Source organism: Bacillus sp. B25(2016b) (genome assembly GCF_001679765.1).
Classification (GTDB): Bacteria; Bacillota; Bacilli; order Bacillales; family Bacillaceae_G; genus Bacillus_A; species Bacillus_A thuringiensis_K.
The window spans coordinates 474,005-531,675 of the sequence record NZ_CP016285.1; the positions used below are offsets into that span (position 1 = coordinate 474,005).

Genomic DNA, 57,671 nt, shown 5'->3' on the forward strand with positions numbered 1-57,671 from the left:
CGACTTGTTGATTTAGCCATACACACAAAGATAAGAAATGGTGCCCGTGGCACTTACGTTTTCGTTTCATTCCGCCTGCTTCTATGGCTAATTGATTAAGTGTAGCGGGAGACATATATCGATATAACTCTTCAGCGAATAAAGATAATTCTTGTTTTTGATTCATATTCATAAAAAACACGTCACCCTTTCTCATTAACATAAGAAAATAGTAACGTGCTTTTAACTTCAAAAATAGTCTAAATCCTTAAGTTGATGGATGTGGGGTAATTCCCCATATAATGAATAATGTTGTTAGCAAGAAGGAGATATAAAGTACACTGTTTTCTTTTTTTATCATAGAATCCCACCCTTATTTAATAAAGTTAACAATTATAATAATCATAACAATTAAGTTTTTAATTGTCAAAAAATTCCCTTTTTATAATGTGAAAGGATGCAATTTGTTTTAGGGAGGTAAAGAGCAATGTGTTCACGATATGTACAAATTATAGGAAGAAATAATATGAAATATTGCATTTTATATTGTTACATCCAGATTTTATGTTAAATTCTTGAATGGAATATTAAAATAGGGGGCAAGGATATGAACAAGAAATCAAAGATCAATAAAGTGATGCTTAGCATTAGTACAATGGCTTTATCGTTAGGCGCACTTCAAACTCATGCAGCAGCGGAAGAAAAAGTACCGTATAACGTGTTGAAAACGAAACCGGTTGGAATTGAAAAGTCGGTAGATGAAGTTGGACATATTTCAAAAGTTGATGAAACTTTATCATTTCAAGAACGTTTAAAAGTAGGAGATTTTTCACAGCGACCAGCATCTATTACGAAGAAAACTGCAGTAAAGCAAGTTAAAGAAAGCTATTCAATGGCTGATTTAAACAAAATGAATGATCAAGAATTAGTTGAAACGTTAGGCAGTATTAAGTGGCACCAAATTACAGACTTATTCCAGTTTAATGAAGATGCAAAGGCTTTTTATAAAGATAAAGGAAAAATGCAAGTCATTATAGATGAATTAGCTCATAGAGGTAGTACATTTACAAAAGATGATTCAAAAGGAATTCAAACGTTTACTGAAGTGCTGCGTTCAGCTTTTTATCTTGCATTTTATAATAGTGAATTAAGCGACTTAAATGAAAGAAGCTTTCAGGATAAATGTTTACCTGCTTTAAAAGCAATCGCAAACAATCCAAACTTTAAGCTTGGTACAGTTGAACAAGATACAGTCGTATCTGCATACGGTAAATTAATTAGTAATGCTTCAAGCGATGTTGAAACGGTTCAATACGCATCGAATATTTTAAAGCAATACAATGATAATTATACTACTTATGTAAATGATCGAATGAAGGGACAAGCAATATACGATATTATGCAAGGTATTGACTATGATATACAGTCGTACTTAACTGAAGCTCGTAAAGAAGCGAATGAAACGATGTGGTATGGAAAAGTAGATGGGTTTATTAATGAAATAAATCGTATTGCTCTTCTAAATGAAGTAACGCCAGAAAATAAATGGCTCGTTAATAATGGCATTTATTTTGCTAGCCGTTTAGGGAAGTTTCATAGTAATCCAAATAAAGGATTAGAGGTTGTTACACAAGCAATGCATATGTACCCGCGCTTAAGTGAACCGTATTTTGTTGCGGTAGAACAAATTACAACAAATTATAATGGTAAAGATTATAGCGGGAATACAGTAGATTTAGAGAAAATACGTAAAGAAGGAAAAGAGCAATACTTACCAAAAACGTATACATTCGACGATGGATCAATTGTGTTCAAAACAGGAGATAAAGTATCAGAAGAAAAAATTAAGAGACTATATTGGGCTGCGAAGGAAGTAAAGGCACAGTATCACCGTGTAATTGGAAATGACAAAGCGTTAGAGCCAGGAAATGCGGATGATGTATTAACGATCGTAATTTATAATAGTCCAGATGAATATCAGTTAAATAGACAATTGTATGGATATGAAACAAACAACGGTGGAATTTATATTGAAGAGACAGGTACATTCTTTACATATGAGCGTACACCGGAGCAAAGTATTTATAGTTTAGAAGAGTTATTCCGTCATGAATTTACTCATTATCTGCAAGGGAGATATGAAGTTCCTGGTTTATTTGGAAGAGGAGATATGTATCAAAATGAAAGGCTAACTTGGTTCCAGGAAGGAAATGCAGAGTTTTTCGCAGGATCTACTCGTACGAATAACGTTGTACCAAGAAAGAGTATAATTAGCGGATTATCATCTGATCCTGCAAGTCGTTATACAGCAGAGCGTACACTATTTGCTAAATACGGTTCTTGGGATTTCTATAATTACTCGTTTGCATTGCAGTCTTACTTATATACGCATCAGTTTGAAACATTTGATAAAATCCAAGATTTGATTCGTGCGAATGACGTGAAAAATTATGATGCATATCGTGAAAATCTAAGTAAAGATCCTAAGTTAAATAGAGAGTATCAAGAGTATATGCAGCAGTTAATTGATAATCAAGATACATACACTGTACCAGAAGTAGCTGATGATTATTTAGCTGAACATGCAACGAAGTCATTAGCAGCGGTGAAGAACGAAATTAGTGATACATTACCGATGAAAGATGCAAAAATGACAAAACATAGCTCTCAATTCTTTAATACATTTACACTAGAAGGCACATTTACAGGTAATGTAACAAAAGGTGAGTCAGAAGATTGGAAAGCAATGAGCAAAAGAGTAAATGAAGCTCTAGAACAACTGGCACAGAAAGAATGGAGTGGCTATAAAACTGTTACAGCATACTTCGTCAATTATCGTGTGAATAGCTCAAATGAATTTGAATATGATGTAGTCTTCCATGGAATCGCAAAAGATGATGGAGAAAATAAAGCTCCAACGGTTAATATAAATGGTCCCTATAGTGGTCTTGTAAAAGAGGGAATTCAATTTAAAAGTGATGGCTCAAACGATGAAGATGGAAAAATTGTTTCTTATTTATGGGAATTTGGAGATGGAAGCACAAGTGCAGAAGTGAATCCAGTACATGTATATGAAAGAGAAGGTTCTTATAAAGTATCGTTAAGAGTAAAAGATGATAAAGGCAAAGAGAGCAGAAGCGAAACAACTGTTACGATTAAAGATGGAAGTTTAACAGAATCAGAACCAAATAATCGTCCAGAGGAAGCAAATCGTATCGGGCTAAATAGTACGATAAAAGGCAGTCTTATTGGCGGGGACCACACTGATGTTTATACATTTAATGTAGCATCAGCGAAAGATATCGACATTTCTGTTTTAAATGAGTATGGAATTGGGATGACATGGGTACTTCACCATGAATCAGATATGCAAAATTATGCAGCTTACGGTCAAGCCAATGGGAATCATATAGAAGCGAAATTTAATGCAAAACCAGGCAAGTATTACTTGTATGTATATAAATATGATAATGGCGATGGAACGTACTCATTATCAGTAAAGTGAACTTTAATCAGTGGGAGTCTTACTGCCCGTTAACGCGGGGGAAAATAAGTGCTTTTCCAATGTATGTTTAACTTTACTTTTTGTGGAAAATAGTATATTATATAGATATATAATATATCGGTTATTTTCTAGGAGGAGCCTGTCACAATAGGTTTCTCCTGTTCTTTTTTAGAGGCCTGTCTTACAGGTTTTTCTTTAAAAGATAAATAACTGAAAATTAAGAACTATAATCTTTGAAAGAGGTGGGGCATAAACATAACAAAAAAGGGATTGTTTAAGAGAGGGGGATAAGAAATGGTTTTGTTTGGTTATCCACTTGAAACAATTTATTTATACGGATTTATTATTGCTACTATACTCACTGTTATTTATATCTTCTTTGGAGATATATTTGAATCGATATTTAGTTTTGGGGGCGGATCTGTATCCGTTGTTACTTTATTACTTAGTTTCTTCGCCATGTTATGTGGGCTTAGTTATATAGGAGAGTACTTATTTTCCTTTAATAGTATTACTATTTTCGGGGCTGCATTTGCTATATCTTTTATCGGTGTTTTCATCATGAAAATACTAATTTTAAAACCGATTGCAGAAGCAGAACAAAATACCGTACAACGTATGGATGAATTTATCGGTTGCAAAGGAGAAGTCATTACGACAATTCCTACAGAAGGATTTGGTGAAGTATTAATTTCATCCCAATTTGGAAGTAATGCAATCCCAGCTAAAACAGTTGGGAAAAAAGATATTTCGCAAGGAACAGAGGTTATTATCGAGGGAGTCCAAGATGGTGTTTTACTTGTACAAAACATCGCTTATTCTTTAAAGAAACCAAAATTATAAGGGGGAATTTACATGACGATTCCATTAATTATCGGTGGAGTTTTACTGGCAATTTTAATTCTACTCATTTTAGTATTCATTACGAAGTATCGTACGGTTGGTCCAGATGAAGCGTTAATTGTTACAGGGAACTGGCTTGGTGGAGGAAAGAATGTTGTTACCACTGATGATGGAAAGAAGATTAAGATTATCCGCGGGGGCGGTACTTTCGTAGTTCCAATTATGCAAAGAGCAGAACCTTTAAGCCTATTAAACTACAAATTAGAAGTTGGTACACGCGATACGTATACGAAGCAAGGTGTTCCAGTTACAGTAAATGGTGTTTCTATTATTAAAGTAGGTTCTACAATTGAAGAAGTATCTACTGCAGCTGAGCAATATTTAGGAAAAGAAACGGAAGAGTTAAAAGTAGAAGCAAAAGAGGTTTTAGAAGGTCACTTACGTGCAATCTTATCTTCTATGACAGTAGAAGATGCGTATAGTAATAGAGAGCAATTTGCTCAAAAGGTACATGAAGTAGCTTCTACAGATTTAAAGAAGATGGGACTTCGCATTGTTTCTTTCACAATTAAAGAAATAATGGATAAAAACGGATACTTAGATGCGCTTGGTCAGCCGCAAATTGCTACCGTTAAGCGTGATGCAACAATTGCGAACGCAGAGCGTGAAAAAGAAGCACGTATTGAAAAAGCACGTGCTGAGAAAGAAGCAAAAGAAGCTGAATATCAACGTGATGCTCAAATCGCTGAAGCTGAAAAACATAAAGAATTAAAAGTACAATCTTATAAGAGAGAGCAAGAACAAGCTCGAGCAGACGCGGATCTTTCTTACGAATTACAACAAGCGAAAGCACAACAAGGTGTTACAGAAGAGCAAATGCGCGTTAAAATCATTGAGCGTGAAAAGCAAATCGAGTTAGAAGAAAAAGAGATTGCGCGTCGTGAAAAGCAATACGATGCAGAAGTTAAGAAAAAAGCAGATGCAGATCGCTATGCTGTTGAGCAATCAGCGGAAGCAGAAAAAGTAAAACAAATTAAAAAGGCAGATGCGGATCAATATAAGATTGAAGCTGAAGCGAGAGCTCGTGCGGAAGAAGTACGTGTAGAAGGTTTAGCGAAGGCGGAAATCGAAAAAGCGCAAGGTCAAGCAAAAGCGGAAGTACAAAAAGCACAAGGTACGGCGGAAGCAGATGTTATTAGATTAAAAGGTTTAGCAGAAGCAGAAGCGAAACAAAAAATTGCCGAAGCATTTGAATTATATGGTCAAGCAGCAATTATGGATATGGTTCTTAAAATGCTTCCAAGTTATGCGAAGGAAGTTGCAAGTCCGCTTAGTAACATTGATAAAATCACAGTTGTCGATACAGGCGGCGGTGGTAAAAATAGCGGGGCCGGAAAAGTTGCAGGTTATGCGACTGATTTAATGGCAACGATGCAAGAAACGTTAAAAGCTTCTTCTGGAATTGACTTAAAAGAGCTATTAGAAGGATTTGCAGGAAAAGGAGCGGTACAACAATTGTCAAGCGATAAACCTGTTGTATCTGTAGTAGAAGATGAGAAAAAAGAAGTAGAAAAAGATAAAGAATAGTAAGGTGGAAAGAACCTCTAGTAAGTGAAATACTAGAGGTTCTTCCATGAATTATAATATTTCGAATAATATACATTTTTATACATTGTTTTAATTATTTAATTTATATAGAATGAAAAAGATATGTATCGATTCTTTATGATGTAGAAAAAATAGAGAGTCTCATCGATGCATTTAAATCGTATTATTTTTATAGAAAGATTAAATGTTAATTAATTACATTTAAAACGGCATGGAGGGGTAGAAGTATGTTTCAAGGGAAATTAAGGAGTAGTAGTTTAAAAACAAAGTTACTTGTATCATTTATTATTATTTTAATTCTTCCAAGTATTGTAATTGGTTGGACGTCTTATCAACAGGCGAAGACGAATTTTAATGAAACGATTTTAAACTCGGCTAAAGATAATATAAAAATTTTGGATAATGTAATTAATAAAGAATTGGATAGTAAAAAAGTAGATGCAACTTATTTTACGAAATTATTCAAACAATCAAGTTACCAAGCAGATCAAATTCAAAACATACAAAATAAACTAGAAGAATACAATAAACTGCATCCAGAAATGGAAGCAATCTATACAGGATCTAGTAATGGACAGTTCATTCAATCACCAGCTATTCAGATGCCAGATGGATATAACCCTACAGAAAGAGATTGGTATAAAGAGGCTGTGAAGAAAAGCGGAGAAGTAATTGTAACTCCTCCATATAAGTCAAAAACGACAGGGAATATTGTTATTACACTAGCAAAACAAAACGAGGATAAAAGTGGCGTTCTTGGGATTGACTTAATCATTAATGATATTGTTACTACTTCCAAGATGGTTAATATCGGTAAGGAAGGGTATGTAGCAATATTTGATCAAGATAAAAATGTAGTAGCGCACCCGACACTGAAGCCAGGAGAGAAATTAGAAGAGAAACTTAGTAAAGAATTGTATAAACAGGAAGCTGGGGATGTTCATTATTCATTAGATGGTGAAGATCGCAATATCACTTTTAAAACGAATAAGAAAACTGGATGGAAAATAGCAGGAATTATGCCTTCCAAAGAAATTATCCAAGCGGCTGAACCTATTTTCTATAAAACAATAACTGTTCTTGGAATTTCACTAATAATCGGTGGGATTGTAATTTACTTCATAATTGCGTCTATTATTAAACCGTTAAAACAACTTGTCATATCATCGAAGAAGATTAGTGAAGGTGATTTAACAGAATCAATTACAGTTCATTCTAAAGATGAAATTGGACAGCTAGGAGAAAGTTTTAACGAGATGGCTGCATCGTTACAAAGTGTCATTTCCAATATAAACACTTCAGCAAGTCATGTAGCGGCATCTTCAGAAGAATTAACAGCTAGTATGAAGCAGACAAGCGAAGCAACGGAACAAATTACACAGGCGATAGAGCAAGTATCAAGTAGTGCAGAAATACAAACGAAAGAAGTTGAAGAAGGAGCAACATTGTTAGAAGAAGTTACAGAAGGAATTCAGCGTGTTGCAGATAGTTCTTCATTAGTATCTACAGCCTCTATGTATACGAAGAAAAAAGCTGAAAATGGTGGGAAGTTAGTTGAACAAACAGTGAATCAAATGCAATTAATTCATGAGTCTGTTTCACAGTCAGACAAAATCATTGGTTTATTAGACGATAAGTCGAAACAAATTGGAGCAATCCTCGAAGTGATTCAACATATTGCAGAACAGACAAATTTATTAGCGTTAAATGCGGCAATTGAGGCTGCGAGAGCTGGAGAGCAAGGAAGAGGATTTGCAATTGTAGCAGATGAAGTGCGAAAACTAGCAGAACAATCAGGACAGTCTTCTACGGAAATTGGGAAACTAGTGAAAGAGATTCAATTTGATATAAAAGAAACAGTAAGCTCTATGAATCAAGTTGGAACAGAAGTACAATCAGGACTTGTAGTTGCAAATGAAACGAAGCAAAGCTTTGCCGAAATATTGAAGTCTACAAATGATACAGTTGTACAAATTGATAGCATGGTAGATGTAGCAAAACAAATGACGGTAGATGCAAAGCAAGTAAGTGCATCTATTAATGAAATTGCAGCTACGATTGAAGAAAATGCAGCAAGTGTTCAAAATATTGCTGGTTCCTCTGAGGAACAATTAGCTTCAGTAGATGAAATAAATGCAGCAGCAGTCCATTTATCACAAATGGCAGAAGAATTACAAGAGATGATTAGTAAGTTTAAAGTATAATAACAAATATTAAGAAACGAGTTAATAATTTTACTTCGTTTCTTTTTTTATGAAGAGAAAAAGAAAGAGATATAGAGTAACCGTGTTATGATTAAGTATAATTAAAGAGACTGTATATTCTTTAAATTCCATCTTTAATCATGTTAGGGGAATGGTTTTGAAATTTAAAAAATTAAAACTCCAACCGAGAATTACATTAACTATAAGTACACTTATTTTAGTTGTACTTATGCTAACGAGTTATTTATTTTATTACATATTATCTGAAACGGTAGAAGAGCAAATTGGGAAACGAGCTTTGCATGTTGCGAAAACAGTTGCTGCTATACCTGAAATAAAGGAAGCTTTTCAAAAAGAAAACCCAGCTTCTATCATTCAGCCGATTGCAGAAAGAATTCGAATGGATACAGAGGCTGACTTCATTGTAGTTGGAAATAAAGAGGGGATTCGATATGCGCATCCTGAGCGAGATAAAATAGGAGAAGCGATGATTGGTGGAGATAACAAAGGTGTTTTATTAGAAGGAAAATCATATGTTTCGAAAGCAACTGGATCATTAGGCCCTTCATTACGTGGAAAAGTTCCAATCCGTAATCAGGAAAATGAAATCATTGGTGTGGTGTCTGTTGGATTTTCAATGGATGATATTCATGGAGCGGTAGAGGTGTATGGAAAGCGTGTATTTTGGATTACAATAATAGGGCTATTAATTGGAGTAACCGGCTCTATATATTTAGCGGCAAGTATAAAAAGAATGATGTTCGGTATGGAACCAGAAGAAATTTCATCTTTATATGAAGAGCATAGTACAGTGATTCAATCTGTACGTGAAGGGATTATTGTAATCGATAAAAATGGCATGATTAGTTTAGTCAATCAAGCAGCCTATGATATTCTTTCGCTAGATAAACAACAAAATATTATTGGGGAATTTATTTTAAATGTAATTCCTAATTCAACGATACTAGATGTACTTCAAACTGGTGAAGAACAGTTTGATCGCCAATTAAATATAAAAGGACAGGCTGTTATTGCGAACCGTCTACCTATTAAAGTAAAGAATAAAGTAACTGGCGTTGTATCGAGCTTACGTTTGAAATCTGAAATGGATCAGTTAACAGCAGAATTATCTCAGACGAAGCAATATACAGAGGCATTACGAGCGCAAACGCACGAATATAACAATTTATTGTATACGCTTTCAGGTCTTATCCAATTAGAATCATACGAAGATGCTTTAGAGCTTATTCATAAGGAAACAGCGGTATATCAAGATTTTGTTCAATTTATTATGAAGCGGATTCAAAATCCATGGCTAGGTGGAATTTTAATTGGATTTTATAATAGAGCACGAGAGTTGAAGATTGATTTTATGCTAGATAGAGAAAGTGGTTTAGACAAAGTAAGTCCACATATTGAGAGTAATTATGTCGTTTCTATTTTAGGGAATTTAATTACGAATGCATTTGAAGCAATTGAAAAAAATGAAGAGAATGATAAGAAAGTAAGGATGTTTGTAACTGATATTGGAGAAGAAATATTAATTGAAGTGGAAGATTCAGGGCAAGGGATTCATGATGAAATAATTACTAGCATATTCTATAAAGGCTTTTCGACGAAAGAAGGAGGAGAGCGAGGATATGGATTAGCAAAAGTGAAAGAGTTAGTAGAAGATTTAAATGGAAGTATTGCAATTGAAAAAGGGGATTTAGGTGGTGCGTTATTTATTATTGCACTACCGAAAGAGAGAGGCGAATAGTAATGGGTGAGGAGATTGAAGTATTAATTGTAGAAGATGATATTCGGATTGCTGACATTCATCGTCGTTTTACTGAAAAAATTGAGGGATTTAAAGTAATTGGAACGGCAACGACTGGAGAACAAGCGAAAGAATGGCTAGAGCTTGTGAAGCCACAGCTCGTGTTATTAGATGTGTACTTACCTGATATGCAAGGAACGGAACTTGTCACATATATTAGGAATCATTTGCACGATACAGATATCATTATGATTACAGCGGCATCGGAAACAGATGTAGTGAGGCACGCCCTGCGGGGCGGAGTAACAGATTATATCGTAAAGCCACTAATGTTTGATCGATTTAAAGCAAGTCTAGAAGGCTATCAAAAAAAGATTATACAGTTAAAGAAGAACAATCAATTATCTACGGAACAAATTGAATATTTATGGTCTCAAAGAGGCGTGAAGGGAGATCAAATAGAATATGCCCCGAAAGGGATAGATCCTTATACTTTAGCGAAAGTAAAAAAGCATATGTTAACAGTTAATGAAGAAGGGATTACAGCAGAAATGTTAAGCTCAATGATTGGAGTAAGCCGATCAACGGCAAGGCGCTATTTAGAGTATTTGATATCTGGGAAGAAAGTCCACGCAGAGCTAATATATGGAAGTGTTGGGAGACCGGAGAGGCGTTATTTTCTTACTTCTTCATAATAAAAAACAGTAGAGGATTTTATTTCTTCTACTGTTTTTTTGCATCTTATATTGGAATAATCCCAATTACAATACCGGTAATTAACATAACCATTGTCGTTCCAACGGCCCACAATAAAGTGAAGCGTTGATGTTCACCGAAATCAACTTTGGCCATTCCGACCAATAAATAAGTGGAAGCGACAAGAGGACTTAATAAGTGAATGGGTTGCCCAAGTAAGGAAGCGCGTCCCATTTCAGCTGCACTAATTCCGTAAGTAGCAGCAGCCTTCGTTAAAATAGGCAATACCCCAAAGTAAAATGCATCATTGGACATGAAAAATGTGAATGGCATACTGAGAAGTGCTGTAATAATTGGCAATTGTGGTCCAAGTGCATCTGGTATAAGAGTTACTACACTGTTAGCCATTGCATCTACCATTTTTGTTCCAGATAAAATACCAGTGAAAATACCGGCAGCAAATACGAGAGAAACAACTGCTAATACATTCCCTGCATGAGAAGCAATACGTTCTTTCTGTTGCTCTAAGTTTGGATAGTTAATCATAACAGCGATAGCAAAAGCGATTGTAAATAAAACAGGTAACGGCATAACTTCTAGTATGAGACAGACAAGTAATGTAGCGGTTAATAAAAAGTTAATCCATAGAAGTTTAGGACGTTTATGCACTGCGGCTTCAACAGTTGCAGCTTGCTCATCCATTGTTTGCATTTGTTTTAAATACTGTACATCCATAATTCCTAAACGTTTTCTTTCTTTTTTTCCAAGATAGTAGGCAACGAAAACAACCCAAATTGCACCAGCAATCATTCCTGGAATAAGAGGTGTAAATAATTCGGAAGCCTCAAGTCCAAGTGCGCTCATAACACGAGCTGTGGGTCCACCCCAAGGTGTAAGATTTGTTACCCCCGCCCCTAACATAACAACTCCAGCTAATATGAGGGGGTTCATTCCAAGGCGCTTATATAGTGGATACATTGCGGAAACTGTAATCATGTATGTTGTTGTACCGTCACCATCTAGAGAAACGATAATAGTCAATATAGCCGTTCCGATAACGATTTTTAAAGGATCTCCTTTTACAAATTTTAAAATCTTACTAATGACAGGATCGAATAAACCGCTATCAATCATAATCCCAAAATATAAAATAGCGAACATAAGCATAATACCAGTAGGTGCTAACTTTTGAATCCCCTCTAACATCATAGGCCCCATATTGGCATAGAATCCGCCAATTAATGCAAAAACACTCGGAATTAATATTAATGCTACTAGCGCTGACATACGTTTCGTCATAATTAAAAACATAAAGACAAATACCATCGCAAATCCAAGTAGTGCTAACATGTAATTTCCCCCTCAAAAGAATGATTGCGCTTTCAAAATAGAATAAAAATTCAGAAAAAGGTTTTTTATTTATAATAAAAGCATCTATTCAAATGGTAAATAATTTGAAAAATAACATCATTAGAAGCATAATTTTTATTTTGTTCATTTTGTTCACGGTAGTTAATTTGAATTTTTAAAAAGTAAGCTGCTCCTCGTAAGAATGGTAGAATAAGATGAAAATAGTGAAGTGTGAAATAGGGAGTAGATGTTATATGAAAACGAGAATTGAAGAGATTTATAGCTCTTATGAAGGAAAAGTAGAGGAGATTTTTATTAATGAATCTTCTTACGTATATGAATGGGAAAAATTACTGATGATCCGAAAAAATGACGGTGAGCTTAAAAAAATCGCAGTCGGGATTAGTGGAAATATAAGGTTGGTAAATGTAGAAGTTGGACAGGAAATTAGTGCGGATACATTATTAGTTAAGTTAGAAGATGATTTGTTAATTACAGGTTGCGAGTGATGAGAGATGTGTAGAAATAACTACACATCTTTGTTTGTTTCCTATATTACAAAAAGCACATTGTTTTTTCACAAATATCACACAACCTTTTGGTATTCTTTTCGTGGAGTATACGGTTTCTAGGGAGGAATATTGATGAAAGTAAAATATGTCGTACTTGCTATATGTTTATGTTTCGTATTTACGGTAGTCGGGTGTGGAAAAAAGGAAACAGCAGCTGTTGCCATTGATGAGAAACATGATAAATGTGATATTTGCCAAATTGGGGTAACAGATAATCAATTTGCAACAGAAATTATTTTAGAAAATGGAAAAGCGTTAAAGTTTGATGATATCGGTTGTATGTATAAATGGATGGAGATTAACTCAGATGAAAAGACGAAAGAGAAATTTGTCCGAGATTATGATTCGAAAGATTGGATTTTGTTAGAAGACGCTACTTACGTATATGATAAAACAATAACGACACCGATGGCTTATAATGTCATTTCATTTAAAAATAAAAAAGATGCAGAGAGCTTTGTATCTAACTATAAGGGGAAAGTTCTTTCGTATAAAGAGCTAGCAGAGCATAAATGGGAAATGAATAAAGAGATGATGGGGAAACCGAAAGCAGGAAATCATGGTGGACATCATTAATAATAGAAAAAGACAACTATATAGTTGTCTTTTTCTATTATTACTCAGGTGCAAATATAGAAAAGGTGTAAAATTTTTAGAAGAACGGTTACAATGGAATATAGTAACCTAAAGCAATCATTTATCCCGCATTAACGGGCAGTAAGATCTCCACCTCAAAATTTAGTGAAAGCAAAGAAGTTAGGTGGAGTCGGGCTGCCCGTAAAAGCCCGACTGGTGTGGGCTAATAATTAGTGGTGGATGAACAAAACCCCCACTAATTAAAGTTTCACTTTATGTACTTTTTAGAAATGTATACAAATGCGGTAAAAACGTGCTAAACTAATTGCTTCATAATGTTAATGATGGGGCCATCAGGCGTATCATTTCAATAGGTTGAGAAACATAGTATAAGCTTAAGATAATCCGTTTAAAGAAGGAATCTAAAGGGCTTATGGATAAATGTACTCAAGAAGAGTTATTGTATGTGATGGAGGAATGGTTAAGAAAACATTATCTTTCATAGGAGCTGTAGTTGTGAGAAAACAAAAAATTTTATTATGTATTTTATTAGGACTTTTAATGACGGTAGTGGCTTGCGATAAGCAAGAAGAACCAGAATCGAGACCGGTTCATGTGAAAAATGAAAAGAAAAAAGAGAAGCATAAAGAACAGGAAGAATCTAAAGAAGAGAAAAGTATAAATTTAATGGACAAACAGTTGTTACTTTCAGCTACTCTTGGAGACACAGAGACAACTATGAAGTTGATTCAGGATGGAGCGAATATAAACGTAGAAGGTGACAACGGAGAAACGCCTGTCCTTGCAGCGACGTACCAAAATCATGTAGAGACAGTTAAAGCATTAATTGGTGCAGGTGCTAATATTGAAATTAAAGATGAGAAAAAAAGTAATCCACTTCTTTATGCAAGTAGAGAAGGATATACGGATATTGTAAAAGTATTAATTAATGCAGGAGTTAATACGAAAGAAACGACTAGGTCAGGTGGGACAGCACTTATTTCTGCATCTGAGCGTGGCCATGTAGAGGTTGTTAAAGAATTATTAGAGCATACAGATATTGATGTGAATTATAAAAATGAACGTGGTGGAACAGCGCTATTAGAAGCCATTGTATTAGGAAATGGTAGTGAAAACCATAAGAAAGTAATTCAATTGCTTATTGATCACGGTGCAGATGTAAATATGGCTAACAAGGAACATCTGACGCCACTGCAATACGCTGAAAAAAGAGGTTTTAAAGATATTGTAAATATGTTGAGGGTAGCTGGAGCGAATGAAGTAGTACAGCCACAACAAACAGTAGAGTAAAAAACGAAAAATAATCCCATTTAGATAGACAGAATGAAGAAATCAGTTAGTATGATGGATTCAGTAATGTGTATTTGAATGGGATTTTTGTTTTGAACATGAAAAATAGATTATGAATGGATGGTAAATGGAGTAAATAAGGAGGAAGCCTTATTTTGCAATTGTAAAAAATGAAAAGGTAGTTTCTGTTTGTTGCAGTGCAAGAAGTACGCCCGTAGCTGCTGAGGCAAGTGTGGAAACTTTAGCGGAGTTTGAAGGGACCGGATATGGTACTGATGTTGTTACAGCCTGGGCTATATCAATACAAGAGGAAAGGCGCATTCCACTTTATAGTACTGCTTGGGATAACTTTGCTTTGCAAGCAGTGGTAAGCAAACTAAAAATCATTAACTATGGAATGAATTTACATATTGATTGAATTTTAAGTATTGTTTCGTTCTTATTTTTATATTTAAATATATAGATTAATGTAAATGGTGATGTGGTGAATATTAACATTCGATTAACACCTAATTAACAATCTATCAAAACTGACTTAATAAATGCGTAATATAGTAAAGGTAACAAAATAACTAGGGTAGAGAACATTTGAGAACACCCACTTACATATAATATGCCACTTTCTTAGGTGTGCTCTATTCCCTAGAGTTCAAATAAGGAGAAAGGCGTTCTATGTAAGTAGGTGTTTTTAGTTTGGATAAAAATAGAACAGTTAGGTGGAATGAATGTTTGAAAAACCTTATATTGCGATGATAAAGGATTGGGAAGGATACAAAGCATACAAAAAATTGCCGAAAACAGTTTTTCTTATGACTGGTTCAATGCTGGAATTACCAGAGCGTGTATATGAATTGCAGAAACATGGACATGATGTATTTCTTCATTGTGATTTTATACAAGGCTTAAATACGAATACAGAGGAAGCGCTTTTGTATATTCAAGATGTTATCGGGGCACAAGGTATTATTTCAACAAAAGGTTCGACAATTCGAAATGCTAATAAAATTGGATTGAAAACAATTCAACGTATTTTTATTGTAGATACTTTATCTCTTACTAAATCAATTGAAAATTGTAAAACGACTAAACCGAATGCAGTAGAGATTATGCCGGGGATTATGCCTTCTATTATTAAACAGCTAGTAGAGGAACTAGAGTTTCCTATTATTGCAGGCGGGCTGATTCAAACTCGAGAAGATGCGGAAATTGCAATTCGTGCAGGAGCAAGTGCGATTTCAACAAGTCATTATGAAGTATGGATACAAGAAGAAAAAAGGAGTGCAACCTTGTGATTGAATTGAAAAATGTTTCAAAGGTATATAAAAATGCAGAAGAGACAGCGGTTAAAGGCGTATCGGTTCATATTAAGAAGGGCGAATTTTTTGTTTTAGTTGGACCTTCGGGATGCGGGAAAAGCACATTATTACGAATGATCGCTGGCTTAGAAGAGATTTCTTCGGGAGATTTAATTATTAATGAATGTGTTGCAAATGATCTAGAGCCGAAAGACCGTAATCTATCAATGGTATTTCAAAATTATGCATTATATCCACACTTATCTGTAGAAGAAAATATTTTATTTGGACTTAAGGTAAGAAAATTACAAAAAGAAGAGCGACAAAAGCGATTAATGGAAGCTATTGAAATGGTAGGACTGAAAGAGTATGTGAAAATGAAACCAGGCCAATTATCAGGCGGACAAAGACAGCGTGTTGCACTAGCCAGGGCAATTGTGAGTCAGGCACCAATCTGTTTAATGGATGAACCACTTTCGAATTTGGATGCGAAATTACGTGCGCAAATGAGAATAGAAATTAGAGAAATTCAGCAGCGATTAGGAATTACGATGATTTACGTTACCCACGATCAAATAGAAGCGATGACTATGGGAGATCGTATCATGGTTTTAAATAAAGGAAGTATACAGCAAGTTGGAACACCACTTGACATATATAACGAACCAGCAAACGAGTTTGTTGCAAGCTTTATAGGTTCTCCTTCTATGAATATAAATGATGGGGAAGTGAATAAAGAAAAAGGTGTATTACATATAGGGAAATTGCAAGTTCCATTATCTATTAGACAGTTAAAGCAATTACCAGAAGGAACAATTCGCATAGGCATGCGTCCTGAGCATATTGCACTGTCTGAGGAAGGACAAGAAGTGACGTTGCAATCTGTAGAAGTATTAGGGAATGAATCTATATTGAACTTTGCGGTAAATGGAACAACTTGGAGTGCGAAAGTTATCGGACAGTTACTCTTGAACAAAGGTGACAAAGTAAAATTATTATTCTCGCAAGAAAAGTTATGCTTCTTTAACGAAAACACGAATGAACGCTTAAAAGTGGTAGCTAAAGAAGAGTTGAAAGTGGTGGCGAAATAATGATCGAAGTAAGTAAGTTACCAGTTCAAACAAAGGTGTCAAAAAAGAAAAAATTATGGGGGAGAACGAAAGATTTAAGAATAGGATTATTGTTTTTGGCACCATCTATTTTGCTATTTTCGATTTTTCTGTTCTATCCATTGTTTAGGACGATTTACTATAGTTTTTATTTAACCGATATACATGGAGAAGCTAATCTTTTCGTTGGCTTAGAAAATTATCAATATTTATTCTCTGATCCAGCCTTCTACAAAAGTATAAAATCAACTTTATTATTTGTTTTATATACAGTGCCTACGAGTATTATATTTGCTTTGTTTCTTGCATTGATTGCAAATGGAAAGGTAAGAGGTATTGGGTTATTCCGAGTTCTGTTTTCTTCGACGATGGGAATATCAGTAGCTGCTAGTGCAGTGATTTGGCTATTTTTATTTCATCCAAGTGTAGGATTATTTAATAATATATTAGGCTCTATGAATCTTCCTGCAATCGCATGGTTAACGAGTCCGGACTGGGCACTATTCTCTGTATCAGTTACAACAGTTTGGGTGAATACAGGATTTGCATTTTTAGTTATATTAGGTGGTTTACAAAATATCGATACGTCTTTATATGAGAGTGCATCTATAGATGGTGCTAGTTATTTATATAAGCTTCACCGTGTTACATTACCGATGCTATCGCCAACTTTATTCTTTATTGTAACCGTAACGTTAATTAGTGCGTTCCAAAGCTTTGGACAAATTGATATTTTAACGCACGGTGGACCGAATGATGCAACGAATTTAATTGTGTACTCGATTTACAAAGAGGCGTTTGTGAATCATCAATTTGGAACAGCAAGTGCACAAGCAATGGTATTATTTGTTTTCATTTTCATTGCTACATTACTTCAATTTAAGTTTGCTGAGAGAAAGGTGCATTATAAATGATTGTTAAACAGTGGAAGCAAAATTTTCTATTATACATGCTGCTCATAATTAGTGCAGTAATGGTATTTTTTCCTGTACTGTATGCGTTTTTAATAAGCTTTATGACACCAGACGATATTCAAATGAGAAGGTTATTTCCAACTCAATTTACTTTTGATAATTTCATTAATATTTTTCAAAAAGTACCGCTTTTTACATACTTATATAACAGTTTAATTGTATCGATAGTCGTTATGATTGGACAACTTATCGTATCAAGCTTAGCGGCGTATGCTTTTGTTTTTCTTCAGTTTAAAGGGAGAAACTTAATTTTCTTCCTGTTTATTTCAACGATGCTGATTCCGTGGGAAGCAACGATGGTGCCTAACTTTTTAACGATTCAAAACTTTGGCTGGATTAATAGTTTTTCCGGGATGACAGTGCCGTTTTTTGCAACAGCTTTCGGTATTTTCTTGTTACGTCAACATTTTATGACAATTCCGAATGAACTGAAAGAAGCTGCATTTATTGAAGGGATTGGAAATATAAGATTTTTATTCAGCGTTGTAATTCCGTATTGTAAAACGAGTTTTATTACGCTTGGAGTATATAGCTTTTTAACAACATGGAATATGTATTTATGGCCACTTTTAGTGACCACTGATGAAAAAGTAAGAACAGTGCAAATCGGTGTAAAGCAGCTTCAGTCTCAAGAAGTTGCAACTGATTGGGGAAGCGTAATGGCCGGTGTTACGGTTATCGTTATTCCAACATTGATTTTACTATTTTTAGGGCAAAAGCAATTACAACAAGGATTAACAAAAGGTGCAATTAAATAACTAAGAGAAGGTGAGATTTAAATGAGTCTAGTTAAAAAAGGTGCTGCTCTATTAATGGTAGCAACAATGGCATTATCTAGTGCAGCTTGTTCAAATAGTAAAACAGAGGGAAAACCTGAAGCACAGGCAAAAGTAGCACCAGTTGAAAAAAATGGTGATAAAACTGTAATTCGCTTCTGGCATGCGATGGGTGGAAAAACACAAGGAGTATTAGATGGTCTTGTTGCAGACTATAATAAGTCGCAAAATAAATATGAGATAAAGGCAGAGTTCCAAGGGACATATGAAGAGTCTTTAACGAAATTTAGAACGATGTCTGCAACGAAAGAAGCGCCAGCTCTTGTTCAATCGAGTGAAATTACAACGAAATATATGATTGATAGTAAAAAAATAACACCAATTGATAGCTGGATAAAAAAAGATAAGTACGATACGTCAAAATTAGAAAAAGCAATTACAAATTATTATTCAGTTGATGGAAAAATGTATTCTATGCCATTTAATTCATCTACACCAGTATTAATTTATAATAAAGATGCTTTTGCAAAGGCGGGCTTAGATCCAGAGAAAGCTCCAAAAACATATGCGGAATTACAAGAAGCAGCGAAAAAGTTAACGATTAAAGAAGGCGGAAATGTAAAACAATATGGATTCTCCATGCTTAACTACGGTTGGTTCTTTGAAGAATTGTTAGCGACACAAGGTGCTTTATATGTAGATAACGAAAACGGCCGTAAAGATGCTGCAAAGAAGGCGGTATTTAACGGTAAAGAAGGACAGAAAGTATTTGGAATGTTAGATGATTTAAATAAAGCTGGCGCACTTGGAAAGTATGGAGCAAGTTGGGATGATATTCGTGCCGCGTTCCAGTCTGGACAAGTTGCTATGTATTTAGATTCTTCAGCAGGTGTTCGTGATTTAATTGATGCATCTAAGTTTAATGTAGGTGTTTCATATATTCCGTATCCAGAGGATTCGAAACAAAATGGTGTTGTTATTGGTGGAGCATCATTATGGATGACGAATATGGTTTCAGAAGAAACGCAACAAGGTGCTTGGGACTTTATGAAATATTTAACGAAGCCAGACGTACAAGCAAAATGGCATACTGCAACAGGTTATTTCTCAATTAATCCAGATGCATATAATGAGCCATTAGTAAAAGAGCAATATGAAAAATATCCACAGTTGAAAGTAACAGTAGATCAATTGCAAGCGACGAAGCAATCTCCAGCAACACAAGGGGCTTTAATTAGTGTATTCCCAGAATCACGAGATGCAGTTGTAAAAGCATTAGAAGCGATGTATGACGGGAAGAATAGTAAAGAAGTGTTAGATGAAGCTGCCAAAGCAACAGATAGAGCAATTAGCATTTCAGCTCGTACGAGTCAAAAATAAGAGAAAGCCGTATCCTTAAAAGGGATACGGCTTTCTTTATAGGGAGATAAGGGATCAAAGAAATGATGAAGTCTTATCTCTTTTATATGAGTAAAGGGTCTAGAGTGAATGTTGTCCTTTTCATTATTTATTTAACCCCATTGCGACTTGTTTACCATTTACGAAAACCTCTACTACCGCTACTACAACTTCCATTACTTTTTTCATCTCTCATCTCTCCTTATTTTTTGTTTCATTTCTTACTCTCAGTATAAGGAAATACAGTAATTACAACTATCGAATTGGATGACAAGAGACTTACATTGTTGTAAGGGTAATTGTTTAGTTTGTAATAAAGTGAAACTTTAATCAATGGGGCTTTTCTTCATCCCCCACTGATTATTAGCCCTCACCAATAGGGCTTTTACGGGCAGCCCTACCCCCACCTAACTTCTTTGCTTCCGCTGAATTTTGAGGTGGGGGGCTTACTGCCCGTTAATGCGGGGGAAATTTAATTCAAGGTTAAGATTCGGAATTTTCCGTTGTTTTGAACTATAATTAGAAAGAGGGGGGATAATATGAAAAGAATTCTTGTTATTAGTGATATTCATGGAGAAATAGAAAAGTTCGAACAGTTGTTGAAAGAAGCTCAATATAATGCGAAAAAGGATCAATTAATCTTACTGGGAGATTATGTAGATCGTGGTCCAAATGCGCGTGCTGTAATTGAAAAGGTAAAAGAATTGAAAGAAGAGGGAGCACTCATTTTAAAAGGAAATCATGAAGATATGATGATTAAGGCGTTAACGACAAATGAGGAACGTTCATGGAACCATTGGGTAAAAAGAAATGGTGGAGATAAGACATTATATAGTTATGGATTTGTAGAAGAAGATATTGCGGTTAATGAGAAAGACTTCCAAAAACCGATTTTACAATCTTCTGTATTAGAGGAACATATAAAGTTTATTCAAGAATTAGATCATTACATTGAAACAGAAGAGTATATATTTGTACATGCTGGGGTTGAGCCGATGAAACGAGTTTCTGAATCTGAACCATATACGTTAATGTGGATCCGTAATGAATTTCATAATGGATATAGCGGTGAAAAGGTTGTTGTATTTGGGCATACGGAAACAAAGACGCTTCATAGTAGTGAGGATTGCGGAGTGTATTTTGGTAGTAATCGTATTATTGGAATTGATGGCGGGGCTGTGTATGGTGGTCAGCTAAATTGTTTGGAGTTGCCAAGTAAAAAGGTATATGTAATAAAAAATTGAAAGAGATAAGAGGAATCTTATTTCTTTCAATTTTTTATTAAGGTAAATTTAAGACAAAGTTTTTATAATAAAAATTCAAAATTTGAGAAGGAAATAGTTGAAAATGAAATTACGTAATATAACTACATTCTTTTGTTATGAAGAGAAGAAATGTAATAATAAATAGAATTGAACTATTTGATGGAAGGTGAGAGCATGCGCTTACTTGTAATAGAAGATACTACTTCGTTATTAGAATCTATCGTACAAATTTTGCGTGATGAATTTGAAGTAGATACGGCAATAAATGGAGAAGATGGATTGTTTTTAGCGCTTCAAAATATATATGATGCAATTTTGTTGGATGTGATGATGCCAGGGATGGACGGATTTGAAGTGATTCAAAAAATACGTGATGAAAAGATTGAAACACCAGTCCTGTTTTTGACAGCGAGAGATTCTTTAGAAGATCGGGTGAAGGGATTGGACTTTGGTGGAGATGACTATATCGTTAAGCCATTTCAGGCCCCTGAATTAAAAGCGAGAATTCGCGCTTTACTACGCAGAAGTGGTAGTTTAACAACGCAGCAAACAATTCGCTATAAAGGGATTGAATTGTTCGGAAAAGATAAAGACGTTCAAGTAGATGGACAAGGTATTAAGTTGACATTGAAACAATATGAGCTACTAGAGTATCTCATTCAAAATAGCGGGAAGATTTTAATGCGTGAACAAATTTTTGATCGTGTTTGGGGATTTGATTCAGATACGACAGTAGCGATTGTAGAAGTGTATGTGCATCATTTACGTAAAAAATTAGAGCCATTCGGTTATCAGAAAGATATTCAAACCGTTCGAGGTATTGGATATATATTAAAAGAACAATGAGAAAAGGAAGTATGTTTCAAAAGACACGCATTCGTTTGACTATAGTGAATTCATTAGTATTTATCCTATTAATAGGTATATTAGGCAGTATTATTTATTCATACACATATAAGCGTATTTATAATGAAGTGGATCAATCTATAAAAATGATGGCCCAGTATAGAGAGAAATTAGATGTTAAAATACCACCAAGAAAACGCATGGAGAATATCCAGATTAGAGATCCGCGAGTAACTAGAATAACTTGGAATGGGAAAATAGTGAAAATAGAGGGCGATAACCGTAAATACCGTTCTATTTTTGAAGAGAATTTGGAAAAGTTTTCTCCAAAAAAATTAGGGGAGTTACAAGATATTGAAGTACAAGGACGATATTTTAGAGCATTTTCGCTTCAAAAAGATGGAGAAATAGTTCAAATCGTGCGAGATATAACAGCGGAAGAAAGAATGTTAAATACTTTATTTTTAATCCTCGTTATAGGTTGTAGCATAGGAAGCCTCTGTGCGATAGGTATCGGCTTTTTCCTAGCTGGCAGAGCACTTGTACCTATTCAAAATTCATGGGAGAAACAGCAGCAATTCGTTTCTGATGCATCACATGAACTAAGGACACCGCTTGCAGTTATTCAATCAAAAACGGATGTGTTATTCCAATCACCATCCGCTACGATAGAAGAAAAAGCGATAGATATTTCTACAATTTCAAAAGAATGTAGGCGGTTATCGAAACTCGTTAGTAATTTATTATTGCTAGCACGTTCTGATTCTAATCAAATTGAGATGGATAAGAAAACATTTGAACTTGATAAATTGTTAAAAGAAATAGTAGCTCCATATAAAGAGATTGCTTCTTATCAAGAAAAAGAAATGATACTAAAAGTAGAACGTGGTGTATCTTTTATGGGGGATAGAGAGCGGATTCATCAAATGATGGTCATACTGTTAGATAATGCGATGAAGTATACAAACGAAGGTGGGCATATTCAAATCGATTGTACGCAAACGAGTAGTTCAATTCGTATACAGGTGAAGGATGACGGGATAGGAGTGAAAGAAGAAGATATTCCGAAATTATTTGATCGTTTTTATCAAGGAGATAAAGCAAGAAGTACGTCAGAAGGAGCTGGATTAGGTCTTTCAATCGCAAATTGGATTGTAGAAAAGCATTATGGAAAAATATCAGTAGAGAGCAGGTGGGGAAATGGCACTGGTTTTGAAGTGATTTTCCCTAAAAATCAAAAAATATAAGTAAGAAGACGATCTTGTTTTTACAAGGTCGTCTTTTTTTAAGGGAAAGTTAAGAAACTATTTATATTATGTATGGCATAAAGAACGTTCGTTACATGAAGAAGAGACTAGGTGTATGTGAGTGGATTTTATCAATCATAATGTTATCTCAAGCAGAGATGAGATGTATGTATAGTATTAAAAAAATTATGGGAATGCTGAAAAAGAAAGTGTAAGAGGGAGGAATTAATTTTGAAAAAGAAAATGATGATGGTATTCACTATTGGAGTAATGAGTTTAAGCATATTAGGGGGTGCCTCTCCTTCTGAAACACAAAAAGGAAAGACAGATTACACGCAGCGCAGTAAAGAACAATTGAACAATGGTAAGATACATGCAGTGCATACAGAAGAAAAAGCAGAGGAACTAGGTATTGAAACGGAAGGAAAAGAACAAATTACATTAGAAAAAGAAATTCATGAAACAGAAGTAGGAAGGGAAGCAGAGCAGTTAGGTATTTCGATTGAAGGAAAAGATGTTGGGACGCTGTCAGAAGAAATCTATGAAACAAAAGTAAAGCAAGAAGCGTTAAAGCTAGGTATATCTATAGAGAATACATCAATTGTAGATTTAATTACTCAAATTAATACGATTAAAATTAAAGATGAAGCAGATAAATTAGGCATTTCTACAGATGGAAAAGAAATCGAAGACATCGCGGAAGAAATCTACGGAACGAAAGTAAGAGAAGAAGCAGGAAAGTTAGACATTTCTCAAAAAGGAAAAGAAATTGAAGAGTTAGCACAAGAAGTGTACGAACAAAAAGTACAGGAAGAAGCAAAAAAATATCATATTGATTTGTACGGTAAAGATATATATCAAATATTAAAAGAAATTAATGAACAAAAGGTGCTACAAATGGCAGATGAGCTTAATATGGATAAAATGAATATGAATATTCAAGAGTTAGCGGAAAAGATAAAAAAAAATCAGCCTGAAAAAGGAAAAGAACTAAATTTTGTACCGATGATTAGAACGGATGCTGACGCATTTTATTCTTATTTAACGAATTAATAAGGGCGTGAAAGTGATAAGAAAACTGAAGTGGTATATATGTACAGCTTTACTAGGTGCAGCAATATGGAGTGTATATACAAATGGAATTCCAAAGTATGTAGAGAAGTTTACATTCTCAAATATACAAAGAGGAAAAGAAACGGAGTTTTGTAATAACGATGAAAAAGTCATCTTATCAAATGTTCCATTAATTCAGCAGTTACCAGAATTGGATAGAGGCTGTGAAGTGACAAGTTTAGCGATGATGTTACAATATGCTGGTGTTTCAGTGGATAAGATGACATTAGCAAATGAAATAAAAAAAGTTGATTTTATAGACGATGGTGTGCGCGGGAATCCGAATGAAGGATTTGTAGGTAATATTTATACATTTTCTGAATCAGGATATGGTGTATATCATGGGCCACTTTTTCAGTTAGCGGAAAAATATTTACCTAATAAAGTTGTAGACTTAACTGGGAAGAATATAGAAGAGATTTATAAGAGTGTAAAAGCAGGGAAACCGGTAGTCATGATTACGAATGCAACATTTGCACCATTAGATGAAGATGAATTTACTACATGGGAAACAAATAGTGGAGATGTTTCTATTACGTATAATGAACATTGTATTGTACTTATTGGGTATGATCAGGAATCTGTATATATTCGAGATCCACTTGAGGATAGCTTAGATGTAAAAGTGCCGAGAGAAAGCTTTGAACAGGCATGGGTGCAAATGGGGAGTCAGGCAATTAGTTATGTAAAGAACTCCAAATAAATTAGGAGGAAGAGTTTTAGTAAGATGACTATAAGGCGAAGGATAGAGATTGAAGATTATAAGAGAAATTTTTTAGAGTAGAAGCTGTTGAGAAATAAGAGAACTTTAGTATATATAATGCTAAACTTCTCTTATTTTTATGATTAAAATCCTTATTAAGGAGTGAATATGTAAAAATGCATAATTGACGAAAAATTTACATGTTATCATTATATATTGTTTTATACATGTTAATTGTATAAAATGACACAAGTATCCACATTACATAAAGGAGGCTTATTATGCAAAAAATATTTAACGGGGTTAAATGTATGAGTATCAATAAAAAATTAATCATTTCATTTTTTATTATTTTAACTATACCAGGAATTATTATCGGTGGTGTTTCATATCAAACTGCCAAAACAAATTTTGAACATCAAATGACAGCTAAAGCAAAGGAGAATATTTCGATTTTAAATACTGTTATTTCTCAAAATATAGAAGAGAAATTTGTTGATGCGACGTACTTTGCAGACATCTTAACAGAAGATACATATCCAAATGGACAGGAAGAAATAGTAAGAACGAAGCTAGCGCAATATATAAAACTTCATCCAGAAGTAGAAGGTATTTATATTGGAACAGAGACAGGAAAGTTTATAAGAGAACCATTTATCCAAATGGATGGTGGGTATAATCCAACAGATAGATCTTGGTATAAAGAAGCACATGAAAATAAAGGGAAAGTAATTGTTACTGCACCATATCAGTCAGCATCTACAAAAAATATGGTAGTGACAATTGCGAAAGAAGTAAAAGATGGTAAAGGTGTTATAGGAATTAATTTAAACTTAGATAACATCTTAAAAATTTCCAAAATGATTAATATTGGTGAAAAAGGTTATGCAGTTATTTTAGATCAAAATAAGCAAATTGTTAGTCATCCATCTAGAAAACCAGGTGCAAAAGTTACTGATCCTTGGATTAAACCAATTTATGAAGATAAACAAGGAAATGTCTCTTATACAGAACAAGATGATAAAAAGAATTTAATCTTTGCAACAAATGAGAAAACAGGCTGGAAAGTAGTTGGCGTTATGTTTGATGAAGAAATTACACAAGCTGCCAGTCCAGTGTTTTATAAGACTTTGATTGTCATTGCTATTGCTATTGCATTTGGTAGTATATTAATTTATTTCATTACAAAGTCTATTACAGGGCCATTACGAAAAATAGCTGAATCGGCATATAAAATTAGTAAGGGAGATTTAACAGAGAAAATTACAATCCATTCCAAGGATGACATAGGGAAATTAGGGAATTCATTTAATGAAATGTCTACGTCTTTACAAGATGTTATTACCCAAATTAGCTTTTCAGCAGAACATGTCGCGGCATCGGCTGAAGAGTTAACAGCGAGCGTACAGCAAGCAAATGATGCGACAGATCAAATTACAATTGCGATGGAACAAGTATCAGGTGGGGCTGAGTCACAAAGTCAAGGTGTTGAAGAAGGTGCTGCTACATTACAACAAGTAAATACAGCAATTCAAGATGTAACCGGAAGCGCAGAGTCAATTTCTATTTCCTCATTACATGCGAGAGAAAGAGCTGAAGAGGGAGAAGATTTAGTTGAACAAACTGCAAAACAAATGCAGTCTATTTCTAGGTCGGTATCCGAGTCAGATGCTATTATTAAACTTCTTGATGAGAAATCAAAGCAAGTAGGAGCTATTTCTGAAGCAATTCAAAACATAGCTACTCAAACGAACTTATTAGCTTTAAATGCGGCTATTGAAGCAGCAAGAGCAGGTGAACAGGGTCGAGGATTTGCTATTGTAGCAGATGAGGTTAGAAAATTAGCAGAGCAATCAGGAGAGTCATCTGGAGAGATTGCAAATTTAATTGCAGAAATTAAGGCGGATATTGAACATACTGTTAAGGCAATGGATAATGTGAATGGAGAAGTTCAACAAGGCCTTGATGTTGTAACAAAAACGAAAGTAAGTTTTACGGAAATTTTAAGTTCTACTACACATATTGTTGCTCAAGTTAATCAAATGGTAGAAACAACGAAGAGAATTGCTGGAGATGCAAATGAAGTGACAAATGCTATTGATGAAATTGCAGCGGCTGCAGAAGAAAATACAGCTAGTATGCAAAGTGTCGCAGCTTCAACAGAAGAACAGGTTAATTCAATGGAGGAAATTAGTTCAGCTTCGCAAAACTTAGCTGGGATGGCCGAAGAACTACAAGCGATGACTAGTAAATTTAAAGTATAATAACAGCAGATAAGTAAGGTGAAAATAATATCACCTTACTTATTTTTCTATTCAGCAATTAGGGGAGTCATTAACGGGATGAAAAAAAGAAAAAGACTATGGAATTTGTGGAAAACGATTACATTGTTAGTTTGTACAGTTGTAATTTTTTCTTTACTTGTGACAGATATATTAATTAGTCATAATGTAGAACGGGCGACGGAGGATAGCCAAGCAGAGAAAGCAAAAACAATTGCACACATTGTGGCGAATGATTCAATTGTAATCAATGGCTTGGTTGGGAAAGCGGATACTCCTGCAATCCAAACGTATACAAATAGGATATTAAAAAACACAGGTGTTCAATTTATTGTAGTTATGGACATGGATGGAATAAGAAAATCTCATCCAGATCCTCAAAAAATAGGTCATCATTTCATTGGTGGGGATGAAGGGCCTGCATTGAAAGGAAAAGAACATGTATCGTTAGCAGAAGGAACTTTAGGTATTTCCATGCGAGTATTTGTACCAATATTTTCTGAAACAGGTGAACAACTTGGAGCAGTGGCTGTTGGTATTTCAGCAGATAATGTAAAAGAGAGAGTTAAGGAAAGTAGACATATCATTTATATTGGTGTCGGAGTTGGGGTATTAGTCGGAATTATAGGAGCAATATTACTAGCTAGACATATAAAGAAAAGTTTATTCGGTCTTGAGCCGCACAGGATAGCAAAAATTCTTGAAGAAAGAAATACGATGCTACAATCTGTAAAGGAAGGTATTATTGCTGTAGATAAAGAGGCTAGAGTAACGTTAATTAATAATGAAGCGAAACGTCTATTTAAAAAAAGCGGACTTGAAGAAGATTTTATCGGTAAAGATGTTGAGTTGTATATGCCAAATTCACGTATAAAAGAAGTATTGAAAACGGGAGAAGTACAATTAAACGAAGAACAAAATATTTACGGAATTACGATTGTGACGAATCGAGTTCCTTTATATGTAAAAGGAGAAATAGTTGGTGCAATTGCAACATTTCGTGATAAAACAGAGATTAGAAAACTAGCAGAGGAACTAACTGGTATTAGACTATATGCAGAAGCATTACGGGCACAATCTCATGAGTTTATGAATAAGATGCATGTCGTATTAGGGCTTACACATATGAAACAGTATGAAGAATTACAGAAGTATATAAGCGGCATGGTATCAGAGCATCAATATGAAATTGGTGGAGTTATGAAAAGAATAAAAAGTCCAGTATTTGCTGGTTTTTTACTAGGTAAGCTCAGCTATGCTAGAGAGAAAAATATAAAATTAATTATAAGTGAAGATTCTTATATGCCGGAAATAGATGATGAAAGTATTACTCATGAACTTATTACGATTGTCGGAAATTTAATTGATAATGCATTAGAGGCAGTTACGAATTGTGAAAACAAGCAAGTTGAAGTTAAGATACAACATGGGGATATACTAACTATTACAGTACAAGATACGGGAAAAGGTATACAAGAAAAAGAAATAGAGGAATTATTTACGAAAGGTTATTCCACAAAGGGAGATAACCGCGGTTATGGTTTGTATCTTGTAAAAGAAAGTATACAGCGAATAAATGGGGAAATTCATATGCATTCATTAGTAGGAAAGGGAACAACGATAACGATTGAAATACCTAAAGGTAGGGATGAGAGGCAAATATGATTAAAGTTTTAATTGTAGAAGATGACCCGATGGTAGCAATGTTAAATACGCATTATTTAGAGCAAGTAGGAGGGTTTGAACTTGTTCAAGCAGTTAACTCAGTAAAGTCGGCGATAGAAATATTAGAGAAATCACGAGTAGATTTAGTATTACTTGATATTTTTATGCCTGAAGAGACTGGGTTTGAGCTTTTAATGTATATCCGGAACCAAGAAAAAGAAATCGATATTATAATGATTTCAGCTGTACATGATATGGGAAGTATTAAAAAAGCATTACAATATGGTGTAGTAGATTATTTAATTAAACCATTCACATTTGAACGATTTAAAGAGGCATTAACTATATATCGAGAAAAACTTACTTTCATGAAAGAACAACAAAAAATTAGTCAATCGGAATTAGATTCGTTAATTTTACAAAAAGAAAAAAGAGAGCCTACTGTCACTAAAGAGCTTCCGAAAGGTTTAACGAAGCAAACGTTGCAATTAATTTGGCAGAAGATCGAGTCTCTGAATGGAAGAGTATTTACAACAGATGAAATGGCACAATTAGTTGGAATTTCAAGAGTTTCTATTCGAAAATATGTAATGTTTCTGACTGACATTGGGGTGTTAGAAAACGAAATGATGTACCAACATGTGGGAAGACCTGTAAGTAAATTAAGATGTGTTGATCAAAAGAAAATAGAGTTTTACGTATAAGCGACTTAATATAAGTCGCTTATACTTTTTTTAATTACAAAATCAATTACAAAACTTACAAAAACTATTTTTACTATTGAAAGCGTTTTAATATTGTTATTAAGAAAACGAGGGGGTGCCATATGGGAATTCAAAAGAATGTGGAAGCGGTATCATTTTCTGAAGGAAATGAAGTACAAAGAGAATCTTTCGCTTCTAAAATTATGAATGTAAAAATCGGTGTTATACCTTTACCGTTATATGTAGTATTGGCTGCTATTATTTATGGGGCATCTGTATATAATAAATTGCCAGCAGATATGATTGGTGGATTTGCAGTTATTATGATCATGGGGATTTTCTTAGGCGATATTGGGATGAGAATTCCAATTTTAAAAAATATCGGCGGTCCAGCAATACTTTCGTTATTTATTCCATCATTACTTGTATTTTTTAACTGGATGAATCCAGCTTCAATGGAAGCTGCGACTATGTTAATGAAAAAATCGAACTTTTTATATTTATATATTTCTTGTTTAGTAGTCGGAAGTATTTTAGGAATGAACCGTAAAGTGTTAGTACAAGGTTTCGTTCGCATGTTTATTCCTTTAGTAGTAGGGACGTTAGCTTCTGTAGCAGTAGGATTATTGGTCGGTTCATTATTTGGATTTGAAATGAAGCAGACATTCTTCTTTATCATCGTACCAATTGTGAGTGGCGGTATCGGGGAAGGGATTTTACCATTGTCGCTAGCTTATAGTGATATTTTAAATGAATCATCAGCAACGTTTGTATCACAGCTTATTCCAGCAGCTATTATTGGAAATATGTTCGCAATTGTAAGTGCAGGGTATATGAAGCGTTTAGGTGAAAAGAAACCGGAGCTTAGTGGTAACGGTGTATTAGTGAAAACAGACAATCAAGCAGAATTATTAAAAGAACAAAATACAGAGAAACCAATTGACTTCTCATTAATGGGAGCAGGTTTATTAATTGCGTGTACGTTCTTCATCTTCGGAGGATTTGCTTCTAAGTTCATCGGTATTCCTGGGGCAATTATTATGATTTTCTCAGCAGCACTTGTGAAATACTTTAAATTAATGCCAGCAAAAATGGAGCAAGGAGCATTCCATTTATATAAATTTATTTCGAAGAATTTAACTTGGCCTTTAATGGTTGGATTAGGATTGCTGTATATTCCGTTAAAAGACGTAGCAGCAGTTCTTTCAGTAGGATATGTTGTTGTGTGCGCATCGGTTGTTCTTACAATGGTAGCATCAGGTTTTCTTGTAGGGAAAGTGATGAAGATGTATCCAGTTGAATCGGCGATTGTAACTGGATGTCATAGCGGTTTAGGCGGAACTGGAGATGTTGCTATTTTATCGGCTTCAAATCGTATGGAATTAATGCCGTTCGCGCAAATTTCGACTCGTTTAGGCGGGGCGGCAATGGTTGTAACGGCGACAATATTATTAAAGATGTTTTCATGATCAAACAAGCTAGCTATATTCATATAGCTAGCTTGTCAAATTAAGGGGAGATTATAAGTATGTTAGCAAATCAAATTAATGAAAGATCATTGTTATTGCATAAAGAATTAGTAGGGAAAATTGAAATTACAAGTAAAGTTGAGGTAAATTCAGCGTATGATTTAAGCCTGACGTATACACCAGGTGTAGCGGAGTCTTGTAAAGCAATTGCGGCAGATGAAGAAACAGTGTATGACTATACAGCACGTGGCAATATGGTGGCAGTTGTTTCAGATGGAACAGCGGTACTCGGCTTAGGAAACATTGGACCAAAAGCGGCTATGCCTGTTATGGAAGGAAAAAGTATTTTGTTTAAGAAATTTGCTAATGTAGATGCTTTCCCATTATGTTTAGGCACAACGGATGTAGATGAAATCGTTACCCTTGTAAAAAATTTAGAGCCTACATTTGCAGGGATTAATTTAGAAGATATTGCAGCACCGCGTTGTTTTGAAATTGAAAAACGATTAAAAGAAGAAACGAATATTCCTGTATTTCATGATGATCAACATGGAACAGCTATTGTCGTTTTAGCAGCTGTTATTAATGCATTAAAAGTTGTTAGCAAACAAATGGATAATGTGAAAATCGTTATTAACGGTGCGGGCTCGGCAGGAATTGCAATTGGAAAATTATTATTAAAGGCTGGTGCAAAGCACATTACGCTAGTTAGCTTAGAAGGTATTGTTTGTGAAGGTGAAACATGGATGAACGAAGCGCAAATTGAAGTTTCAAAAAAGACAAATCGTGAACATGTGCGTGGAACGTTAAAAGAAGCGATTCACCAAGCTGATATTTTTATTGGCGTATCTGCTCCTAACGTATTAACGAAAGAACTTGTGCAGACGATGAATGAGAAAGCAATTGTGTTTGCAATGGCTAATCCAATTCCAGAAATCTTCCCTGAGGATGCATTAGAGGCTGGGGCAGCTGTAGTAGGAACTGGACGCTCGGATTATGCGAATCAAGTAAATAATGTATTGGCGTTTCCCGGAATATTCCGCGGTGCGTTAGATGTGCGCGCAACTGATATTACAGAAGAGATGAAATTAGCGGCAGCATATGGGATCGCTAACATCATTACTGACGAAGAACGTAATGCGAATTATGTAATCCCAAATCCATTAGATAAAAGAGTTGTTCCAAGTGTTGCAGAAGCAGTAGCGAAAGCAGCTATTGATTCAGGCGTGGCGCAAATTACGAAAATACCACGTTATTAATAGCTAAAAGCAGTGCCTAAAAGGCACTGCTTTTTTGAGATAAGAAATCAAAATAATGAAGAAGTGTAGAATTATTTATGTTTCTTCACTATTTATTTAATTCCATTGCAACTTGTTTACCATTCACTAAAACCTCAGTTACTGCTACGATCACTTCTATCATTTTTTTCATCTCTCATCTCTCCTCGTTTCATTTCTTACTTTAAGTATAAGAGAAGAGAGATAATTCAACTATCGAAGTACATGACGTAGAAATTACATTGTTGTAAGAAAGTGGTTTATTTTTGTCACTTTACTCAGCAGTGATTACAAACTGATCATAATATTTTTCATTCACATATATATTTAATAACCATAATCCAGATGAAGGTAGTGACATAGTGAGAGGGAGTTCGTTTGTAGTAGAATCGATTGTATTTGAAGTAGTCCAAGTTTGTTTGGAAGTTTCTTTTTGAAAGAGTACTTGTGTCGGAGTTACAGATCCTTGTTTTAGCGCAATAATAGACAATTTTCCAGTTGGTATTTCAGAATCTAGAAAGTACCACATTATTTCATTTTGTTCATTTGCGATAATAGGATTATCAGCCATTGCGATTTTTCCTTCGACGCCTTTTAAAGGTATTTTTCCGTCTATGAATGAGGGGGCTTCTTCCCAATTTACATCTTTTAAAACACTAAGGTGAAAGAAGGAAGGTGCGTTCACTTGGGTGGATGACGTTGCGACAGCTTCAGTTTTAGATGCTTTTGAATCAGATTGTGCTTGTGTGCATCCAGTGATGAGAAAGGAGAGAAGTAGCATAGTTCCGATTTTTTTCATGGTGCCACACTCCTAGTTTTTATTGTTAGTGTAATTGTATTTGCTAGAAGGCGGGACAATTCCTTTAAAGTATAAAAAGAGGTCGTAAGTTTTGTACGACCTCTTTTGACATTTTTTATCCCGTAAAAGCCCGATTGGTGTAGGTTAATAATTAGTGGGAGATAGCCCCAACTAATTAAAGTTTCACATTATACTTGTTCAGTTGTATAGGGTGGTTCGGTTTCTTTTTGAGGCATCGTCAAAAAAATAACGGACAGAACGATACATACGCCGCCTAATAATTGATATGTTCCAAAAGATTCATTTAGCCAAGTGATTGAAACGATGGCAGCTACAAGGGGTTCAATGCTAGATAAAATGCTTGTTTCTGTTGCTGCTAAATATTTAAGACTACCGATATATAGAAGGAAAGAAAGGGTACCACTAATAATGATAAGAATAAGCATAGAAAAGGTTTTTAGTGTAAGAGTTTGTGAAAATTGATTCCACCCGAATGAACGATTATAAATAAGTAGTACAATTCCTCCGATTAACATCCCCCAACCAATTACTACAGTTGTCCCGCATTCTTTAATGAGAGAAGCCGGATGAAGGGTATAAAATGCAAATCCGATTGCTGTTAATAGTCCAAAAATAATAGCTTCTTTGGATAAAACAATATTTTCAATTGAGCCATTTGTAATAATAAAGTATGTTCCTATTAGCGCGGCTATAATTGCGAATAGTTGCATGGGAGCAGGGAATTTTCTTTGTTCAAATGCAACATACATGGTAATAAGAACAGGACCTAGAAATTGAAATAGCGTTGCTGTGACTGCATTACTAATATGAACCGTTTCGATAAAGGCGTATTGCGCACCAAGCATGCCGAGAATAGAGAAAATAATAAGTTGTATAGAATATCTAGGGTGTTTCCAAATTTGAAATATGTTTTGTTTCTTTATAAGTAAGAAAGACAAAATAAATATTCCTGCAAGCAACAATCGAATTGTTAAAAAATCAATTGAGGATACATTAGTATGCTGAAATAGCCACTGAATCATTGGACCAGATAATCCCCATAATGTAGCCCCTGTAATAATCATAATGAGTCCGATACGTTTAACATTGTTCATTATCATGTTTCTCCTCTCCAGTATTTGATTTTTTATGTGTGACATGATAAAAGGAATTATATATAACTTCTGGTACTGTAAAAAGTATCAGATTTTAGTTTTATTAAGGGGTCAGATATTATGTTAGAATTAACGCCTAATTTAAATATGAATAGTAAAAAGGCATTATATGTGCAATTGTATGAGTATATAAAAAAAGAAATTAAAGATGGATCGATTGTCCCTTTTACGAAATTACCAGCTAAGCGAAAGTTAGCGATACATTTACAAGTAAGTAAAAATACAGTAGAGGCAGCGTACGAACAATTACTTGCAGAAGGTTATATTGAGCCGATATCGAGAAAAGGTTATTTTGTATGCAAGATTGAGCAAATGGTTCATGTAGAGGATAGCGGAGAGAGAATAGAAGAAGTACCGTTTCAGGAGAAGAGTTATAAATTTGACTTTACACAAACAGGAATTGATACAAATGCTTTTCCATTCAATATGTATCGGAAAATTGTAAATGAAGTATGGCAGCCGCATAATAACGAACTTCTCTTTCTAGGACACCCTCAAGGGGAAGCGAGCTTAAGAGAAGAGATTACGAATTATTTGTATGAATCTAGAGGTGTGCGTTGTTCAGCTAGTCAAATTGTATTAGGAGCGGGAACACAAATATTAGTGAAACTATTGTTTCAATTGTTAAAGGGAAGCAATTATGCAGTTGAAAACCCAGGGTATCATAGGAAGATGGTTGTTTTTGAACAGGGAGAAGCAAGAGTCCAAATGTTATCTTTAGATAGAGATGGAATTTGTATTGCAGATTTAGAAAATAGCAATGCGAATGTTGTATTTGTTACACCTTCCCATCAGTTTCCAAATGGAATGATTATGCCTATTACGAGAAGGATGCAGCTTTTACAATGGGCAAAGAAAGAAGAGGGCAGGTATATTATTGAAGATGATTATGATAGTGAATTTCGCTATTCTGGAAAGCCTATACCGGCGCTGCAAGGGTTAGATACAGAGGGGAAAGTTATTTATATGGGGACGCTATCTAAAGCATTATTGCCATCGCTACGGATGAGCTATATGGTGTTGCCGAAGAAATTAATTAAAAAGTATCAACAGCAATATTTATTTTATACACAAAGTGTTTCAAGAATGGACCAAGAAGTGATTAGAAGATTTTTAAATGAAGGCTATTGGGAAAAACATATTCATAAAATGCGTGTCGTCTACCGAAAGAAGAGAGATCGACTTGTTTTTGAAATAGAGAAGTATTTCTCTAATCGTGTTGAAGTGATAGGAGAAGATTCGGGATTACACATTTTATTAAAAGTGCATAATGGAATGCGGGAAGAAGAATTAATTCAAGAAGCTGCGAAATATAGTATCAAAATATATCCTGTGTCTACGTACTATAAAGATGGTACGGCGCCTGAGAATGTAGTTTTGCTTGGGTTTGCGATATTATCAGAGGAAGAAATTGCGAAAGCGATTCAATTATTACACAAGGCATGGTTTACAAGAAAGTAAAAAACATCCTCCAAACATGAGGATGTTTTTTATTATTTATTTTCATCTAAGAATAAGACCATATGCTCTTCGTCCCAATATTGTCCGTTATATTTTAATGAACGTTCTTGTACACCGAATGTTTTAAAACCTAATGACTCATAAAGTTTTTTTGCTCCATCGTTGCCAACAACAACATCAAGCATAACTTGTTCTACTTCTAAAGATTTAGCAAGTTCAAGACATTCTTTAATAAGTGCTTTTCCTGCTCCAAGTCCGCGTGCTTTTGGAGAAACATATACAGAACCGATTTTAGCTTTATGTTCTTGTTTTACATATGGTTTCGTTTCCAGTGTTGCAACCCCGATTAATTTCCCATCTTTAAATGCACCTAGCGTATAGTTTTCATCTTGTGCTAATTTTTGTGCTTTATATTCAATCGCACACTCTTTATTAATAATATCTTCATAAGAAGAGCTGAATGCTTCAGGGTTTTGCTTTAATCCTTCTACGCGAAGTTCTAAGTAAATTTCTGCTTCGTCTTTTGTTAATACATGGATATCCAATTATATCACCCTCCAAATCTTTGACAAATGTATCTTTATTTTATATTGAAATAAGAATAATTTCAAAAGCTTAGCTTATATAAGCTGTTTTTATGAACAAAATAACACCAGTAGTGTTTACTACTACTGGTGTTTTCACACGCATATTATTCAAAAGGTATATCGATTATAAAGTTTGTTCCCGCTCCTAATTGGCTTGTTACTAGAATAGAACCGTTATGCAATTCTACAATTTCTTTTGCAACAGCTAGCCCGATACCTTTTCCGCCTGTAGCTCGTGTTCTGGATTTATCAACACGATAAAAACGGTCAAAAATATGCGGGATATCTTGTTCAGGAATACCTTCACCTTCATCTTGTACACTTATTGTAAAAGAATCTGTTTCCATGAGTACACGTATCGTAATGGATGTGTTTTCTGGCGAATGTTGATAAGCGTTGTGTAATAAATTTAACATAACTTGTTCCATACGTCTTTCGTCTATGCAAACTTCTAAATCATCTTTGCAATATACATGAAGTTGCATTTGCTTATTTGTTAATGTTGTTTTTGTTTTTTCTACCATTCGTTCTAAAAATGGCTGAAGAAGCACTTTTTGTTTTTTTATAACAAATTGGTGTTGTTCTAATTGTACAAGCATAAATAAATCTTGGACGAGATCGGTTACACTATCCGTTTCATCCTCAATGATTTGTAAGTATTCTTCTCGCTCCTCTTTTGTTAAAGAGTCTCTCTTTGCTACCTTCGCATAACCTTTCATATAGGTCAATGGAGTTAATAGTTCATGAGCGACACTAGCGAGAAATTCATTGCGCTCTTTTTTCATATACGTAAGTTCACTCGATAAATCTTCAATTGTTTTTGCTAAACTTCCGAGTTCATCATTTCGTTTAATACCTAATTGAATTGGCTTGTTTAATTTTGACATTTTTTCTGTCGCTCTCTTCATTTTTACAAGTGGTTCTGTAATAACGCGTGAAAAAACAAAGACAGAAATTGTTGTTAAAATAATTGTTAAAACGCTAATGATAAGAAATTGGTTCATGAGTTTAAGTAACATATTTTCTAGGAAAGATGTTTTTAATAACATATATAGCTTTCCTTGAAACTTTGTTGTGTTAAGTGGGCTTACTGCTGTGATGAACTTTGATTTTTTCCAGTTCCTTTCAACGACCAACCCGCCGTCTGGGACAGTTTCTGTTTTACAAGTAAGTTGTTTTTGCATATCTTTTGTTACGGGTTCTGAGGTGGAAATAATTTTGCCGTTATGGTCAGTAATAATGATAGCTATATCGGAGTTAGAAATTGATTCCGATTCAACTAAGTGTGCAGCCTCATTCGTAATATCGAACTCAGGGTACACAGGACGTTTAGGATTTTTATTATGTTCAGCGTGTTTCATTTCTTTATAATATTCATCCCGTCTCTCGCGGCTTTTAATTTTTTTACTATAGCGATTACCTTTCTCTAAAAGAGCATCTGTTTCCTCTTCAATACGTATTTTTGAAAGGCTTTTATAAAAAGATACGAAAGCAATTGTTTCAATACATAAAGCTAATATTAAAAAGTATGTCCCAATTTTAAGGGAAAGTTTACTCATTTTTTCACCATACCTTATCCATAATAAAGAGTCAGTGGTATACGATTTCCCACTGACCGAAGTAATTATTCACTTTTCCATTTATATCCGACTTTATAGACCGTTTCTAGGTAATCTTCAATCGGAAATCCTTTTTTGCGTAGTTTATCACGGATATTACGAATGTGTGAATCAATTGTTCTATATTCGATATCTGTTTCATAGCCCCAAATTTTTTCGATTAAATCATCTCGGCTATAAGCTCGGTTTGTATTTTGCAAAAATAGTCCGAGTAACGAAAATTCGATAGGAGTTAGCGAGATTTTTTCATCATAAACTGTGACAGTATGTTTCGTTTTATCCCACTCAATACCATTGAAACTAACAAAACCATCTTTTTTTGTACGGCGTAATATAGCCTCGATTCGTGCGACTAATACATGCTCATCAAATGGTTTTGTAATATAATCATCTGCGCCCATCGTGAGGCCTTTCACCATATCGTAGTTTTGGTTGCGAGCTGTTAACATAATGATAGGAACGTTGGAAATTTGACGGATTTGATAGCAAGTATCCCATCCATCCATACTTGGCATCATAACATCTAATAAAATAATATCGAATTCTTTTTGTTCGATTAAATTTAGTGCTTCAAGGCCAGAGGTAGCTTTCATGCAAAAATAGCCGCGAGGGCTTAAGAACAGATCTAATAATCGTAACATACGTTCTTCATCGTCTACTAATAAAATTTTTACCATAATCTTGTGCACCCCAAACTGTTCATTCTACTTATATAGTTTACATGAAAATAATAAAAAACTCTTTTTATGTGATTGAGTGGAAGAGTTATTTTTCGCTCAGAGTAATTGACATAAAAAATGCACTAGTTTTGCACAACTATTTTTTATAATAGAAAACGTAGCGACACAAAATACCCTATGTTGCGACATAACGTCATGTCATTTTATTTATAAAATGACAATTCCATTCTATTGTGTATGTGAGATAGAGAGGGTTTTCGTATTCACCTCGCATCGGATAAGAAAAATTTCCTATCTCACACTTTTTTTAAAAAGGAGATCATACACATGAATCCAAAAGAAGAAATTTCAAAAAAAGAAAAGCAAGATCGTAATACGGTTGTCATGTGCGTTGCCGTATCTATGGTTATTATTATAAGTTGCGTAAATAAAATTTTGGGGATTTTATAATATAAAAAAAGCTGATTGCTTCTTAAGAAGCAATCAGCTTTTTTCATTGTTAGGGGAGTATTTCTATTATGCCTTTCGAGAGGACTCCGTAAGTGAAGGTGGTGAGGTGAATCGAAAAAAATATTTCATTTTCAAAAAAATAGAGAGAACATACGTTCTAGTTTTGCTATAATATCCTTAACAAGGAGGTGAATAAAATGACAAAGGAAAATCCATCAAACTATAAAACTCTTCAAATTTGGATTAAAAAAGGGCATCGTATGTATTCTTATTTTCAAGAATGTTGTCATAATGCTAAGAACATGTACAACACCACAAACTTTTATATACGTCAGGTGTACACTGGATTAACACAAGAAAAAGAGTTACAGCCTTTGCAAAAAGAAGTTCTGGATAATATTCATAAAAATATTGGTAAGATGAATGACACACAACTTCTTGCCTATCAGAAGAAATTGGAAAAAGAGAATTTAAAGCCTAAAGAAGAACAGAAAGAGATTAAATGTAATTTGTTTTCAGAACCTAATTTTGAAAAACCTTATGTAGATTACAACTTTCTAGATGCACTATTTAAGGCTATGATTCAAAATGATTATCGAGCTTTGCCTACGCAATGTAGCCAGTCAATCATGAAAGGTTTGTTCCAAAATTGGAAATCTTTTTTTGCTAGTTTAAAAGACTATAAAAAGAATCCAAACAAATATGCTGGAATGCCTAGGATTCCAAAGTATATTCGTTCTTCTGAAAAAGAGATTCTGTATACAAACCAAGATTGCATCATTAAAAACGGTAGATTTTTAAAGTTTCCAAAGACGAAATTGCAATTAAATATTGGGAAACTAGGTTTCACTGAAGGTAAACTGAAACAAGTTCGTGTGATTCCAAAATACAATGAATATGTAGTGGAATTGGTAATTGATGTTCCTTCTGAACAACAAATGATTGAAGAGAATGCTCGTTATATGAGTATTGATTTAGGGATTGATAACCTTGCAACCATCGTAACAAACACAGGTATGAAACCTGTCCTTGTTAAGGGCAAACATGTCAAAAGCATAAATCAATATTACAATAAAATGAGGAGTCATTTTACAAGTATTCTTAGAAATGGAAAACAAACTAATAAAGGACCTTTTACTTCTAAAAGGATAGAAAAACTTCATCAAAAACGTTACTTGAAAATAAAAGATGTCTTCCATAAAGTTAGTCACCACATCGTAAAACTAGCTCAAGAAGAAGAAGTTTGTAAAATCGTTATTGGTCAAAACAAAAGTTGGAAACAAGAAACGAATATGGGAAAAAGAAATAACCAATCGTTTTGTTATATCCCGCATAATTTACTGATTCAAATGATTACATACAAAGCAAATGCTGTAGGCATTCAAGTTGTTGTAACTGAAGAATCATATACATCGAAAGCAAGTTTTCTGGATAACGACTTCATTCCAACGTATGGAGAAAATGACCAAAATACAACTTTTTCAGGAAAACGAATAGAGCGCGGCATATATCGTTCAGCAAATAAAACTTTAATTAATGCAGATGTAAATGCTGCGGCTAACATTTTACGAAAAGTAATCCCAAATGCATGGACAAATGGGATAGAGGGGTTAGGCGTGAAACAGCTCGCTAATGTGTTAACTCCCCTGACGTTAATTATCCGTTAGGTCGAAACGTTAGAAACCCCCACTTCAAGCTTTGCTAAGTGGGGGAGTGTTCATATGATAAACCAAGGTAAAATTGCTAATCCAGAAGTTACAATTGCTGTAGTAAATATTAAAAGCATAGCTCGTTTGTTTTGTTTCATGTCACATTCTCCTCTACATATCAAGTACATGCGATCAGCGTGGGATGTAGTTCCCCACTGAGTAAAGTTTCACTTTATATTTTTAGTATAATGAATGGAAAGGTTTGGTACGATCGATAAAGGTGACATGAAGATTACATTGTTGTAATGAAAAAACATCTTTCTTATTAAGAAAGATGCTTTTGGAAAACTCCCCCACTGAGTAAAGTTTCACCTTATATTGAAGTATTAATCATTTAAGAACAGAACCATATGTTCCTCGTCCCAATATTGACCGTTATGTTTTAATGAACGCTCTTGTACGCCGTAAGTTTGGAAACCTAATGACTCATATAATTTTTTTGCTGCATCGTTACCAACTACAACATCGAGCATAAGTTGTTCTACATGTAATTTATCGGCATTTTCAATAATTGCTTTAATTAGAGCTCGTCCTGCTCCGAGACCACGTGCTTTTGGAGAAACAAAAACGGAGCCAATTTTTGCTTTATGTTCTTGTTTAATAAATGGTTTTGTTTCTAAAGTAGCGATACCAATTAAATCATTATCTTTGAAGACACCTAGAGTATACTTATCCGGATTGCTTAATCGTTTAGCCATAGCAGCCACAGGATTTTCATGTTTAAGAACATCTTCATAAGAAGAGCTAAAAGCTTCCGGATTCTTCGTTAAACCTTCCATACAAACTTTTAAATATATTTCTGCGTCCTCTGTTGTTAATAAGCGAATTTCCATAGTTGTAACCTCCCTGGTGGATTTCAAATAAATCCATTACTTTTATAAGATTGAGTATATGTTTTGTTAGTATTCTCTTTTAATTTGTAAAAGAATGAAAAGATATATGCTACAATGTTTTGTTTTAATTATGTAATGAAATTATATATTAACTTTGTTAACTATTCAAGTGTTTAATATGTTACATTTTTATAACTAAAATAACTCCTCGATTGAGGAGTTATTTTTTAAACATTGGATTGATAGCCATCAATTCGTTTTGGATGTGTGTAAATATTACAAGATTCATTTCTAATAAACCCTACGACTGTAATGCCTAAATCATGGGCAAGTTGCAATGCCAGTTTTGTTGGAGCGGATTTAGATAGAACAATTTCACATCCGATTTTTGAAACTTTGAGTAAAATTTCGGATGAAATACGTCCGCTAAATGCGATGATTTTTCCTTTAATCGATATATCGTTACGCAAACAATGACCATATATTTTATCTAATGCATTATGTCTTCCAATATCCATTCTTGATAGGAGGATATTGTTTCGATCACATAGCGCGGTATTGTGAACACCACCAGTTTGGCGAAAGGTAGTGGAAGATTGTTGTAAAGTATTCATTAAGTAAAAGCATTCTTCAGGAGTAATTTTTACATGTATATCATGTAAGTCTTTTGCTTTTGCTGCGTCGTTTACGAAAATAAAACCTTGTCTACCTTTTCCGCAGCAAGAAGTGATGTATCGTTTATTATATAAAGTTTGATAGAGCGGATTCACTTTTGATGATTTTACATGGACAATTCCGTTATCTTTTTGAACCCATAGTTCTTCAACATCTTTATAGGAAGAAATAATCCCCTCAGAAATTAAAAAACCAATTACCATATCTTCAATATAATTTGGTGTGCATACGACTGTTACATATTCTTCACCATTCAACTTAATAGTAATAGGAGATTCTGTAACAATCTCATCAAGCTGTTTTGAAAATGTACCAGATTGATAGCGTACAATTGTATAAGTCTCTTGCGTAGGCCCCATATTAAATTCCCCTTTTATATGTATTTCTCTCCCACATTTATCATAAAACAATGGAAAAAATAAAAACACCTATTAACAAGAAGATCACAGATTATTTTGGTTATTATTGTATATGTACGATATAATAGAACTGTAGAATAGTGATAATTTCAAGCTTTCGTAGTTATACCTTATAACATCTAGAATCGACTTCATAAGAAAGTATTTGGGTAGAGCGTTTCAAAAATATGTACAGTAATGCGATTTTGAAAACGGATTCATAATTGTGTTGTACAGTTGGTTGTAAGGAGAGGGGAAACTATGGCAGAACAGACAGTCCGTGTAACCGTCGATGGTAAAGAATTTTCTGCATCAGGTGAAAAGACGATACTACAATTATTTAACGAGAGTAATTTGGAACATCCTCAAATTTGTCATGTACCAGAAGTAGATCCAATTCAAACTTGTGATACGTGTATTGTAGAAGTAAATGGGAAGTTAATGCGTGCTTGTTCAACGAAATTAGAGAATGGTATGCATATTGAAAGACAGTCCCAGCGTGCAAAAGAGGCACAGACTGAGGCAATGGATCGGATATTAGAGAATCATTTATTGTATTGTACTGTTTGTGATAACAATAATGGTAACTGTAAAGTCCACAATACAGTACATATGATGGGGATTGAGGAACAGAAATATCCGTATGAGCCGAAAGTAAGTGCGTGTGAAGTGGATATGTCACATCCATTTTATCGATATGATCCAAATCAATGTATTGCTTGTGGGCAGTGTGTAGAAGTGTGTCAAAACTTACAAGTGAATGAAACTATATCGATTGATTGGAGCTTAGACCGTCCACGTGTTATATGGGACAATGGTGTAAGTATAAATGACTCATCTTGTGTAAGTTGTGGGCAGTGTGTAACAGTATGTCCATGTAATGCGTTAATGGAAAAAACAATGCTGGGTGAAGCTGGATTCATGACAGGATTGAAACCGGATGTGTTAGACCCGATGATTGATTTTGTAAAGGATGTAGAACCTGGATATAGTAGTATTTTAGCAGTTTCAGAAGTAGAGGCTGCGATGCGTAAGACGAAAGTGAATAAAACAAAAACAGTTTGTACATTTTGTGGTGTAGGTTGTTCATTTGAAGTATGGACGAAAGACCGCCACATTTTGAAAGTACAGCCTGTTTCAGATGCGCCGGTTAACGGTATTTCCACATGTGTAAAAGGCAAATTTGGATGGGATTTTGTAAATAGTGAAGATCGCATTACGAAGCCATTAATTCGCCAAGGAGATATGTTTGTTGAAGCTTCATGGGAAGAGGCTCTTGAAGTTGTTGCATCCAATATGCAGCATATTAAATCAGAATATGGAAGTGATGCATTTGGATTTATTTCTTCTTCGAAAGTAACGAATGAAGAAAATTATCTTATGCAAAAACTAGCCCGTCAAATATATGGAACGAATAATGTAGACAACTGTTCCCGTTATTGTCAATCTCCAGCAACAGACGGTTTATTTAAAACTGTCGGTATGGGCGGGGACGCTGGAACAGTGAAAGATATTGCGGAAGCAGGCCTTGTCATTATCGTTGGAGCAAATCCAACAGAAGGACATCCTGTACTTGCAACGCGTGTAAAACGTGCACATAAATTACATGACCAAAAATTAATTGTGGCGGACCTTCGTAAACATGAAATGGCAGAGCGTGCGGATTTATTCATTCATCCTCGCCAAGGAACTGATTACGTATGGCTCGCTGGTATTACGAAATATATTATTGATCAAGATTGGCACGATAAAAAGTTCATAGCTGAAAATGTGAAGAATTTTGATGAATATAGCAAAATGGTAGAAAAGTATACGCTTGATTATACAGAAGAAATCACGGGGATTTCGAAAGAAAATCTGAAAGAAATGGCTCGTATGGTATATGAAGCAGATGGTACTTGTGTGCTTTGGGGAATGGGTGTAACGCAAAATACGGGAGGAAGTACAACTTCAGCAGCAATTTCAAATCTATTGCTTGTTACGGGTAACTATCGTCGTCCTGGTGCAGGAGCATACCCATTACGCGGACATAATAACGTACAAGGCGCTTGTGATATGGCAACATTACCAAACTGGCTTCCGGGTTACCAAGCGGTTTCAGATGATGCGCTCCGTGCGAAATTTGAAAAAGCATACGGTACTACAATTCCGAAAGCACCAGGCTTAAATAATATTGCAATGTTACTTGCGGCAGATGAAGGAAAACTGCGTGGTATGTATGTTATGGGTGAAGAAATGGCTTTAGTAGATTCGAATGCCAACCATGTACAACATATTTTAGCGAATTTAGATTTCCTTGTTGTTCAAGATATGTTCTTATCGAAAACAGCTCGTTTTGCTGATGTTATTTTACCGGCAGCACCAAGCTTAGAAAAAGAGGGAACATTTACGAATACAGAGCGCCGTATTCAAAGATTATATGAAGTATTGAAGCCGCTTGGTGATTCAAAACCAGACTGGTGGATTTTACAAAAAGTAGCTCGTGCACTTGGCGGGGACTGGAATTATGAAAGTCCAAGTGAAATCATGGATGAAATCGCATCGCTTGCACCTTTATATTCTCAGGCAACATACGATCGTTTAGAAGGATGGAATAGTTTATGTTGGGGTAGCCATGATGGTAGCGATACACCGCTATTATATGTGCATGGATTTAACTTCCCAGATAAACTAGCTCGTCTATCATTAGATGAATGGGTACCACCAGTTGTAGCGCCAGATGAGTATGATTTACTTTTAAATAATGGACGTATGTTAGAACATTTCCACGAAGGAAATATGACGAATAAATCGGCTGGTATTTTATCTAAAGTATCTGAAGTGTTCGTTGAAATCTCGCCTGAACTTGCCCTAGAGCGCAATGTGAAAGATGGTGGCCTTGTAGAATTAGCATCACCATTTGGGAAAATTAAAGTACAGGCACTTGTTACAGATCGTGTAACGGGGAAAGAGCTATATTTACCGATGCATGCAACGGTAAATGAAGAGGCAATCAATATTTTAACTGGAACGGCGACAGATCTTTATACGTGTACACCAGCGTACAAACAAACGATGGTAAAGATGCGTGTACTACGTGAAAAAGGGAATCGTCCGTTACCATCTTCAAACCCGAGAGATAAAAAGCGTAATCCGCAAAACGGTGTTGAAATCGAGCAAAAATGGCAAAGAAAACAATACGTATCACTTGTGGACTAGGGGGCGGAGATAGTGGCGAAAGAAATTACTATAATTAAAAAGAAAGTTGTAACAGAGGAAGAACAGAAACAGCAATTAGCAGATGAACTTCTAAATGAGCTATCTAATAATCGTGAAGCAGTAGAAGAAACGATGCAGCTTTTAGCACAGTTGCAGAAGGCTGGTATATTAGATGCAGCGATTAGTTTACTTGCTGCGAAGGAAGATGTTTCAAAAATCGCTGTGGAGCAATTAAATCGTGAACCAGTTAAAAATGCACTCAACAATATGATGGGGGCAGGAGAAGCGTTATCTTCAGTTGACCCAGAAATAACGAAGCAAATTACGTCCAGTTTAGTTACAGGATTGCAATTTGCAACAGATGAATTAAATAGTGGTAAAAAAACAAAAGTGATGGATTTCTTTAAAGTATTAAAAGATCCAGATATCAATAGAGCTATTACATTCGGTTTTAGTTTCTTGAAAGCATTTGGACAAGGGCTAGAGAAAAAATAGAATAAATGAAAAAGTGATGGGAAGTAGCCATCACTTTTTTCATTATATGTATAAGAGTGTTCATGTTAAGCGGAATATATTATTATTAAAAAGATGGATTAGAACTGGAAATATGGAATCCATCTCAAATATCGTTTTAGAATGTGGAGGAATATATGCAACACCGTAAAAAACTATCTATACCAGGAGTAATAGGACATTCCTTTCAAACAGTTAAATTTGCTTTTTGGAATGTATTAACTTTTCAACTTGCTTATAAATTATTAGCAGCGATTGTGTTTGTTCCACTATTTGGAATCATTTTTAATAAGTTATTGTATTTTGGTGGTTATGCAAATGCGACAAATGATGAATTATTAGCGTTTTTAAAGACGCCTTATGGGATCTTAGCAATCGTAATTTTATCATTGTTAGCACTGTTTCTTATCTTTACAGAATTTGCGGTGCTTATTATTATTTCGTATTTCGCTCATAAAAGACAGAAGGTGAAATTACGTCCGATTTTATATAAAACGGTAACGTATTTACCTACTCTTTTCACATATTGCTTACCAGGATTTATTTTATATGCTGTCGTATTGTTGCCTCTTTTAAATATGGGATATGAAACGGCATTAATCCCACAAATTCAAATTCCTAACTTTATTACAGGAGAACTGTTTAAGACAACGATGGGACAAGTTGGTTATTACACGTTCTTTGCTGTAGTCGCGTATTTGAATCTTCGATGGATTTTCGTTCTACCTATTGTTGTTTTAGAGCAAAAACCATTTCGCGTGGCAGCACGTAAAAGTGCAACTTTAGTAAAGGAAAGCTTTTTTAAAGTACTATTCTTTTTAGTAGGGTTTTTTATTTCAATTGGAATTGTATATGTCGTGTTTTTAGGAATATATTTATTGTGTCTATGGGGTGTTTATGAATTTACAAACCCGAAAGGAACATTTGCATTATTAGCTGAATCAACGATTTCTGTATTTTTAACGAGCACATTGTATTTATTCAGCTTTATCGTGACGCCATTTTATATTATGGCGATTACGCGATTATACTTACAAAAGGTACCGGTTGAGGATGTTTTATTAGAAGAAGGATTAGATTATTCGAAAACGAAAGCAGATAAATGTTTCTTCCAAAAACATCGTTGGAAATTTATTGGCGTATATATTGTAGGGATTATTACTGCGGGAATGGTAGTTGCCTTCATTGTGACCTTTATTACAAACACATATAAAGAGCCAATTATTATGGCTCATCGTGGTTATATTTCAAAAGGTGTAGAGAATACGAAAGAAGCTGTGCAGGGAGCTATTGATGCGAAAGCAGATTATGCTGAAATTGATGTACTGCAAACGAAAGACGGTGAACTAGCAGTTATACATGATTTGAAGCTAAAACGTCTTGCCAATGCTAATGTTCATGTTTCGGATTTAACGATGGACGAGTTAAGACAGCTTACTCTTAGTCAAGATGGGTTTTCAGGACAAATAAGTACACTTGATGAAATCATTAAGCTGGCTAAGGGAAAAATCAAACTTAATATTGAAGTGAAGCTTCATGGTGGCGAAAAAGATTTTGTAAATAAAGTATTAAAAACGATTAAAGATAATGAATTTGAGAAGCAATGTGTTATTCAAACGTTACATTACCCGCTTATTAAAGAGTTTAAGCGTGCAAATTCAGATATAAAAGTCGGATATATACTGTATGCAAGTAGAGCCAACTTAAAGAATGTGAAGGCTGACTTTTACGTAGCAGAAGAATATATGTTAAATAAGAAGCTAGTAAAAGAAGCAAGGAAGTTAAACAAGCCAATTTACGTATGGACGGTAAATGATATGGAAAGTTTAAAGGGATATTATAAATTAAACGTAGATGGTATCATTACCGACTATCCTGAAGATGCACGTGAAACAATTAAGATGTTAAAAGAGCAAGAAGCGGAAGAAAGTGATCTGTTTGATAAAATTACTGAAACGACAGACGATTTATTTTCTAAGTTATTTATAAGTTACCCAGCTGCTAGCTAAATGCTAGCAGTTGTTTTTTTGTGAAAAGAATATATTTCTAAAGTATTGAGTAAAGTAATAACTGTATATGTATACGTTATCGCTTAGGTTTCTTACATTGTTACATTATTGTCAAATAATAAATGATTGCTGTTTATTTTGAAGCAGTATAATAAAAATAGAGTGAAAGATAATGGAATGACACGAAACCCCTAATAGAATCAATGTTTTTTATATTTACACTATTCTAAATATAAAAACTTTAGGAAAATGGTATGTTAGCGTTTTCATAACTTTTAAGTTATGCTAGAATAAGGACATAAGTTATTAATTATTACAAAAAGAAAAAAGACTTTCTTTTTTCTGTTAATTATAAGGGGGCATTTCATTATGCGTATTGGGGTACCAGCAGAAATTAAAAACAACGAAAACCGTGTGGCAATGACACCAGCAGGTGTTGTACATTTAATTCGTAACAATCACGAAGTATTCATTCAAAAGGGTGCAGGTTTAGGATCTGGTTTCACAGATGCTCAGTATGTTGAAGCAGGAGCAAAAATTGTTGATACAGCTGAAGAAGCTTGGAACATGGAAATGGTTATGAAAGTTAAGGAACCAATTGAAAGCGAATACAAACACTTCAGCGAAGGTTTAATCTTATTCACATACTTACACTTAGCTCCAGAACCAGAATTAACAAAAGCATTAATCGAAAAGAAAGTTGTTTCTATTGCATATGAAACAGTACAATTAGAAAACCGTTCTCTACCATTACTTGCACCTATGAGTGAAGTAGCTGGTCGTATGGCTGCACAAATTGGTGCACAATTCCTTGAGAAGAACAAAGGCGGTAAAGGTATCTTACTTGCAGGTGTTCCAGGGGTTAAACGTGGTAAAGTAACAATCATCGGTGGTGGACAAGCTGGTACAAATGCTGCTAAAATTGCAGTTGGACTAGGTGCGGATGTAACAATCATCGACTTAAGCGCAGAACGTCTTCGTCAATTAGATGACATTTTCGGAAACCAAGTAAAAACTTTAATGTCTAATCCTTACAATATTGCAGAAGCTGTTAAAGAGTCTGATCTTGTAATCGGTGCAGTATTAATCCCAGGTGCAAAAGCTCCAAAACTTGTAACAGAAGAAATGATTAAATCAATGGAACCAGGTTCTGTTGTTGTAGATATCGCGATTGACCAAGGTGGTATTTTCGAAACAACTGATCGTATTACAACTCATGATAACCCAACTTATGAAAAACACGGCGTTGTTCATTATGCAGTTGCAAACATGCCAGGTGCGGTTCCACGTACATCAACTCTTGCATTAACAAACGTAACAGTACCATATGCAGTACAAATTGCTAACAAAGGCTACAAAGAAGCTTGCCTAGGCAACACTGCATTATTAAAAGGTATTAACACATTAGATGGCTATGTAACATTTGAAGCAGTTGCAGAAGCTCACGGTGTAGAGTACAAAGGTGCTAAAGAATTATTAGAAGCAGAAACAGTATCTTGCTAATAGAAGCATTATACAAAACAAAATCGAACAATATATAAAACAACATGATAAGAGCTAAGAGTGAAGATCTCTTAGCTCTTCTTGGCAAAAGGGGGCATACATCGTGGCCAACCTATTTAAAAAGAAATCCGTTACGCAATTGTTAGGGGAAAGTAAAAGTAAAACTTTGACGAAAACGCTAGGGGCATTTGACCTAACAATGCTAGGGATTGGTGCGATAATTGGTACAGGAGTTCTAGTATTAACTGGATTAGTAGCAGCAAGAGATGCTGGTCCAGCAGTTATTTTTTCATTTATGATTGCAGCCATCGTTTGTGGATTTGCAGCATTATGTTACGCAGAGGTTGCTTCTACACTTCCTGTTTCAGGTAGTGTGTACACATACTCATATGCAACAATTGGTGAGTTTGTAGCTCATTTAATGGGATGGACATTACTATCCGTATATGTTGTAACGACTGCCGCAGTAGCTGGCGGATGGACTGGTTACTTCCATAACTTAGTGAGTGGATTAGGGCTTGAAATTCCAAAAGCACTGCTAACGATTCCGTCTCAAGGTGGTATGGTGAATTTACCAGCAGTTATCGTTACATTAGTTATAACTTGGTTATTATCAAGAGGTACGAAAGAAAGTAAACGTGTGAATAACATAATGGTATTAATTAAAATTGGTATCGTTGTTTTATTCATTGCAGTTGGTGTATTCTACGTGAAACCAGAAAACTGGATACCATTTGCACCGTACGGTTTAAGTGGAGTTTTCGCGGGGGGAGCAGCAGTATTCTTTGCTTTCTTAGGATTTGATGCATTAGCAACTTCTGCTGAAGAGGTAAAAAATCCGCAACGTGATCTACCGATTGGTATTATCGCTTCGTTAGTCATTTGTACAATCATTTATGTTGTAGTTTGTCTCGTTATGACGGGTATGGTTTCTTATAAAGAGCTAGATGTACCGGAAGCGATGGCGTATGTGTTAGAAGTTGTAGGACAAGATAAAGTAGCTGGTATAATCGCAATTGGAGCTGTAATTGGTATTATGGCAGTAATCTTTGCTTACATTTATGCAACGACACGTGTATTCTTCGCTATGAGCCGTGACGGTTTATTGCCAGAATCTTTCGCGAAAATTAATAAAAAGACAGAAGCACCAACATTTACAGTTTGGTTAACAGGAATTGGTAGTGCTTTAATTGCTGGATTTATCGATTTAAAAGAATTGTCAAATTTAGCGAATATTGGAGCGTTGTTAACATTTGCGATGGTTGGTGTGTCAGTTATTATTCTTCGTAAAACACATCCGAAATTACAACGTGGATTTATGGTACCACTTGTACCGATCTTACCGATTATTTCAATTGCATGTTGTCTATTCTTAATGGTAAACCTACCATTAAAAACATGGATGTACTTCGGTGTTTGGTTAGCAATCGGAGTAGTTGTATACTTTGTTTATTCGAAAAAACATAGTCATTTAAAAGACGATGGAAGTTCGCAGGATAATTTAGAACAAGCTAATTAAAAGGGATATAAGTATAGTAAGCCTTGTGCGTCTAGGGAGCGCGCAAGGCTTTTTCTTTTGTTGAAATAAAGGGAATGTATATTACTTTGTTGAATTTTTATGTCGGAATATGAAAAAAGGGTGTGCGAATTGTGCATCCTTTTTTGTATGAGAATATAGAGAGTGCGGAAAATATGTATACGACTTATTAAAATGTGAACGGAATGTTCATAAAAAAAATTCAGATTTCATTGACACATATGAGTGGGTGCTCATATAATAAGAGTATAAGATATATGAATGATTGTTCATATGTTCAATTAAAGAGGTGAGCTATAATGGCTGGAAATAAAGTAGAAACACCACAAGAGACATGTTCTCAAACGATAATTCATGAAGAAGTTGTAGAGCAAGTAAAACAAACAATTCCAACTGATGAAAGTTTAAGTAAAGTAGCAGAACTATTTAAAGTATTAGGTGACCGTACACGTACGAGAATATTACATGCGCTATTTGAAGCTGAAATGTGCGTTTGTGATTTAGCTTATTTATTAGGAATGACACAATCATCTATTTCGCATCAGCTTCGTGTGTTAAAGCAAGCGAAACTTGTGAAGAATCGTAAAGAAGGAAAGGTTGTTTATTATTCGTTAGCTGACCAGCACGTAATTCATATCTTCGAGCAAGCGTTTGAACACGTAAACGAAGAAGAATAAAAAGAACGCGAGGAGGGAGAACGATGGCTGAAGCATTGGTGAAAAAGAAACTGATGTTAGAAGGTTTAGATTGTGCGAACTGTGCAATGAAAATTGAAAAAGGTGTTGGGAATATAGAAGGAGTAAATTCTTGTTCTGTAAACTTCGCAACAAAGACAATGATCTTAGAAACAGCACAAAATAAAGAAAACGAAGTTGTTACGGAAGCAAAACAACTCGTTACAAAATTAGAACCGCATATTAAAGTTCAAGAAGAACAAAAAAATAAAATTGCTAAAGAAGTATTTATATTAGAAGGTTTAGATTGCGCGAACTGTGCAATGAAAATTGAAAATAAAGTGAAGGAAATGCCAGCTGTCTCAGAAGCAACTGTTGATTTCGTATCGAAGAAATTACGAGTAGAAGTTGCGAATAAAAGAGAACTAGAAGCGACTGTAGCAAATATAACAAATGTCGTTCAAAAGTTAGAACCAGATGTGAAAGTTGTTCGTGAAGAGAAAAACGGTCATGACCACGGACATAGTCACGATCATGGTGAAGCGAATGTGAAAAAGATGGTAGGGAGATTAGTAGTCGGCGGAATTTTGACAGCAATTGCTGCATTAGCGGGCTTACCACAAATGGTAACAATTCCGTTATTCGTCCTTGCTTATTTATTAATAGGTGGAGATATCGTTTGGAGAGCGGTAAGAAACATAACTCGTGGCCAAGTATTTGATGAAAACTTCTTAATGGCAATTGCAACTGTAGGAGCTTTTGCAATTCAACAATACTCAGAAGCTGTAGCAGTAATGCTATTTTATCAAGTAGGAGAACTATTCCAAAGCATTGCGGTAAACCGCTCTCGAAAATCAATTACTTCATTAATGGATATTCGTCCTGATTATGCGAATGTAAAGGTTGGAAATGAAACGAAACAAGTATCACCAGAAGATGTACAAATTGGCGATTATATTGTCGTTAAGCCAGGTGAGAAGGTGCCGTTAGACGGAAAAGTAATTGAAGGAACATCAATGGTAGATACTTCAGCATTAACAGGTGAATCTGTACCACGTGAAGTAGAAGTTGGAAATGATGTATTAAGTGGCTTTGTGAACCAAAATGGTGTGTTGACAATTGAAGTTACAAAAGAATTCGGTGAATCCACTGTATCAAAAATTTTAGATTTAGTTCAAAATGCAAGCAGTAAAAAAGCACCAACGGAAAACTTTATTACGAAGTTTGCACGTTACTACACTCCAGTTGTAGTTATTACAGCGGCGATCATGGCGTTTATTCCACCACTTATTTTAGAAGGAGCTACATTCTCTGAGTGGATTTATAGAGCTTTAGTGTTCTTAGTAATCTCTTGTCCATGTGCGTTAGTTGTATCCATTCCTCTTGGATTCTTTGGAGGTATTGGTGGTGCATCTAAAAGTGGTGTGTTAGTAAAAGGTAGTAACTATTTAGAAGCTTTAAATGATGTAAAATATATTGTTTTTGACAAAACAGGAACATTAACAAAAGGTGTTTTCAAAGTTACAAAAATGGAACCGAGCGAAGGTACTACAAGTGAAGAGTTATTAGAGTATGCGGCATTTGCTGAAGTATATTCTAACCATCCAATTGCCCAATCTATTCGAAAGGCATATGGAAAATCAATTGATGAAAAAATAATCGATGATTATAACGAAATTTCTGGTCACGGTACAGTCGTAAAAGTACAAGGAAAAGAAATTTTTGCAGGTAATGCAAAATTAATGAGAAAAGAAAATATTGAATTTAAGCAACCAGAAACAGTAGGTACATTAGTTCACGTTGCTGTAGATGGAAGATATGCAGGTTATATTGTTATCTCTGATGAGGTAAAAGAGGATTCTAAACAAGCGATTCAAAAGTTAAAAGAACTAGGTATTAAAAAGACAGTAATGTTAACTGGTGATGCAAAACCAGTTGGTGAAGCTGTCGGTAAAGAATTAGGCTTAGATGAAGTTCATGCGGAATTACTACCGCAACAAAAAGTAGAAGAGATTGAAAAAATTGATGCAGCGAAACACGGAAAAGAAAAAATTGCCTTCGTTGGTGACGGTATTAACGATACACCAGTATTAGCCCGTGCAGACGTTGGTATTGCAATGGGTGGTTTAGGATCAGATGCAGCAATTGAAGCGGCAGACATTGTTATTATGACTGATGAGCCTTCAAAAATTGCGACAGCTGTAAAAATTGCAAAACGTACAAGAAGTATAGTGTGGCAAAATATTATCTTTGCTTTAGGTGTAAAAGGGATCGTTTTATTACTTGGTGCCTTTGGTATTGCAACAATGTGGGAAGCTGTTTTCTCAGATGTTGGTGTGACACTACTTGCAGTGTTAAATGCAATGCGTGTATTACGAGTGAAAGATTTATAAAAAAGAGGACGCGACCCGCGTCCTCTTTTTTATTGGTGATTTTGTTGAAATTGACTCAATAAAATAATACCAAATATTATTTTAATTTTAAATAGCGTGATATTAAAATTTACAAATAAAATACATTCGTCTTATTATTTTAATATATTTTTTACAAATATCCATATAGTATTGAAAAAACAGAGAAGGGGAAACTTCTCTGTTTACTTTTGTATGTTTTTTTCAACTTGTTCTCGAACTGTTTGAATGTAATTCATTTTATGATCCCAGCACTCTTGGCTTAAATCGACAGGGTATTCTTCAGGATTTAAAGTTCGCATATATTCTTCCCAAAATAGAGAGAGACTCTGCTCGTTATATTGTTGAATATCTAATATACTTGGCAGTTCATATGTTCTTTCACCGTTAACGAAAATGTCTTTATGCAGTTCACGGGCTTCAAAGTTTGTTACGAATTTACTTATATATGTGTGAACTGGATGGAACATTTTTAAGCGCTCTTCTTTTCCAGGTTCTTCAGAATCTAATGCAATATAATCGCCTTCTGCATGATCGTTAACTCGATTGATAATACGATAAATTCGTTTCAGTCCTGGAGTGGTAATTTTTTCAGGATTAGATGAAATTTTAATCGTATCATTTAATTTTCCGTCAGTATCCTCAATCGCAACTAGTTTGTAAACAGCTCCTAATGCAGGTTGCTCAAAGGACGTAATTAATTTCGTCCCAACGCCCCATACGTCAATTTTTGCTCCTTGAGATTTAAGGTGCATAATTGTGTATTCATCTAAATCGCTAGAAGCGATAATTTTTGTATTTGTAAACCCTGCTTCATCTAGTAGTTTTCGTGCCTTTTTCGATAAATAAGCCATATCACCACTATCAAGACGTATGCCATAGAAATCAATACGATCCCCAAATTCTTTTGCAACACGAATTGCATTTGGAACACCAGATTTCAATGTGTCATAAGTATCAACGAGAAAGACGCACTTTTTATGAGTTTCAGCGTATTTTTTAAACGCGACGTATTCATCGCGATATGCTTGAACGAAAGAGTGAGCGTGTGTGCCGGCTACAGGGATCCCAAAGCGTTTCCCAGCACGAACGTTGCTTGTAGAGGAGAAACCACCAATAAAGGCAGCACGCGTCCCCCAAAGGGCAGCATCGAACTCATGGGCACGTCTTGTGCCGAACTCTAAAAGCTCATCATTACTTGCAGCATGTTTCATACGAGCTGCTTTTGTTGCAATTAATGTTTGGTAATTCACAATATTTAAGAGGGCAGTCTCAATAATTTGTGCTTCACCAAGTGGTGCATCAACACGTAATAAAGGCTCGTTATTAAATACAACTTCCCCTTCTTGCATACTGCGAATCGTCCCAGTGAATTTCATATTTTGTAAATAATGAAGGAATTCTTCTTCAAATTGTAATTCTGCTAAATAAGCGATATCGCTTTCAGTGAAACTGAAATTTTCTATGTACTCTACAATTTTCTCAAGGCCAGCAAAAACAGCGTAGCCGTTCTCAAATGGAAGCTTTCGAAAATATAAATCAAAAACAGAACGGCGATTATGAATACCATCTTTCCAATATGTATAAGCCATGTTGATTTGATATAGGTCTGTATGTAAGGCATAACTATCGTCTTTATAATGAGTCATCGCGAGAACACCTCCATAATTTGGTTATAGTATACCAATTTTTCACCATTCGTAGCAAAGAAGAGATATTGATGTGAAGTCAAGAGAGAAAAAAATGAAATTATGCATATTTTTTAGAAAATTTATATTTATCAATTTATATTTCTCCAGATTTTATGTATTATTAGAGTAATGGGGGTAATGAGAATGGAGGAGGACAATGCAACAAACATTAGAAAAAATAGGCAAACAAGTCTTTTATAAACGGCTACAGCAAAAAATGACACAAGAAGAATTATGTCAGGGCATTTGTTCTGTCTCATACTTAAGTAAGATTGAAAATGGAAAGATTGAAGCATCAGAAGAAATTCTACAATTGCTCTGCACAAGACTAGAAATTGCTGTGACGGATTTGAGAGATGTAGAAGAAGATGTGAAGGGGAAGCTGGACGAATGGTTGAATGCACTAGTTCATTTGGACAAGCAACAAGTAGAACGTATATATGAAGAGTTGCAAGGTGAAATGAAGCATGTGTTGGATTTTGAAATTATAAATTATTATAAACTGCTGTATACACGTTATTTAATTATGAAAAGGGATTTTCCTGCTGTCGAAAAAGAGTTAGAGAGCTTAAAGAAGATGTACAAAAAGTATTCACCATTCCAAAAATTATTATATACGTATAGCAAAGGGTTATATTATTTTTTACAACATAGATATAAGAAGGCATTGGAGTATTTGACTCGAACAGAAGTAATGGCAAAGGAACAAGGTTATCATGAGAATGGAATATATTTCAATTTGGCTCTTGTTTATAATGAATTAGAAGTTGAACATATGACTTTACATTTTGCTAATGTAGCAATGGAAGGATTTAAGAATGAATATAAATTCCGTTATGTGATAAATTGCCAGTTACTTATTGCATTGAGTTATATACAAAAAAAACAATATAATGAAGCACTATCTATTTATAATAATATTTTGAGGGAAGCAAATTCTTTTGCTGATAAAGAAAGTATAACAGCTATTGCTTTAAATAATTTAGGCTTCTTGTACTATAACTTAAAAGATTATGCAAAAGCAAAAGATTATTATTTACAATGCCTAAAGTACAAAAAGGAAGAGGATTTAAATTATATTGATGCAGTGTATGAGATCGCTTTGCAGTGTATTGAATTAAAAGAATTTGAAGAAGCGAAAGATTGGATTAATAAAGGGATAGATGTTGCCAAGAGGGATGAAAAGTATAAAAGTATGCTATATATACTTTCAATGCTTAAGA

44 protein-coding genes and 3 pseudogenes (1 of these 47 cut by a window edge) are annotated in these 57,671 nt (G+C 34.7%); 38 read left to right on the plus strand and 9 right to left on the minus strand.

The features are described 5' to 3' along the window. Positions 1–586: 586 nt before the first annotated feature. The 7 genes and pseudogenes from colA to BAQ53_RS02595 all read left to right on the plus strand — a co-directional run bounded on the left by colA (position 587) and on the right by BAQ53_RS02595 (position 10,593). The gene (colA, locus tag BAQ53_RS02570) at positions 587–3,484 is read left to right on the plus strand and encodes a collagenase ColA (protein WP_199718275.1); all 2,898 of its coding nucleotides are present in this window, start codon (positions 587–589) and stop codon (positions 3,482–3,484) included. A gap of 294 nt (positions 3,485–3,778) precedes the next feature. Then, the gene (locus BAQ53_RS02575; RefSeq protein WP_000242447.1) at positions 3,779–4,327 is read left to right on the plus strand and encodes an NfeD family protein; all 549 of its coding nucleotides are present in this window, start codon (positions 3,779–3,781) and stop codon (positions 4,325–4,327) included. Between the two features lie 12 nt (positions 4,328–4,339). Next, positions 4,340–5,914 (plus strand): flotillin lipid rafts scaffold protein FloT, encoded by a 1,575-nt coding sequence (locus BAQ53_RS02580; RefSeq protein WP_000155019.1) that lies wholly within the window; start codon positions 4,340–4,342, stop codon positions 5,912–5,914. Positions 5,915–6,162: 248 nt separating this feature from the next. Beyond that, positions 6,163–7,197, plus strand: a pseudogene (locus BAQ53_RS26525) (HAMP domain-containing protein); the annotation flags it as partial. Positions 7,198–7,278: 81 nt separating this feature from the next. After that, positions 7,279–8,139: a methyl-accepting chemotaxis protein gene (locus BAQ53_RS26530; protein ID WP_374221656.1), complete on the plus strand. Its 861-nt coding sequence runs from the start codon at positions 7,279–7,281 to the stop codon at positions 8,137–8,139. 151 nt (positions 8,140–8,290) lie between these two features. Next, positions 8,291–9,898 (plus strand): ATP-binding protein, encoded by a 1,608-nt coding sequence (locus tag BAQ53_RS02590; protein ID WP_244161468.1) that lies wholly within the window; start codon positions 8,291–8,293, stop codon positions 9,896–9,898. A 2-nt stretch (positions 9,899–9,900) separates the two neighbouring features. Next, a complete protein-coding gene (locus BAQ53_RS02595) occupies positions 9,901–10,593 on the plus strand; it encodes a response regulator (RefSeq protein ID WP_046946723.1) in 693 nt (230 codons plus the stop codon). Between the two features lie 46 nt (positions 10,594–10,639). On the opposite strand, the gene BAQ53_RS02600 is transcribed toward BAQ53_RS02595, so the two are convergent. Beyond that, positions 10,640–11,944, minus strand: a complete 1,305-nt coding sequence (locus tag BAQ53_RS02600) for a CitMHS family transporter (protein ID WP_000880465.1) — start codon at positions 11,942–11,944, stop codon at positions 10,640–10,642. Positions 11,945–12,198: 254 nt separating this feature from the next. On the opposite strand from BAQ53_RS02600, the gene BAQ53_RS02605 reads away from it, so the two are divergent. The 20 genes and pseudogenes from BAQ53_RS02605 (at position 12,199) to BAQ53_RS02695 (ending at position 32,508) form a co-directional block, all read left to right on the plus strand. Continuing rightward, the gene (locus BAQ53_RS02605; RefSeq protein ID WP_000857376.1) at positions 12,199–12,453 is read left to right on the plus strand and encodes a hypothetical protein; all 255 of its coding nucleotides are present in this window, start codon (positions 12,199–12,201) and stop codon (positions 12,451–12,453) included. Positions 12,454–12,588: 135 nt separating this feature from the next. Beyond that, positions 12,589–13,092, plus strand: coding sequence for a nitrous oxide reductase accessory protein NosL (locus BAQ53_RS02610; RefSeq protein WP_000865664.1), 504 nt, complete (start codon positions 12,589–12,591; stop codon positions 13,090–13,092). Positions 13,093–13,533: 441 nt separating this feature from the next. Next, positions 13,534–14,403, plus strand: coding sequence for an ankyrin repeat domain-containing protein (locus BAQ53_RS02615; RefSeq protein WP_000287344.1), 870 nt, complete (start codon positions 13,534–13,536; stop codon positions 14,401–14,403). 142 nt (positions 14,404–14,545) lie between these two features. Then, positions 14,546–14,821 (plus strand): annotated as a pseudogene (locus BAQ53_RS02620) (GNAT family N-acetyltransferase); the annotation flags it as partial. Positions 14,822–15,128: 307 nt separating this feature from the next. Then, positions 15,129–15,695: a glycerol-3-phosphate responsive antiterminator gene (locus tag BAQ53_RS02625; RefSeq protein WP_000462084.1), complete on the plus strand. Its 567-nt coding sequence runs from the start codon at positions 15,129–15,131 to the stop codon at positions 15,693–15,695. Next, on the plus strand, positions 15,692–16,789 hold the full coding sequence (locus BAQ53_RS02630; RefSeq protein WP_000571374.1) for an ABC transporter ATP-binding protein: 1,098 nt from the start codon (positions 15,692–15,694) through the stop codon (positions 16,787–16,789). Before BAQ53_RS02625 ends, BAQ53_RS02630 begins: the two co-directional genes overlap by 4 nt. Next, the gene (locus BAQ53_RS02635; protein WP_000573804.1) at positions 16,789–17,721 is read left to right on the plus strand and encodes a carbohydrate ABC transporter permease; all 933 of its coding nucleotides are present in this window, start codon (positions 16,789–16,791) and stop codon (positions 17,719–17,721) included. Before BAQ53_RS02630 ends, BAQ53_RS02635 begins: the two co-directional genes overlap by 1 nt. Then, the gene (locus BAQ53_RS02640; RefSeq protein ID WP_208906466.1) at positions 17,718–18,539 is read left to right on the plus strand and encodes a carbohydrate ABC transporter permease; all 822 of its coding nucleotides are present in this window, start codon (positions 17,718–17,720) and stop codon (positions 18,537–18,539) included. The genes BAQ53_RS02635 and BAQ53_RS02640 overlap by 4 nt, the downstream gene beginning before the upstream one ends. 21 nt (positions 18,540–18,560) lie before the next feature. Beyond that, a complete protein-coding gene (locus tag BAQ53_RS02645) occupies positions 18,561–19,937 on the plus strand; it encodes an ABC transporter substrate-binding protein (RefSeq protein WP_208906467.1) in 1,377 nt (458 codons plus the stop codon). 557 nt (positions 19,938–20,494) lie between these two features. After that, complete coding sequence (locus BAQ53_RS02650; RefSeq protein ID WP_000821985.1) at positions 20,495–21,199, plus strand: metallophosphoesterase family protein; 705 nt, start codon at positions 20,495–20,497, stop codon at positions 21,197–21,199. 195 nt (positions 21,200–21,394) lie between these two features. Beyond that, positions 21,395–22,066 carry a response regulator transcription factor gene (locus BAQ53_RS02655; protein ID WP_001238549.1) on the plus strand — a complete coding sequence of 224 codons (672 nt, stop codon included), beginning with the start codon at positions 21,395–21,397 and terminating at the stop codon, positions 22,064–22,066. After that, positions 22,063–23,313: a sensor histidine kinase gene (locus BAQ53_RS02660; RefSeq protein WP_347876353.1), complete on the plus strand. Its 1,251-nt coding sequence runs from the start codon at positions 22,063–22,065 to the stop codon at positions 23,311–23,313. Before BAQ53_RS02655 ends, BAQ53_RS02660 begins: the two co-directional genes overlap by 4 nt. Before the next feature lie 231 nt (positions 23,314–23,544). Beyond that, the gene (locus BAQ53_RS02665) at positions 23,545–24,366 is read left to right on the plus strand and encodes a hypothetical protein (RefSeq protein WP_000728557.1); all 822 of its coding nucleotides are present in this window, start codon (positions 23,545–23,547) and stop codon (positions 24,364–24,366) included. A 7-nt stretch (positions 24,367–24,373) separates the two neighbouring features. Beyond that, positions 24,374–25,129, plus strand: a complete 756-nt coding sequence (locus tag BAQ53_RS02670; protein WP_199718277.1) for a C39 family peptidase — start codon at positions 24,374–24,376, stop codon at positions 25,127–25,129. A gap of 422 nt (positions 25,130–25,551) precedes the next feature. Continuing rightward, positions 25,552–26,454, plus strand: a pseudogene (locus tag BAQ53_RS26535) (cache domain-containing protein); the annotation flags it as partial. Between the two features lie 120 nt (positions 26,455–26,574). Next, on the plus strand, positions 26,575–27,393 hold the full coding sequence (locus tag BAQ53_RS26540; protein WP_445286336.1) for a methyl-accepting chemotaxis protein: 819 nt from the start codon (positions 26,575–26,577) through the stop codon (positions 27,391–27,393). A gap of 78 nt (positions 27,394–27,471) precedes the next feature. Beyond that, positions 27,472–29,076, plus strand: a complete 1,605-nt coding sequence (locus tag BAQ53_RS02680) for a sensor histidine kinase (protein WP_046946732.1) — start codon at positions 27,472–27,474, stop codon at positions 29,074–29,076. Further along, complete coding sequence (locus BAQ53_RS02685) at positions 29,073–29,780, plus strand: response regulator (RefSeq protein WP_000598666.1); 708 nt, start codon at positions 29,073–29,075, stop codon at positions 29,778–29,780. Before BAQ53_RS02680 ends, BAQ53_RS02685 begins: the two co-directional genes overlap by 4 nt. A gap of 122 nt (positions 29,781–29,902) precedes the next feature. Further along, entirely contained in the window at positions 29,903–31,249 is a 1,347-nt protein-coding gene (locus BAQ53_RS02690; protein ID WP_000512725.1) for a 2-hydroxycarboxylate transporter family protein, read from the plus strand. Positions 31,250–31,308: 59 nt separating this feature from the next. Continuing rightward, a complete protein-coding gene (locus BAQ53_RS02695; protein WP_000880787.1) occupies positions 31,309–32,508 on the plus strand; it encodes an NAD(P)-dependent malic enzyme in 1,200 nt (399 codons plus the stop codon). A 292-nt stretch (positions 32,509–32,800) separates the two neighbouring features. On the opposite strand, the gene BAQ53_RS02700 is transcribed toward BAQ53_RS02695, so the two are convergent. Then, positions 32,801–33,325, minus strand: a complete 525-nt coding sequence (locus BAQ53_RS02700; RefSeq protein WP_000719689.1) for a DUF4871 domain-containing protein — start codon at positions 33,323–33,325, stop codon at positions 32,801–32,803. A 188-nt stretch (positions 33,326–33,513) separates the two neighbouring features. Beyond that, a complete protein-coding gene (locus BAQ53_RS02705) occupies positions 33,514–34,440 on the minus strand; it encodes a DMT family transporter (protein WP_001067022.1) in 927 nt (308 codons plus the stop codon). A gap of 120 nt (positions 34,441–34,560) precedes the next feature. On the opposite strand from BAQ53_RS02705, the gene pdxR reads away from it, so the two are divergent. Further along, complete coding sequence (pdxR, locus tag BAQ53_RS02710; RefSeq protein ID WP_000891869.1) at positions 34,561–35,961, plus strand: MocR-like pyridoxine biosynthesis transcription factor PdxR; 1,401 nt, start codon at positions 34,561–34,563, stop codon at positions 35,959–35,961. 32 nt (positions 35,962–35,993) lie between these two features. Here the strand turns inward: pdxR and BAQ53_RS02715 are convergent, their stop codons facing one another. The 3 genes from BAQ53_RS02715 to BAQ53_RS02725 form a co-directional block, all read right to left on the minus strand. Next, positions 35,994–36,506, minus strand: a complete 513-nt coding sequence (locus BAQ53_RS02715; RefSeq protein ID WP_000351212.1) for a GNAT family N-acetyltransferase — start codon at positions 36,504–36,506, stop codon at positions 35,994–35,996. Between the two features lie 146 nt (positions 36,507–36,652). After that, a complete protein-coding gene (locus BAQ53_RS02720; protein ID WP_000041020.1) occupies positions 36,653–38,107 on the minus strand; it encodes a HAMP domain-containing sensor histidine kinase in 1,455 nt (484 codons plus the stop codon). A 65-nt stretch (positions 38,108–38,172) separates the two neighbouring features. Continuing rightward, positions 38,173–38,844, minus strand: coding sequence for a response regulator transcription factor (locus tag BAQ53_RS02725; RefSeq protein WP_000238960.1), 672 nt, complete (start codon positions 38,842–38,844; stop codon positions 38,173–38,175). A 330-nt stretch (positions 38,845–39,174) separates the two neighbouring features. On the opposite strand from BAQ53_RS02725, the gene BAQ53_RS26350 reads away from it, so the two are divergent. Both BAQ53_RS26350 and BAQ53_RS02730 read left to right on the plus strand, forming a co-directional pair. Further along, complete coding sequence (locus BAQ53_RS26350) at positions 39,175–39,297, plus strand: hypothetical protein (RefSeq protein ID WP_001068392.1); 123 nt, start codon at positions 39,175–39,177, stop codon at positions 39,295–39,297. 197 nt (positions 39,298–39,494) lie between these two features. Continuing rightward, positions 39,495–40,964, plus strand: a complete 1,470-nt coding sequence (locus tag BAQ53_RS02730; RefSeq protein WP_046946734.1) for an RNA-guided endonuclease InsQ/TnpB family protein — start codon at positions 39,495–39,497, stop codon at positions 40,962–40,964. Between the two features lie 368 nt (positions 40,965–41,332). Here the strand turns inward: BAQ53_RS02730 and BAQ53_RS02735 are convergent, their stop codons facing one another. Both BAQ53_RS02735 and fdhD read right to left on the minus strand, forming a co-directional pair. Beyond that, on the minus strand, positions 41,333–41,839 hold the full coding sequence (locus BAQ53_RS02735; protein WP_000405883.1) for a GNAT family N-acetyltransferase: 507 nt from the start codon (positions 41,837–41,839) through the stop codon (positions 41,333–41,335). A gap of 227 nt (positions 41,840–42,066) precedes the next feature. After that, positions 42,067–42,873 carry a formate dehydrogenase accessory sulfurtransferase FdhD gene (fdhD, locus tag BAQ53_RS02740; protein WP_000529231.1) on the minus strand — a complete coding sequence of 269 codons (807 nt, stop codon included), beginning with the start codon at positions 42,871–42,873 and terminating at the stop codon, positions 42,067–42,069. Between the two features lie 300 nt (positions 42,874–43,173). On the opposite strand from fdhD, the gene fdhF reads away from it, so the two are divergent. From fdhF to BAQ53_RS02775, 7 genes are all read left to right on the plus strand, one after another. After that, positions 43,174–46,110: a formate dehydrogenase subunit alpha gene (fdhF, locus tag BAQ53_RS02745; RefSeq protein WP_000840683.1), complete on the plus strand. Its 2,937-nt coding sequence runs from the start codon at positions 43,174–43,176 to the stop codon at positions 46,108–46,110. A gap of 12 nt (positions 46,111–46,122) precedes the next feature. Beyond that, on the plus strand, positions 46,123–46,605 hold the full coding sequence (locus BAQ53_RS02750; protein WP_001040507.1) for a helical membrane plugin domain-containing protein: 483 nt from the start codon (positions 46,123–46,125) through the stop codon (positions 46,603–46,605). A gap of 155 nt (positions 46,606–46,760) precedes the next feature. After that, positions 46,761–48,632, plus strand: a complete 1,872-nt coding sequence (locus BAQ53_RS02755) for a glycerophosphoryl diester phosphodiesterase membrane domain-containing protein (protein WP_001164702.1) — start codon at positions 46,761–46,763, stop codon at positions 48,630–48,632. A gap of 369 nt (positions 48,633–49,001) precedes the next feature. Further along, positions 49,002–50,135: an alanine dehydrogenase gene (gene ald / locus BAQ53_RS02760; protein WP_001219744.1), complete on the plus strand. Its 1,134-nt coding sequence runs from the start codon at positions 49,002–49,004 to the stop codon at positions 50,133–50,135. A 103-nt stretch (positions 50,136–50,238) separates the two neighbouring features. Next, a complete protein-coding gene (locus BAQ53_RS02765) occupies positions 50,239–51,654 on the plus strand; it encodes an amino acid permease (protein WP_001284891.1) in 1,416 nt (471 codons plus the stop codon). A gap of 317 nt (positions 51,655–51,971) precedes the next feature. After that, the gene (locus BAQ53_RS02770; protein WP_000918378.1) at positions 51,972–52,349 is read left to right on the plus strand and encodes an ArsR/SmtB family transcription factor; all 378 of its coding nucleotides are present in this window, start codon (positions 51,972–51,974) and stop codon (positions 52,347–52,349) included. Between the two features lie 23 nt (positions 52,350–52,372). Continuing rightward, positions 52,373–54,739 (plus strand): heavy metal translocating P-type ATPase, encoded by a 2,367-nt coding sequence (locus tag BAQ53_RS02775; RefSeq protein ID WP_089149519.1) that lies wholly within the window; start codon positions 52,373–52,375, stop codon positions 54,737–54,739. A gap of 203 nt (positions 54,740–54,942) precedes the next feature. On the opposite strand, the gene BAQ53_RS02780 is transcribed toward BAQ53_RS02775, so the two are convergent. Further along, a complete protein-coding gene (locus tag BAQ53_RS02780) occupies positions 54,943–56,406 on the minus strand; it encodes a nicotinate phosphoribosyltransferase (RefSeq protein ID WP_000150187.1) in 1,464 nt (487 codons plus the stop codon). 199 nt (positions 56,407–56,605) lie between these two features. Here BAQ53_RS02780 and BAQ53_RS02785 point away from each other — a divergent pair, with 199 nt between their 5' ends. Next, positions 56,606–57,671, plus strand: partial view of a helix-turn-helix domain-containing protein gene (locus tag BAQ53_RS02785; RefSeq protein WP_001187959.1) — the 5' portion only. It continues 206 nt past the right edge of the window; only the first 1,066 of its 1,272 coding nucleotides appear in the window; its start codon is at positions 56,606–56,608; its stop codon lies beyond the right edge, outside the window.

What these genes read in the sequence shown, in the direction of transcription:
- BAQ53_RS02780 (WP_000150187.1), bottom strand. Translation starts at nt 56,406, where the DNA reads ATGACTCATTATAAAGACGATAGTTATGCCTTACATACAGACCTATAT.
- BAQ53_RS02660 (WP_347876353.1), top strand. Translation starts at nt 22,063, where the DNA reads ATGAGAAAAGGAAGTATGTTTCAAAAGACACGCATTCGTTTGACTATA.
- BAQ53_RS26350 (WP_001068392.1), top strand. Translation starts at nt 39,175, where the DNA reads ATGAATCCAAAAGAAGAAATTTCAAAAAAAGAAAAGCAAGATCGTAAT.
- fdhF (WP_000840683.1), top strand. Translation starts at nt 43,174, where the DNA reads ATGGCAGAACAGACAGTCCGTGTAACCGTCGATGGTAAAGAATTTTCT.
- BAQ53_RS02695 (WP_000880787.1), top strand. Translation starts at nt 31,309, where the DNA reads ATGTTAGCAAATCAAATTAATGAAAGATCATTGTTATTGCATAAAGAA.
- BAQ53_RS02615 (WP_000287344.1), top strand. Translation starts at nt 13,534, where the DNA reads ATGTACTCAAGAAGAGTTATTGTATGTGATGGAGGAATGGTTAAGAAA.
- BAQ53_RS02705 (WP_001067022.1), bottom strand. Translation starts at nt 34,440, where the DNA reads ATGAACAATGTTAAACGTATCGGACTCATTATGATTATTACAGGGGCT.
- BAQ53_RS02725 (WP_000238960.1), bottom strand. Translation starts at nt 38,844, where the DNA reads ATGGTAAAAATTTTATTAGTAGACGATGAAGAACGTATGTTACGATTA.
- BAQ53_RS02645 (WP_208906467.1), top strand. Translation starts at nt 18,561, where the DNA reads ATGAGTCTAGTTAAAAAAGGTGCTGCTCTATTAATGGTAGCAACAATG.
- BAQ53_RS02650 (WP_000821985.1), top strand. Translation starts at nt 20,495, where the DNA reads ATGAAAAGAATTCTTGTTATTAGTGATATTCATGGAGAAATAGAAAAG.
- BAQ53_RS02575 (WP_000242447.1), top strand. Translation starts at nt 3,779, where the DNA reads ATGGTTTTGTTTGGTTATCCACTTGAAACAATTTATTTATACGGATTT.
- BAQ53_RS02700 (WP_000719689.1), bottom strand. Translation starts at nt 33,325, where the DNA reads ATGAAAAAAATCGGAACTATGCTACTTCTCTCCTTTCTCATCACTGGA.
- BAQ53_RS26540 (WP_445286336.1), top strand. Translation starts at nt 26,575, where the DNA reads ATGGAACAAGTATCAGGTGGGGCTGAGTCACAAAGTCAAGGTGTTGAA.
- BAQ53_RS02685 (WP_000598666.1), top strand. Translation starts at nt 29,073, where the DNA reads ATGATTAAAGTTTTAATTGTAGAAGATGACCCGATGGTAGCAATGTTA.
- colA (WP_199718275.1), top strand. Translation starts at nt 587, where the DNA reads ATGAACAAGAAATCAAAGATCAATAAAGTGATGCTTAGCATTAGTACA.
- BAQ53_RS02770 (WP_000918378.1), top strand. Translation starts at nt 51,972, where the DNA reads ATGGCTGGAAATAAAGTAGAAACACCACAAGAGACATGTTCTCAAACG.
- BAQ53_RS02755 (WP_001164702.1), top strand. Translation starts at nt 46,761, where the DNA reads ATGCAACACCGTAAAAAACTATCTATACCAGGAGTAATAGGACATTCC.
- BAQ53_RS02600 (WP_000880465.1), bottom strand. Translation starts at nt 11,944, where the DNA reads ATGTTAGCACTACTTGGATTTGCGATGGTATTTGTCTTTATGTTTTTA.
- BAQ53_RS02595 (WP_046946723.1), top strand. Translation starts at nt 9,901, where the DNA reads ATGGGTGAGGAGATTGAAGTATTAATTGTAGAAGATGATATTCGGATT.
- BAQ53_RS02590 (WP_244161468.1), top strand. Translation starts at nt 8,291, where the DNA reads ATGGTTTTGAAATTTAAAAAATTAAAACTCCAACCGAGAATTACATTA.
- pdxR (WP_000891869.1), top strand. Translation starts at nt 34,561, where the DNA reads ATGTTAGAATTAACGCCTAATTTAAATATGAATAGTAAAAAGGCATTA.
- BAQ53_RS02605 (WP_000857376.1), top strand. Translation starts at nt 12,199, where the DNA reads ATGAAAACGAGAATTGAAGAGATTTATAGCTCTTATGAAGGAAAAGTA.
- BAQ53_RS02775 (WP_089149519.1), top strand. Translation starts at nt 52,373, where the DNA reads ATGGCTGAAGCATTGGTGAAAAAGAAACTGATGTTAGAAGGTTTAGAT.
- BAQ53_RS02720 (WP_000041020.1), bottom strand. Translation starts at nt 38,107, where the DNA reads ATGAGTAAACTTTCCCTTAAAATTGGGACATACTTTTTAATATTAGCT.
- BAQ53_RS02640 (WP_208906466.1), top strand. Translation starts at nt 17,718, where the DNA reads ATGATTGTTAAACAGTGGAAGCAAAATTTTCTATTATACATGCTGCTC.
- BAQ53_RS02690 (WP_000512725.1), top strand. Translation starts at nt 29,903, where the DNA reads ATGGGAATTCAAAAGAATGTGGAAGCGGTATCATTTTCTGAAGGAAAT.
- BAQ53_RS02730 (WP_046946734.1), top strand. Translation starts at nt 39,495, where the DNA reads ATGACAAAGGAAAATCCATCAAACTATAAAACTCTTCAAATTTGGATT.
- BAQ53_RS02635 (WP_000573804.1), top strand. Translation starts at nt 16,789, where the DNA reads ATGATCGAAGTAAGTAAGTTACCAGTTCAAACAAAGGTGTCAAAAAAG.
- BAQ53_RS02610 (WP_000865664.1), top strand. Translation starts at nt 12,589, where the DNA reads ATGAAAGTAAAATATGTCGTACTTGCTATATGTTTATGTTTCGTATTT.
- fdhD (WP_000529231.1), bottom strand. Translation starts at nt 42,873, where the DNA reads ATGGGGCCTACGCAAGAGACTTATACAATTGTACGCTATCAATCTGGT.
- ald (WP_001219744.1), top strand. Translation starts at nt 49,002, where the DNA reads ATGCGTATTGGGGTACCAGCAGAAATTAAAAACAACGAAAACCGTGTG.
- BAQ53_RS02625 (WP_000462084.1), top strand. Translation starts at nt 15,129, where the DNA reads ATGTTTGAAAAACCTTATATTGCGATGATAAAGGATTGGGAAGGATAC.
- BAQ53_RS26530 (WP_374221656.1), top strand. Translation starts at nt 7,279, where the DNA reads ATGAAGCAGACAAGCGAAGCAACGGAACAAATTACACAGGCGATAGAG.
- BAQ53_RS02735 (WP_000405883.1), bottom strand. Translation starts at nt 41,839, where the DNA reads ATGGAAATTCGCTTATTAACAACAGAGGACGCAGAAATATATTTAAAA.
- BAQ53_RS02580 (WP_000155019.1), top strand. Translation starts at nt 4,340, where the DNA reads ATGACGATTCCATTAATTATCGGTGGAGTTTTACTGGCAATTTTAATT.
- BAQ53_RS02680 (WP_046946732.1), top strand. Translation starts at nt 27,472, where the DNA reads ATGAAAAAAAGAAAAAGACTATGGAATTTGTGGAAAACGATTACATTG.
- BAQ53_RS02655 (WP_001238549.1), top strand. Translation starts at nt 21,395, where the DNA reads ATGCGCTTACTTGTAATAGAAGATACTACTTCGTTATTAGAATCTATC.